The sequence below is a fragment of the Rickettsia koreansis genome (assembly GCF_046532895.1).
Lineage (GTDB): Bacteria > Pseudomonadota > Alphaproteobacteria > Rickettsiales > Rickettsiaceae > Rickettsia > Rickettsia rickettsii.
Genome location: NZ_WHLZ01000001.1, coordinates 865,073 through 921,137, shown reverse-complemented (window position 1 = coordinate 921,137; position 56,065 = coordinate 865,073). Strand labels below are relative to the sequence as shown.

Below are 56,065 nucleotides of genomic sequence, written 5' to 3'. Positions count from 1 at the left end.
CTGCGGATCAAGTTTACTACCGTGAGGTATAAATTGCTTACGTGAATAAGTCCAAAGATTTTTATTGAGCATTTCTTGTTGATCTGCATCTGCAGTTAATATCACACTTTTAAGATCAGAGCGATAGCATTTTTCTATCAGAAGCAATATCGATTTTAGAAGCAATTCATCGCTTGTTTGATAAATACTAAATTGCTGCATAAAAATTTTATGTTATTTTGCATGAGAAAATTTAAGTGGTACGGATGAAGGGACTTGAACCCCCACGCCTCACGGCACAAGAACCTAAATCTTGCATGTCTACCAGTTCCATCACATCCGCGTATGGTAATGCCATTCCTGTAAAAAGGTGGCCTTGTTGCATGGATTCTATGTCATTCCTGCCTCTGCGGGAATGACATCAAAGTATTTCCATCAAAAAGTTATAATACACATCATATAATTTTTGTAAATCGCTAATTTTTGTGTATTCGTTTATTTTATGTGCCGTTTCAGATAATAAACCAAACTCTACTAACGGACAATAATTTTTGACGAATCTTGCATCCGACGTACCGCCACTTGTAGAGAATTCAGGCTTTATTTTAAGCGTATGCTCTACTACTTTAGCAAATTCTTTTATTTTATCGCTAGGGTTCTGAATAAAACTTTCAGCAGAACTACTATATTCTAACTTATAATCTACTTTATATTCTTTACAATGCTGTTTAATAATTTCTTCTACCTGTTTTGCTAAAGTTTCTGCACTATGTAAATTATTAAAACGTATATTGAAAGATGCTTCCGTACTTGCCGGAATTACGTTTGAAGTATTATTACTGACCTCGATATTCGTTACTTCAAGATTTGAACGTTGAAAAAATTCAGTACCTTCATCAAGTTTTATATTTGTTAACTCATTCAATATTATTATTAAGCAAGGCAATGGGTTATTTGCTTTATGAGGATAAGCTACATGCCCGCTTAAGCCTTCTATATTTAATTTAAAGTTAACACTTCCTCTTCTGCCAATCTTAATTGCATCGCCTATTTCTTTTTCACAAGTAGGTTCACCGACAATAGCAAAATTTATCTTATATCCTTGATCATAAATATATTGCAGCATTTCTTTAGTACCATGCTTTGCTTTTCCCTCTTCATCACTAGTAAGTAAGAAACTAACGGAACCTTTAAAATCGGTATTATTTTTTATAAAATCTAAGCTGGCAGCTAGAAAGCACGCTATAGCCCCTTTCATATCCACCGCACCTCTGCCATATATCTTACCGTCTTGCTGGCTAGCTTTAAATGGCCTCGCATTATGCCAAAGCTCATGATTGCCTGCCAGCACTACATCTACATGACCAACAAAGCAAATATTAGGCTCATTGCTACCAAAAACAGCATAAAGATTAGTGACTTGCTCACTTTTAGAATCACCGAATATTTTTATTTCGGTCTTAAAGCCGTGCTGTTTAAGCAAATCATTAATATACTCAATAGCCCCATCGCTCTTAGGAGTTACAGACTTAAAACCAATCAAATCTTTTAAGTAGTTAATGTACATCAATTATTGCCAAAGAGAATTTAATGTGGTTTTTAGTTTGTTTTCAAATTGTTTTATATAGTTTTTAAGGTTGTCAATCTTACTTTGTCAAGCTCTGTTACCATTTTTTGCTGTTCTTCAAGAGGTGGGATAGGAATTTGTAAATCCTCTAAATCTTTCAAATAAACGTGAGGTTGACCTGATCCAGCTTGCTTTTGGTATATTATATTTTGCTGAGATTTTAAAATATAATATAGATATTTAGTTAACAATAGTTTTTCATTAATTGAATAGATTACGTTACAATCTGAAGCCACATTGGTGAATTATGATACCAAATATATCCAGCATATGCTCCCGATGAAGAAATAGTGATTATGTTACCGTTAAAATTATATTGATTATGTGAATAAGGACTAACCCGACTAGCTGCTATTACTGGAATATCCCCCTTAATTGCAGTATTAATGTTAATCATTTTACCTTTTTTACATACTATTAATGTTGTATACTCCTTATGCTCAAGAGATAAAATATTACTTTTTAATTTATTGATAACGATATCGCCAAATTTAACAATTTCCCATTGTTTATTTATTTCAAAATAAGGATGCCAATTATCTATTATCTGTTTTGCCCCCTCTATTATCTTTTGATAGCTATTCAATTCTTCAATAATTTTCTGTTGTTTTTCTAGAGACAGAAGAGAAATATAAATTGAGTTTATATGTTCTATATTTAAACCAGGCTGAGCACCTTTATTATAAGCTAAGTTCTTATATTAATTTGATTTTGAATTATATCGCTATTTAAACAATAAAATAAATAAGATTGATGTACAAATATTCGGTTTCCCTCTAAAAATATAAACATGTTCATTAACCATTACTTCTATTTGCGGTAAAATTTTATCATCTACAAAACATACTTTACCCGTTAATTCTCCATCTTTACACATTAAAATATCATTATTTTTCACCAATCCTTTTTTTAGCTATTTGATAAAAATCGAGATCTATAAAAGGAATTTTAGATAAATTTAATTTTCCATCCTCGCCTGTTTAAATCATTTATACCGACAATTTTTCTTTTTTTATTGTCTAGATGTAACGCCGATATTTTTAACCTCATAAAACCAATATTCTTTTTAATTATTCGGTTTATGTGCATCGATAAAATAAAGTATTGACGTTTTTACTCCTGTATAAGGTAAAAAAGTACCTTGCGGTAGAGATATAACGAGTTGCAGCTTTGCTTTTGATAGTAAAAATTGACGAACAGCAGCGGTGTCTTTTCTGAATAAGAACCCTTCAGGTACTACCAATGCCATTCTACCACCCTCTTTTAAATTTTGTAGGCAATGCAAAACACAAGCAGCATCACCGTTATTTTTTGCAATGCCGTTATAAAAAGAGAAGTTATATGATTTTCTGTTATAGTTTTGCCGTTTTTGCTAGTTTTTTTAGTGATAGTTTGAAAAAATGGCAATTAGCAACAATTACATCAAACTTTAACTGCTGATCAGTTAAGGGTTAACATCATTAGGGTTCTCAAGACTATTTATTTGCTGAATTCCGCTATGTCCATCACCATGCAAAATCATATTCATCTTAGCGATTCTAGCGGTTTTGGTTAACTCTCGCCCATATGATGTATTAAATCTTAATTTTTCTACATCGGTATTAATTATATTATTTTCTTTGATATAATTAAAAACTTCAGTTAAGAACCCACCTGTACCTAAAAAGGATCATAAATTGTTTCTTTAAATTTAGGATCAACCAAATTAATAATGGTTTTAACTATATTTCTCGGTGTAAAATATTCGCCTAAATCATTTTTCCGTTGATGTAATTTTTTCTAAGAAATACTCCATCGCCTTTTATATCTTCATATAAGATATAATCCGGTCTTTTTCCGTTTAATCTTGTCTGTTCTATTTTTGATTTTGGTTTTTGGAAATAAACATTCTTTTTAGTATCATTATCTATATGCCATCCCTTATTTACAAGGTTATTGCTGATAATACATTCAATCCATTCGGTTTGCTGTTCTGCTAACATAAGAATTGCTTAGATATTTTTTTTGTAATTAATAATTATATCTTCTTACACTTATTATACAAGCTTATAAAAGTACAAAAAACAACTTTTTATCTCACTAAAAAATAAATTATTGCTATGGATTTATATAGATTTTTGACTTTCTTAATGAATTTAAATAACTTATTATTATGAGCTTGTTATAACTTAATATTAAAATCATGAGTATAAATAACCAGTTAAGAGAATTAATTAAATCAGGTACTTTTGCCGGTATATTATTAATTATTGCTTTTACCTTAGCAATAATTGTCAGCAATAACATTTTCCTAACAAAATATTATTCTTCTTTTATTTACAGTAAATTTTCTTTAACAATAGGAAATGTAAGTTTACAAACAACTTTTATAGAGTTAGTTAATGACGGTCTCATGACTTTCTTCTTTTTATTAATAGGTTTAGAGATGACATTTCACCTAGTAGAAGGTGAACATAAAAATAAAAAAACTAATATTACCTGCAGCGGCAGCCCTTGGAGGTGTAGTAATTCCTGTCTTAATATACATGTTTTTTAATTACGATAAACCGGGATTAATAAAAGGACGGGCTATTCCTATCGCAACTGATACTGCTTTTGTCCTTGGTATTTTATCTTTTTTCAGCCGACATATATCTTTAGAATTACGAGCTTTTATTATAGGTTTCTCATTAATTGACGATGCTTTTACGTTAATTATACTAGCTTTGTTTTATACTAAAACAATCAATACTCCGGCATTATTAATTTCCTCTATAATTATATTCATCTTGTTTATATTGAATTATCGACAAGTTAAACAATTATTTTATTATATAATTGTAGGTTTATTATTATGGATTAGTATGGTGGAGTCAGGTATTCACGATACTTTATGCAGAGCCATTATAGCACTTTTTATACCTGTTAATATAAAAGGAGAATTTAATACTTCTTTTAAAAAACTTGAAAACTTAACTCGTCCTTTTGTAAATTACTTTATTTTACCGCTTTTTGTTATTATGCTATTTTCATATCCATTTGTAAAATTAAACTCTGTAATTTACCAAGTGATACTTCATGGTTAAAATTTTATTCTATAGCTATACTTGGAGGGATTGGATTTAAAGTTTATTTATAGGTAGTATTACGTTTGAGAGCAGCTGCCCTTCAAACTCTATAAGAGCTGCAGTAATAATAGGCTCTTTAATTTCTGCATTATTTGGCGTAGCCGTTCTAAAATATTGTACTGGAAAAGAGTAAAGAAGCAAATTAAATGAGTATACTCATTAAATAACGATGATAGGATTTTAATAACACATCATATTTTTGTTTGGAAAAAACAGGATATGGTACTATATAGATATTATTAGAAGAAGAAATCGCTTTTTCAAGCTTATTTAGCATAAAAGGCATATTATAATTATGCTCTACTAAAATTATTGAAGTAAGATTGTAAGTTACAATAAAATCAACCGCTTTCTTAATATTATCTTCTTCAGACATTATTTTATTCGGAGCAAATATTACCTGCTGTTCTATAACATTACGTTCCTTTAACAAATTTTTTAATTGCTCTGTAGATTCTATACCAGTAATAAATAATATAGGTGCATAGCCTGCCTTAAGCCAAGCAATACCGGTTTCAATTTTATGTCCTTCTCCTGCAAACACTATTATTGCATTAGTGGTATTACTATTAAGCTTATAAGAATTTATTAAATATAAATAATAACCAAAACCACCGACCCAAAGAGCAAAAATTGTGAGTAAAAATTTTCTGATCATTTAAATATTTTATTAAATTCAGTTTGAATAATTTTATCAAATTCAGACATTTCAACATGAATCCCTAACTGATTTAAAGATGTTACTAAAGAATTTTCAAGTCCACAAGGAATAATCCCACTAAACTTACTTAAATCTGTTGAAATATTTATAGCTACACCGTGATATGTAACCCATTTTCTTACTCTAACACCTATTGCAGCAATTTTAGCAAATTCATCTTTCCTTACTTTTACCCAAATTCCTACTTTATCTTTAATAATATATGCTTTAATTCCAAAATAATTTAAGCTATTTATAATCCATTCTTCAAGCATTTTTATATATAGCTTTAAATCTTTGTGTCGATTTGGTGAAGCTAAATTAAGAATTGGATAAATAACACGCTGACCCGGTCCATGAAAAGTAAATTTACCACCACGTCTTGTGTAAATTACCGGAATATCACCGTAATTTAATAATTCTTCTTGTTTATAATTAGTACCAGCTGTATATACTGCCGAATGTTCAACTAAATAAATAATTTCCGGCTCATGATCACTAATTACTTTGTTAACGTAATCTTCCATTAATTTCAAAGTAACTTGATAATCCGCAAAATCTGGTATAGTTATAAATCTTATCATATTAATTCAGATTTATATTTCAATATTAATGCATCTAAAATTGCTATGGTTTCAGCATCCAAATCGCCAGAAAAATTACTAGGACGAAAATGCATTTGAAACGAAATTATAATATCTTTCATTTTAGAGTCTAAAATTTCGGTAACTTCAAGTTTATAACCGTATGTAATAAATTTTTGCTGAATTGCTGCAATATCGGTTATGTCGACTTGCGGCAATAGATCATTAAACGCCTGTTCATCATACCAAGCTCCAATATCGTTATCATATAATAGTTTCCAAGGAAATAGCGGGCCAGGGTCCTGTTTTCTACCTGGAGCAATATCAGAATGCCCAACTACTCTAGTAGGTTTAATATCATATCTAGCAATAATCTGTTTACACAAACTTATAACACTATTAATTTGCCTTTCCGAATAGGGTAGCCAAACTATATCATTGTTTTTTGCATTTACTTCAAAAGCAGGATTTACGATTTCAATACCGATTGATGTATCATTAATACGCTCATGACCTTGCCAGTAACTTACTCCAGCATGCCATGCTCTATCACGCTCTTCTACTAATTGAAATATATGTTCAGGGTTTTCATTGTTTATTAAATAATGGCTACTTAACTTTTCACCAGTTAGAAAATCTAAAGACTGCTTAAAATCACACTGTGTATAATGTAGCACTAGGAATTTAATACGTTTATCAAATCCCACAGCTCTATAAGATGTTTTATCGATTACTATCATATATAAAAAATTTAAAGGATGTCACTATTGTATGTTTTTTTCTATATAATTCTTGTGAAAGCTTGCTTGCATAGATCGGTAAATCGTCATTGCGAGAAGAATTACACAATAATTCGACGAAGCAATCTTAGGAAGTTTGTTATTATTTCATAAGATTGCCACGCAGCCTACGGCTGCTCACAATGACGATTTGGTATCTATATAAAGATAGTCCCAGTATGACAAGAAAAATTTTGATGGTGCCGGATATCGGATTTGAACTGATGACCTACCGCTTACAAGGCGGTTGCTCTACCACTGAGCTAATCCGGCATATTAATATGATTATAGAGAAGAGATATGTGTCATACCCGTGTCTTGACCACAATATCTAGAAAAATAACTTGTAACAGTCAAATTTACTAAATCCTGCACTCAAATAGCGGAATGACAGGGGCTGAATTAATCCACACAGTCAATGCCTGCTCACAATGACGAAAATACACTATAAACTAAGCTTCTTTAGCTTCCTTTTTACTTAGTCTAGCTTTGCGGTTTTTTGCTTTCACTTCCATTTCCTTTTTAACTTTCTTAGGAAGAGTAACACCCGCTTGCTCAATAAATTTTGCGACTCGCTCAGTTGGTTTAGCACCGGTGCCAAGCCAATATTCTATACGATCTTTTTTTAAAACAACACGCTCACTATTATCTGAAGCAAGCATTGGATCATAAGTTCCGACTTTTTCTAAAAAGTCACCGTCACGAGGTGCTGTTGCGTTAGCTACCACTACACGGTAAAAAGGACGCTTTTTAGCACCGCCTCTAGCTAAACGAATTTTTACTGCCATATATTACTTACAATTATTTTATTTTTTCTTCTTTAAAAAGAACATGTTTTCTAACTACTTTATCATACTTACGAAAAGAAAGCTTCTCGGTTTGGGTCTTTGGATTACGTTTCTTTACCCAAAAAACACCTGTGCCGGCAGTACTTACTAGCCTTACCAAAACATTTTTATTTTTCTTTGCCATTAGCTGACACCTTAAATCAAGACATTATTTTATTATTCTAAGAAAAGCAGAATAAAACAAAATTGAAAAATAGTCAAGTAAAAACTAGGCATTGCAAAATAAAGAGAGATAAGTCATTGCGAACGACTAAAAGGAGTGTGGCAATCTCGGGAAATTAAAACGAGATTGCCACACTCCTTTTAGTCGTTCGCAATGACGCCAATTTTTCAAATCAAACGAGTTACCGTCCAAATAAGCGTTCGATATCCTTAAGCTTCAACTCAATATAAGTAGGTCTGCCGTGATTACATTGACCTGAAAGCGGCGTATTTTCCATTTGACGCAGTAAGGCATTCATTTCATCTGCCGATAATTTTCGTCCTGCTCTAATAGAGTAATGACAGGCATAAGTTTCCGTTACATGCTCGATTAACTCTGTCAAAGCTATATTCTTGCCAAAATCCGATAAATGATCGGCGAGATCCTGAATTAACTTTTGTACGTTTACATCTCCAAGGATATTTGGAATTTCAGTTACTATAATAGATTTTTCGCCGAATTTTTCTAGAGTTAAACCGAGTTTATATAGTTTTTCTCTATGGTCATATAAACAATCTGCTTTTTTTTCATTTGGCAGTTCTACTATCTCAGGGATAAGCAAACGCTGTTTGATTAACTCTTCCGTTTTAAGGTAATCTTTTATTTTTTCATACCCTAAACGTTCGTGTGCTGCATGCTGGTTGGTAATCACTATACTATCTTCGGTTTGTGAAATAATATAAGTCGTATGAAGTTGTGCTTTAGCTGCCCCAAGTTTATATTGTTTACGGGTTTGCTGTTCATGTTCTATACGGTTTTCTACTTCTTGTTCTATTTTAGCATGTGATAATGTATCGATTAATTTTTGACAAACATGATTTTGAGGAACTGTATTAAGTGTAGAATGAGTAGTAGGTCTATAATCTGCCGATTTACTATTAACATTTATAACTTTACTTACTGGCAATTGTTTGTTAACTAAAGGATTTTTAAATAACTCAAGAGCATCAGAGTCGATAGTAGTAGAAGTAACATGGCTTTTATTTGTTAAAGCATTTTTAATTGCTTCTATTAATAAGTTTCGCACATAATTCGGGTCATGAAACCTAACCTCTGCTTTTGCCGGATGTACGTTAACGTCAACAAGTTGCGGATCGATTTGTAAGAATATAGCACATAGCGGATAACGATCACGAGCTAAATAATCTTGATATGCTACCCTTAAAGCTACCTGTAATAATTTATCTTTTACTGGTCTATTATTAATAAATAAAAACTGATCTTCACTTGAAGCTCTATTATATGTCGGGCTACTAGTATAGCCGCAAATAGAGAAATCAGGTGTTTTAAAGTCTATATAAGCAGCGTTTTTTATAAAATCATCACCTATTACATCAATTATACGCTGTTTTAGGTTAGTTTCAGCATCTTTATTTTGTCCCTTTAGTTTTAATAAATTCTTGCCGTCATGTGTTAAACTAAAAGAAATTTCAGGATGTGCTAGAGCGATTTTCTTAACCACATCTACAGTTGCTGCAAGCTCTGTTTTATCGGCTCTAAGAAATTTTAAACGTGCAGGTGTTGCGAAAAATAAATCACGTATCTCTATTTTAGTACCTTCATTATGAACAGAAATAGTAACTTGTTTTTCATTGCCGCCGATTAACTTAATCTGAAATGCTTTGTCGGCATCTCGTTTTTTAGAAGTAATTAGCATTTTGCTAATAGCAGCAATAGACGGCAGTGCTTCACCCCTAAAACCGAAAGTATTAATATTTAGAAAATCGCTTTCATCAAGCTTAGAAGTTGTATGACGTTCAACAGCAATTTCTAATTCCTTATCAGTCATACCAATACCGTCATCGGAAATAATGATTAGATTTTTACCGGCACGTTCTAAAATAATATCTATTTTAGTACTACTTGCATCAACAGCATTTTCAACTAATTCCTTTACTACCGATGCGGGCCTTTCTATAACCTCACCGGCAGCAATTCGGTTGATAGTACTTTCTGACAAAAATTTTATAGTCATTTTGTTACTAGTTTAAATTTCTTACTACAATATGGGCAGATAACTTCCTTTTTTTCTTTATCTATCTCTAAATAAACTTTCGGATGGTCATATGGAGGTTCTTTGCCCTGGCAAGATACAGATGCATCAACACTATTAACAATTTCCATAGATTTATACATTATTTCTTCAAGTGTAATCTAATATAAGTCACTTTTAAATAAAAGACAAATATTACTTGATTAAATATGTCATCCCGTGACTTGATCAGCTTTGTTGCATGATTCTAATTTTCTTGTCATTGTGAGGAAATTACGTAAGTAATTGACTAAGCAATCTAGTGCCAAAGTTCTAAGATTGCCACGCAGCCTATGACTCTGCTCGCAATGACGATTTAGCTGGCTGGTACAAGCCACGGTATGACAGTGCATATTTTATAAGGAGATAAAAATGAAAGACAAAGTAGCAGTTATTATCGGTTCTACTAGCGGTATCGGGCTTGAGATAGCAAAACATTTTGCAAAAACGGTTTTGCAAAAGAAGATGAAGTAGCCACAATTTCAGCAGAATTGAAAGAACTTGGGGCAAGGGCTGTATTTTATCAAGGAATAAATTTGGAAAAACCTGATGAAATTCATTCTATGTTTAAGAGGATAATAAAAGAATTCGGTAAAATAGACATATTAGTAAATAATGCAGATATTCAGCATGTTGCTGCTATCGATGAATTTCCTGAAGATAAATGGGAGCAAATTTTGCGTATAGATTTAATAGCATCTTTCTATACTACAAAATACTCAATACAGATTATGAAAAAAAACGGCTTCGGGCGAATTGTTAATATCGCTTCCGCTTATGCATATGTCGCATCACCTTTCAAGTCGGCATATGTAGCAGTAAAAGTACGGTATCCTTGGGCTTACCAAAACCATTGCTTTAGAAGTGGCTGAGAATAATATTACAGTTAATGCTATCTGTCCCGATTACGTCAACACACCATTAGTAAGGAATCAAATAGCAGATACTGCTAAAGCTAGACATATCATTGAAGAATCAGCGTTAAGGGATGTAATCCTTAAATCTCAAGCTACGAAAAAATTTGTAGAAGCTGATGAAATAGCAAACTTAGTAATATTCTTATGTGACAAAAAAGCATCATCAATAACAGGTAGTGGACTCTTGATAGATGGCGGCTGGACGGCACAGTAGTTTTTAATTCTTAATATTTGTTAGTTATTGAGAAATAACTAACAATAAAAACTTCTTGCAAAAATTTAATTTACTCCTTTACACTTGAAATAAACCACAATTTATTCAAGGAGGAATTTATGCCAGAAAAAAAACATCTACATTTTCAAACTGAAGAAACTGAATTAAATAGAGTAAAAATGCCAAATTAATTCATTTTAAAGATGAACTGGGCAGCCCCATAGATGGGCAATTAGTTATAGGAGAAGTTGAAGAAGTAAAAAAAAGAATTTTCTAGACCCGTAGAAGTTGAGGTAAAGCGTAATTTGGGTAAGTTTAAAAAAGCTCTAGCCTATCTTGGAATTATTAAAAATACGAAAAAAGTAGTAAGCAAAGAAGAGAAAATTATAGGTACCTATGAATTAGGCAAATTTACTAATGATAAGAATTCTATAGAGAACTTTTTGAACAACCTAGATTTCCATGAAGAAAAACTTTACGCATATGATCTTAGTGGTACAAAAGTTAGAGAAGTAGGTGATTTTGGAAAAGTAGTATTAGATGAGAATATTAAGCTTGATGAAACTATTCTTCAAAAAAAAATGGTAAATTCTTAGATTTAGAAGGTAAAGCTTTACAAAATCAGTTTATACAAAAAGGTAGCGGAGTTTACCATTTAAGTATTGCTACAGACGTAAAATATTTTGATAAAGATTTGAAGTATTAAGACTTCAAAAGATGTTACGAATCTTAACACAAAGCCCGTAAAAAGTGCTCTTAAAGGTAGCAGAGAAGCTGCAAAAATAGGAATTCCGGTAGTTCCCACTAGAGGATAACTAGGTTATAAGTGCTTGACCATTATAACGTGTATATTATAATAGTTATGACCAAATTAATATGTACGTTATAATATTCATAATAAATTATGACTATTATTTAGCCTTTTGCATGTCTCTAATATAGCTTGTATTTGAGCTTGTGTCTCAAAAGTCATTTGGCTCTAATTCTAATGCTTTGTTGTATGATTCAAGAGATAAATCGTATTTGCCTAATTTTTCCAAAGTAAGACCTTTATTAAGATGTGCTTTATAATCATTGATATTTAATTTAAGTGCTGCATCAAAAGCTTTTAATGCTAAATTATATTTTTTAAGAATTCCTAAAACTATTCCTTTATTCACGTAAGTTCTAAAATCATCAGGATTAAGCTGTATTGTTTTATTATACATTTTAATAGCTAAATCATATTCTTCTATATTAAAATATATATTTCCTTTATTAAAGTATATTACAGGCTCATTCGGTTCTAGCTCTAATGCTGTATCATACGATCTAATAGCTTCTTCATATTCCTGTAACGCATCTAAAGCTAAACCCTTATAAAAATATGCTTTAGCGTCATTAGGATTAAACTCATTTCCTTTATTTTATGCTTCAAGTGCTAGTTCGTATTTTTCAAGCTTTCTTAATATTTCTGCTTTATTGTTATAAGCATAAGGATGACTTGGATCTATTTCGATTGCCTTATTATAAGCTTCTAAAGCTAAATCGTATTTTCCCAACTGAATTAATACCGCTCCTTTATTAAGATAAGCCTGAAAATGATTAGGGTTTAGTACAATTGCTTTGTTATAAGCTTCAAGGACCAACTCATATTTTTCAGGAAATCTAAGTCCCAGTATTCTTAGTCTAAATCCATATCCAATCACCACAAGAATTAAAATGCCGACAATTAAATATTTATACTACATATGTTAATTTATAATATTATAAATTACACTTTATAAATGATGTAACTTGTCTATAATAACTAATTAGTAATTAAGTTATTTAAAGCTCGATGAATAGGTCTAAGTTCATTTTTTTATCTGCTATTTCAGGTAATGTACTCGAATATTATGATTTTACGGTATATTCAGTTTTTTCGCTGATTATTGGACAAGTTTTTTTTCCAGGCGAATCAGAATTCATTAGAATTCTTCTAAGCCTTGGAGTATTTGCGGTTGGCTTTCTGACAAGACCGATAGGAGGCATATTATTCGGTTATATCGGTGATAGATACGGTAGACGTATCGCTTTAATAATCTCGATGCTAGGTATGACTATTCCGACCTTTATTATGGGTCTCATACCCTCATATGCAAGTATTGGGATTTATGCCCCTATAACTCTAGTTATAATGCGGCTTATTCAAGGTTTATGTATTAGCGGTGAAGGAACGGGAGCGGCTATTTTTATCCTTGAACATCGTCAAAATTTAAGACCGGGTTTTACGGCAGGTTTAGTACATGGTTCAAATATCGCCGGTACCTTAATTGCAACATTTATCGGTATTATAATAGAACGTTATTTCTCTCATATAGATTTTGCTTGGCGTTTTGCTTTTCTGCTTGGCGGATTTATGGGTCTTGCAGGATTTTACTTGCGATTGCGTGTATCGGAAACACCGATTTTTAAAATGCTTGAGAAAAAGAAACAAGTTCTTAAAGCACCTTTTTCCAATGTAATTAGAACTGCTTGGAGATCGATGTTTTTAACTATGTGTATAGGTGCTATCGCTAGCAGCGTTATGTATTTAGTAAAAACATATATAAATGTTTTCTATTATAATGTAATGCATCTTAGTAATACTATTGCTTTATCATATTTAGCGTATAGTTCGTTTATTGCGATGATAGCGATGCCGCTTGCCGGCGGTACTTCCGATATTATCGGAAAATTTAAAATGGCAATGCTTGTTGGTGTTGCTATCTTGATATTGATTTTACCGACCATGTTACTTATGTCGAAAGAAGAGATATGGCAACAAATTATAGCTCTTACAATACTTGGTATGCTCGCAGGAAGCATAGCAGGTACAGCTTATATACTCGTTATATCCTTGTTTACGGCAGAACAAAGATTTACCGGTGTTGCTTTCAGTTACAATTTTGCAATAGCGATATTCGGCGGAACTTCACCTATTATTTCTCGTTGGCTTGTAGAGCGCACAGGCTTATTTTATGCTCCGGCTTTTTATATTATGATCATTGCTGCCGTATTTTTAGTGATTATGTATATGATGAGGAAAGTAATTAAATCGTTGCTTAATAATTATGAACATAGAAAATAAAGAAATAACAAGTAGTTGGTTTACTAATTTACGTGATTTATTGTGCAAAGAATTTGAAAAAATCGAAGAAGAATATGCACAAACCAAAGGTTTAAAACCAGCTAAGTTTATACGCTCAAGCTGGCAACGTAACGGTGGCGGTGGCGGTATCATGTCTCTCATGAAAGGAGAAGTATTTGAAAAAGTCGGGGTTAATATATCTACCGTATTTGGTGAATTTTCTCCCGAATTCCGCAGCGAAATTCCAGGAGCAGAGCTAGACGGGAAATTCTTTGCAACAGGCATTTCATTAGTCGCACATCTTAAATCGCCGCTAATTCCCGCTATGCATTTTAATACTCGTTATATAGAAACTTCTAAAAGTTGGTTTGGCGGCGGTGGCGATTTAACACCTTTTTATCCGGAAAAAAACGAAACTGTAAAGTTTCATGCAGCTTTTAAAGAAGCGTGCGATAAGTATGATTCTAGCTATTATCCTAAATTCAAAAAGCAATGTGATGAATATTTTTATCTAAAGCATCGAAAAGAGCCGAGAGGAGTAGGCGGAATATTCTATGATTACTTAAATAACGGTAATTTTGAACAGGATTTTGCCTTTACACAGGACGTAGGTAAGGCTTTGTTGTCGGTATATCCTGAAATCGTTAGAAGTAAGTTATTTTTACCTTGGACAGCTGAGCAGAAAGAATACCAGCTTATAAGGCGAGGTAGATATGTAGAATTTAATTTGCTATATGACCGCGGTACTAAATTCGGCTTAATGACCGATGGAAATGTCGAGGCAATATTAATGTCATTGCCACCTGAAGTAAAGTTTAATTGACTTTTTTAAAATCATAACCGGAATGGCAAAATGCTATTTCGGTGTGTTGAAACTTCTGTAAAAAGTGAGAGTATTTTCCACAAAACCGATGCAATCCTTGGTTTATAGTGAAATACATTGAATTAGATGATATTTATAAGAAATATTTTATTTTTTTAAGGATATAGCGAATGCCAACCCATTTACGATATGAGATATATTATTTAAAAATTAAAAAATGTCACCTAATTCAATGCATTTCACTATAACAAAAATTTTTACTTTGTAAGTTTAGGCGGGAAATAATGTTCTGTTGAGATTACTTTTTTACCAGTTTTATTTTCCAAGGCCGTTTTAGCGTTTTTAGCTATACTTCCTCCTTTTTACCTGCAACCTTATTTTCTTCCATTCCTGTTGCATTATTAGTTTCTGTTACCTGACGAGTAGATAATTCAGCAAGAGAAGTAAAAATTAATTCTGCTTCATTCATGTGATCACGTAAATTTTGATTTGTTAAGCCCTTTATATTTTTGTGTTCTTTAGTTATACCAGCCCATTCTTGATGAATAATATTAGTTAATATAGCAAATTCATTCTCTTTTGTTACTTCATGGTTTTTCCAAGTAATCAGTTAATTTATTTCGTGTTTCCTGCCCCATCATACATTGTTAAATCCATTTCTCGCTACGACCGTGTCGTTTCCAATTATCCCTTGCTCTATCAATTGACTTTTCCGGATCAGAAATTTCTTGAATCCTCTCATAACCGACTTTAGCAAGCCATTGTTTAAACGGTTCTGCCTTTGGAGACGGAATAGATGTATAATACGAAGTAATGACTCTGTATTTGCACAGTCTGTTATATATTTTTTCCATCTGTGGCAGTTAATTTCAGTCCGTGACAATTTGTCACGACCTCACTTTTTCTTCGTTTAACCTTTGTTTTAGTTTTATCCAATAAGCTCCAGGGTCACTACTATCAGTCAATGCTCCTACTACGTCGACTACTGAAAACCACCATTTGTTATTATGCAAAATTCTTCTAATGGTTTTATCTTTAAAGATTACTAACTTATTAAGTTTATCGCTATTATTCATAATGTTCCATATTATTTTTTATGAATTATAGGTATTCTAAATAAATTTTACAACTTACATTAGAAATAAAAAATCCTTTAGATAAATAAACTATTAGTTAAGTTATAGATTGACTTTTAAAGGAAGTTAGGTATAAGCTTTAACTGAAATGTTAATCCTCGACCTTATGGTCGGAGGATATAGGCATGTCCAGAACTTAAAAGCAATGCTTTAAGCAAAACCTATTATAGCTGACTTTTGGCATTTTTGCTAACTCCCTGACCACCAAGGGTTTATTTCTCTTCGGTGGTTGAAACTTAAGCAATTTAAGTTTAATTAATCGGGAGTAACTACATATCCAACCAAACTAACAAGAGCCTACCTGAACTTGTAGCAGAGTTTACTTCAAAAGAAAATTTAGAAATCCTAAAAGTTGAGATAGCAGAGTTGCTAGAAAGACCTTTGAAAAAGAGAGATATCAACGCAATAGAGAAAACGCTTAGCAGAATTAGAAGCAACATTTGGTATTGCTAAAGTATAGATTAGCAGACATTGTTTTATTATGTCATTCCTACTTTCCTTTCACGGAAAAACATTGCCGGCATGGATCGGTTTTAACATCATTATGAGGAAATTACGTAAGTAATTGACGAAGCACAATTTCAAATAAAAAAAGTATACTAGTCAAATGGTTTCACTATAACCATAATTACTGCAACAATCATGCAAATAGCCGGAATCTCATTAACTATGCGATAAAATTTTTCTGAATGGACATTCTTACCATTTGCAAAATCTTTTCGCCATCTTGCAAGTAAACCGTGAAATATCACTAAAACTAATACTGCAAACATTTTAACGTGAAACCAAGTATCAAGAGCAACAAACCCGTAAATATGAGCATTTATTAAACCAAAAATAAATGTGCTAATCATTGCCGGATTCATAATGAATCTGAGTAATTTTAGCTCCATTACTTGTAAAGTACTATCTAGCTCACTACCTATTTTAGCTTTGATATGATAAACATAGATTCTAGGTAAATAAAGAAGTCCTGCCATCCAACATATAGCAGATATCAGATGGACTGACTTAAACCATAGATAGTAACTTGCCATTCTTTTCCTTATTAACTTGTTAATTTACACAAACATTTAGTAAATTCGTTTGGACATATTCTTGTACTAGAGCTACTCATAACTAAATTAGTATCAACCTTATTAATAAATCGTAGCAATATATTTGTCAAACTATTAATAAAAATTTTATTTGTTCCAAGTGTCGGAATTCGGGTATATTGAATTTCATATTTATCTGCGATTAATTTATATTCAATATCAAGCTCTACTAGTGTTTCAACATGCTCGGATACAAAGGATATAGGTACGATAATTATGTCTTTTTTTAACTTTCCTGCTAGCTCTATTTCGTCTTCCGTATTCGGTTTTAACCACTCTATAGGTCCTACTCTACTTTGATAAGTTATCTTATAATCTAGATCTTTTATATTTAATTCTTTAACTATTGCTTGTACTGTTTCTTTTATCTGAAAACTATAAGGATCGCCTGCTTTTATTATTTTTTCGGGTAATCCGTGAGCAGAAAATAATATACGAAAATTCTTATCGTATAGTTTTTCTTTAATTAATGAAACATGGGCTTTTATAAAATCTTTTTCTAGAGGATAACAGCAAATTGTTTTAATTGGAATATCAATATCAAGGTTTTGTAAAAAATTTTTAACCGATGATCCTGTCGTGGTACTTGAAAATTGAGAATATAGAGGCAATAATATTACTTCGCTTGGATTATATTTTTTTATTTGACCTATTACTTCTTTAGCAAATGGTGCTGAATATCTCATATTTATAAAAATAGCGAAATCTTCTTTTATAAGTTGCTTTAGCTTTTCGGTTAGTACTAATTTCTGCTCCTCTGTTTCCTGAAGTAAAGAAGATTTACCACCAATTAAAGAATAAATTTTTTGAGATTTTTTCTCTCTAGTAATAGAAATTATTTTAGCGATAATATAACGCAAAGGATTTGGTAGATTAATTATAGCTTTGTCATAGAATAGATTAAATAGAAAAGGCTTCACTGATTTAAGGTCTTTTGGACCGCCTAAATTAAAAAGTACTATTGCTATTCTTTTCTTCATATAACCTAACATATTTTGTCAAAAATTCTACATTTTCCGTAGGTGTTTCAGGCAAAATACCATGTCCTAAATTAAAGATAAAATTCTTTCCTTTCATTGCCTGAAGAATTTTACAAGTTTTTTCTTTAATAATTTCTTTATTAGTTAATAATACAACCGGATCTAAATTACCTTGTACTATTACTTTATCACTCCACTCTTTCATTTTTTCAAGAGGGACCATTTGATCTACGGCTAAAACATCTATCGGTACTTCTTTTATAAATTTTTCGTACAATAATCCTGCTCCTTTAGGAAAAGTAATTATAGGAGTTTTTGGAAAAACTTCTTTTACTTTTAGTACAATCTTTTTTGTCGGCTCTATTACAAATTCAGTAAATTCCTCTTCTGCAAGTACTCCTGACCATGAATCAAAAAGCTTTAAAACATCTGCTCCAGATTTTGCTTGATTTATAAGATGATCAGCTGTTTTTTCCGTAATAAAATTTAATAATTCTTCAGCAAGTATTTTATTTTCATATATGAATTTTTTGCTCGTTTTAAAATCCTGTTTTCCTTTTCCTTCTAGCATGTAACTCATCACTGTCCAAGGACTACCTGCAAATCCTATTAAAGAAATGGGGGATGGTAATTCTTTTTTTACTTTTTTTATTATTTCATAAACCTTTTCTAATTTATCATTCGGATTGATTTGCAGATATTTAAAATCTTCTTGTGATTTGAATTGCTTTAATATAGGCCCTATATTTTCTTTAAAATCCACTTCCCATCCAAGAGCATGAGGTAAAACTAATATATCGGAAAAAATAATAGCTGCATCAAATCCATAACGTTTTATCGGTTGTAATGTTACTTCCGTTGCTTTGCTAACATCATAACAAAAATCTAGAAAATTTTTTGTTGTTTCTCTTACTTTTTTATATTCCGGCAAATATCTACCTGCTTGACGCATAAACCAAATAGGTATTTTATTACTATTTCCTTTTAACGGATTTATAATTTGCTTCATACTATTACTAAAAATATTAAAATAATGAATATATTTATTATTTATTGTTTATGTAAATAGAATTATGTAGATTAAATGTTTTAAACAGAGTTATCAACAAAATTTTCATTAAAATTTTCTTAAAAATATAGGCATTTTAAATTATTATTCACATAAGTTTGTAATGAATTTATACAAGTGGATAATTAAGTGTAAAATTCATTTATAGCTTAGAAAAGACTATTTTTTCAAAGAAAAATGATATTTATTCACAATTTTATCCACAAACTATTTATTTAAAAGAAAATACACTAGATTTACTTGATTTAATAAGGATTTGAGGAATTTTTTAATAGGTTTTAATAGGAAAAATAATAAGTTATTAAAAAATTTATCCACAATTACATGTGTAAAGTATGACAAAGCTAATTATTCACTTAGTTTCAGACTCTTCCGTGCAAACTGCAAAATATGCAGCAAATTCTGCCCTTACACAATTTACTTCCTTAAAACCAAAATTATATCATTGGCCAATGATTAGAAATTTGGAATTGCTAAATGAAGTATTAAGTAAAATAGAATATAAACATGGGATAGTATTATACACTATTGCTGATCAAGAACTCCGAAAAGCTTTAACGAAATTTTGCTATGAATTAAAAATTCCATGTATTTCTGTAATAGGTAAAATTATTAAAGAAATGTCTGTTTTTTCAGGTATTGAAATAGAAAAAGAACAGAATTACAATTATAAATTTGATAAAACTTATTTTGATACACTTAATGCCATAGATTATGCTATAAGACATGATGACGGACAAATGCTTAATGAATTATCAGAGGCTGATATAATATTAATAGGTCCTTCTAGAACTTCTAAGACACCGACTTCCGTATTTCTAGCGTATAACGGTTTAAAAGCTGCCAATATTCCTTATGTTTATAATTGCCCCTTTCCTGATTTTATAGAAAAAGATATAGATCAATTGGTAGTAGGACTCGTTATTAATCCAAATAGGTTAATTGAGATAAGAGAAGCTAGATTAAATCTATTACAAATTAACGAAAATAAAAGCTATACGGATTTTAATATAGTACAAAAAGAGTGCTTAGAAGTCAGAAAAATTTGTGATCAAAGAAATTGGCCGGTAATTGATGTGTCGACTAGATCAATAGAGGAAACAGCAGCTTTAATAATGCGAATATATTATAATAGAAAAAATAAATATAATAAATAAAAAGATTTTCATTATTTACAAGTAGAAGTCTGTACTTTATAATTTTATTTATAAATATAGATGTTGTCCATATATGGCTTTTATGTCATTCCCGCTTTTAACAGCCTTATTGCATGACTCGTTTATGTCATGCAATAAGGCTGTTAAAAGCGGGAATGACATAAAAGCCATATGACAATGCTACAAAAACATAGAGGAATTTATGGCAAATAACGTAATGGATAGCTCTTTTAAAAAGGAAGTATTAGAATCGGATTTACCTGTACTGGTTGATTTTTGGGCAGAATGGTGCGGACCGTGTAAAATGTTAACACCGATAATAGATGAAATCAGTAAAGAATTACAAGGCAAAGTAAAAGTACTTAAAATGAATATTGATGAAAATCCTAACACTCCTTCAGAATACGGTATTCGTAGTATTCCAACGATAATGTTATTTAAAAATGGTGAACAAAAAGATACTAAAATAGGTTTGCAACAAAAAAAATCTCTTTTAGATTGGATTAATAAATCTATTTAATATTTATTTTATGTCACTTAGCCATCCAAAAGTATTTATAGAGATAACTAATGGTTATGTTGAAGGTATTGATACTCATAAAAGAGCTCAAGGTTTAAAGCATTTCTTCTTGAAAAAAGGAGTCTCTCTTTCTCCAAATATACCTATATTAAACAATATTAATTTTTCTTGTTATGAGGGAGAAAAAATAGCTTTTATAGGGAGTAACGGTTCGGGAAAAAGTTCGTTTCTAAAGCTAATCGCCGGAATATATCCGTTAAAATCCGGTGCAGTCAAAGTTCACGGAGATATTGCGGCAATTATAGATATGGGAGTTGGTTTTGAGTCTGAGCAAACTGGTCGTGAAAATATAAAAATGTTAATGCTATATAATAATATGCTGGATAAATATAGCAAAAAAATTGAAAAAGAAATTATAGATTTTTCAGAACTTGGTAGTAAAATTGATTTACCGATAAAAATTTATAGCTCCGGTATGTTATCACGTCTTGCTTTTTCTGTATCGATATTTCAAAATCCGCAGATTCTATTACTTGATGAAGTTTTTGCGGCAGGCGATAGCTATTTTATAGAAAAATCTCTTAGTTTAATGAAGAATAAATTTAAAAATACTCCTATTTCAATAATAGTAAGCCATCAAGAAGAAATTATAAAAGATAATTGCGATAGATGTATTTTATTAAAAGACGGCAATATTATAGGTGATGGTACACCATCGGAAATGTTTAAAATCTATAACCAACAACAAGGAAATTCATAAATGATAAAGTATTTTTTTTCTAAAAAATACTGGCGGGCAATAGCATTACTAGTTAAAGCTTCTATAATTAGGCAAAATAAAGATTCTTTTTTAGGTTCTTTATGGAGTTTAATTCAGCCTTTTATTCACATAATGGTAATTTCATATTTTTTTGGTTTTTTATTAAGACAGCCGAGAGAATTTATGGTAATGAATTTAGTCGGCGGTATTCCTTTGTGGAGTTTTATAGTAAGCAGCTTAACGATTTGTTCAAGTTCTTTAGTTACACGTGATCAAATAATAAAAAAAGTTAGAATTTCTAAGACTTTTTTTCCTGTTGCAGATAGTTTAGGGCAATTATATACTTTAATTTGCTCATTTTCGGCAATGTATTTTGCTTTTATTTTATTATTTCCAGAAAAATTTTCTTGGCAAATAATATTTATGCCGATATTAATTTTGCCCTTAATAATATGTGTGATTAGCGGTTCTATCGCAGTAGCATTTTTAACGCCGTATATTCGAGATATTCCGCAAATGTTGAGTGTTATTCTTGGAGTTATTTATTGGAGTATACCGATAGTTTATCCATATTCGCTAATTCCGGAGTCTAAAAAGATATATTTTGAATTTAATCCGTTCTTTTTAGTTATAAGACCCGTACAAGCGTTGGTGATTGACGGAACATTACCGGATATGATGCTGATAGTTAAGTCTATTATAGTTGCATTTATTACTGTTTGTATTAGTTATTTAATTTATAAACAATTTTCTAAAAGAGTTATTTATTATTTATGAAACTTGGTTTTAATCTAGATTTTAATGAATTAGATTTAACCGGACTTAAAAAATTAGATCAAATATTTTTAGATTATCTCTTTAAAGCCGATAGATCTTTGCATAAAGATTTAATGTTATTTAGATCGACTCCTCTCTCCATTATTCCAAAAGATTATTCCGAATTTTTGCTAAAAATTTCCCCTCATTTAGACGATTTTTTAGCAGAGTTATTTTGTATTTCAAAAGAAATAACGATATCAAGGTTAAAACATAAAGATTTTGATATTATTTATGAATGTAAAAGAAAATTTGTTCAACGTGTTGCCGTAAAAAAATATCCACCGGAAAAAATAAAAGATATTGATTTTGAAGATGTGTATTTAAAGCTAACTGATTTAATAGGTGCGAATTTTACTTCTAGAGAATTTGCCAAACAAATAGTTATATGGCAACAGGCAGAAGAAAGTTTTGCAGAAGAATTAGACATAGCAGCTAGGTATGCTGCGTATAGGGTTTATTTGTGTGAGGGTATCAAGCCACAGGATAACATCCTATTCAACCTCCCACAAAAACTAGATAAAGAAAATCTAATAGACGATAAAAAAATATTAAAATATCAAAAAAATGAGAGAGTAGATTTTGACTATACAGATTCTTTTTTAAATCTAGATGAAGCTTTAAACCATTCTCATTATTGTATTTATTGCCATAAGCAAGATAAGGATAGCTGTTCTAAGGGGTTACTGCAACCTCAGAATCGTCATTGCGAGGAGCGAAGCGACGTGGCAATCTCAGGAGATTTGACGAGATTGCCACGCTCCTTGCAGTCGCTCGCAATGACGGATTTAAAACAAGGCTGCCCGTTAAAACAAAAAATTTCTGAAATGAACTATGTTAAGGCACAAGGTTTTAACTTAGGTGCTCTTGCTATTATCGTTATTGATAATCCGATGGTTGCAGCAACAGGTCATAGGATTTGTAATGATTGCTCAAAAGCTTGTATTTACCAAAAGCAAGATCCGGTAAATATCCCATTAATAGAATCAAATATTTTAGAAGAAACGCTTAAATTACCTTACGGCTTAGAGATATATTTACTGCTTACTCGTTGGAATCCGCTTAATATTTATGCACCGCTTCCGAAAGAACCTACTAATTATAATATTTTAGTTACCGGTCTTGGTCCTGCAGGTTTTAGTCTTAGCTATTATTTATTACGGTCAGGTCATAATGTTGTGGCTATTGACGGTTTAAGAATTACTCTACTGCCTTTTGACGTTCATAAGCCTATAAAATTTTGGCATGAATATAAAAATTTGTTATCGGAAAGAATGCCAAGAGGATTTGGAGGGGTAGCGGAATATGGGATTACCGTTCGGTGGGATAAAAACAATCTCGATATATTGCGGCTAATATTAGAGAGAAATAATAATTTCAAATATTATGACGGAGTAGCTTTAGATTTTAATATAACGAAAGAACAAGCTTTCGATTTGGGTTTTGACTATATAGCTTTTTGCATTGGAGCAGGTCAGCCGAAAGTTTTGGATATAGAAAATTTTGAAGCTAAGGGCGTAAAAACGGCTTCTGATTTCTTAATGACTTTGCAAAACGGAGGGGCATTTTTGAAAAATTCTAGTACTAATATGGTAATTAGGATGCCGATTGCGGTAATAGGCGGCGGTCTTACTTCCTTAGACGCAGCAACGGAAAGTTTATATTACTATAAAAAACAAGTAGAGGAATTTGCCGAAGATTATATAGAAAAAGATTTAACGGAGGAAGATAAAGAAATAGCTGAAGAATTTATTGCTCATGCAAAATTGTTTAAAGAAGCTAAGAATAATGAAGAATTAAGAAAGGTTTTTAATAAGCTTGGGGGTGCTACTGTCTACTATCGTGGAAGATTGCAAGATTCGCCGGCATATAAATTAAATCACGAAGAGCTAATATATGCATTAGCACTCGGTGTTGATTTTAAGGAAAATATGCAACCTTTAAGGATTAATGTTGATAAATACGGTCATGTGGAATCTGTGGAGTTTGAGAATCGAAACCGTCATTGCGAACAGTCAAAGACTGCGTGGCAATCTCAGGAGTTTGGCTTAACAAGATTGCCGCGTCAATGCTACGCATTTCCTCGCAATGACATTAAAACCAAAACCGTGATTATGGCAATCGGTATAGAAAATAACACTCAATTCGATGAGGATAAATATAGTTATTTCGGTGATTGTAATCCTAAATATTCGAGTAGTGTAGTGAAGGCTCTTGCTAGTACCAAAGAAGGGTACGACGCTATTAACAAAAAACTTATAAATAATAATCCTAGCTTTAAAGGTAGTTATAAAGATTTTTGTACGCAGCTTGATTATTTGCTGACTTCTAGGGTTAATAAAATAAATATTTTAGATGATAAAACTTTCGAGTTGATAATTCATTCGCCGCTTGCTGCTAAAAATTTTAAGTTCGGACAGTTTTTTCGCTTACAAAATTATTCTGAAGATGCTGCTAAGTTAATAGAGCCTGTAGCCTTAAGTCCTATCGATATTGATGTAGAAAAAGGCTTAATTAGCTTTATAGTTTTTGAAGTCGGTAAATCTACTAGCTTATGTAAAACATTATCCGAAAATGAGAAAGTAGTTTTAATGGGACCGACAGGTTCGCCGCTAGAAATACCTCAAAATAAAAAAATAGTTATTGTTGATTTCGAAGCCGGTAATATAGGCTTATTAAAAGTTCTAAAAGAAAATAATAATGAAGTTATATTTGTTACCTATCCTGATATAAAAATCCGTAAATTAGTTTCAGTGGATATAGTAATAATTAATGCTTCTCCTGAAATAATAGAAGAATTGCAAAGTCTAAAAAATGAAATATTCAGTGAAAATACAAAAATAATAGTTAGCGTTAATTCATCGATGCAATGTATGATGAAAGGAATTTGCGGACAATGTATTCAAAAAGTTAAAGGAGAGCAGAAATATATTTTTGCATGTAGCCAGCAAAATCAAAATGCAGAAATAGTTGATTTTAAGAGCTTGAAAACTCGTTTACGCCAAAACTCTTTGCAAGAAAAAATGAGAAAATTAGTGGCTAATTCATCCATAATTTAATAGCTTCAATTAACTCTTCTAGTTGTTCAGGTGATAATTCACCAATTTTTTTTGAATTTTATCACTTCTTATAGCACTAATTTTATCAACCATAATATGAGATTCTAAATTAAGATCATTTAGCTCTGTAGGAGTCAATAACAGGCGAAAAGTTGGGGCATCTATTAAATCCGTTGTTAGAGGGCAAACTTGTTATACAGGGATGATTTTTATATAAATTAGATTAAACAACAAAAGCGGGGCGAGGTTTACCATAATCTCCAGATATTACACCAAGCAACAATATATCTTTTTTTAATTTCTATTATTTCCATTCATCTAACCAACTTTCTTCATTGTGTTTTAACCATAAGTCGGCATCAGGATTGTTTTCTTTACTAGCTAATAAGGATTGACGTTTAGCTTCTTTGACTAGGTCTAAATTTTCTAGTTGTTTAAGATATATACGTATTGCTTCACTAATTATCCAGCTTTTTTCACGGTGTAAATCATAAGTTGCTTTTTCAAGTTATTTATTTCTAAGCGTATACTAGTCGTAATACTTCATTTTTATCCTCCTTATAATATTTAATTGTAACACAAAGTGTTACATATCGCTAGTTAAATAAATTTACTTCTCAAAACGACAAAATGCTCTACTACTATCTTGATTAAGAAAATCGATAATTTGTATTACTATAGAATTATTGTTATATTTCTCAGCAATTTGTTTTATACGCTCAGCAAAATTACCTTCACCTGAGAAGATTTCTTCGATAGCTTTTAAAGCACTTAAAGACTTTACTTTATCAAACCCTTTTCTATTCATACCGATTAGATTTAAGCCCTCAAGCACCGCACGTTTGCTACTTACAAGCCCAAACGGTATTACATCTGCTCCAACCGGCGATAGCCCGCCGATCATCGAATATTCACCGATTCTAGCATATTGATGTACGGCAGACAGTCCGCCGATTATTGCATAATCACCTACCCCAATATGACCTGCTAGGCTTACATAATTAGCAAATACTACATTATTGCCGATTTTACAATCATGACCTATATGGACGCCGACCATAAATAAATTATTATTTCCTACTCTTGTCATCATTCCACCGTCTTGGCTTCCTGCTTGTACCGTAACATATTCTCTAATAGTATTATTATAGCCAATTATCGTGCTTGATCGCTCATTAGCATATTTTAAGATTTGTGGAGGTTGACCTATTGATGCAAAAGGATAGATTACTGTATTTTTGCCGATTTCGGTAATCCCTTCAATTACTACATGGGATTTTAGCTCGACATTGTCATGAAGCACAACTTCAGGACCTATAATACAATACGGTCCGATTTTTACGTTTTTACCAAGCTTTGCACCTTCTGCAATTACAGCTGTAGTATGGATATTAGAATTTGACACTATATGTCCCTATGCTTTATCTTTAATCATTGCGGTAAACTTACTTTCTGCAGCTATTTCACCTTCGACCGTAACCGTACTTGAAAATTTCCATACGTTAGCTCTTTGCTGATCAATAACAGCGTGGATATGCATAGTATCCCCCGGTTGAACAATTCTACGAAATTTTGCATTTTCGATAGCCATTAAAAACACTTCTTTATTCTTAGTAGAACCTAAAGATTTAGCAACTAATATAGCAGCTAATTGTGCCATAGCCTCAACCATTAGAACACCAGGCATAACAGGCCTTGCCGGAAAATGTCCTGTAAATTGCGGTTCGTTAACGGTAACGTTTTTAATACCTGTTATTGATTTGTTAGGATCAATTTTAAGTACTCTATCTACTAATAAAAATGGATAGCGATGAGGTATCCAATCCATGATTTCAGTAATATCTATGATCATTTATTTAGATCTCTTCTTTAATGTAAATTTTCCGTCATTGCGAGGAAATTGCATAGCAATTGACGAAGCAATCTAGTAAAAAGTACTAAAATCAGCACTTTTTGCTAATTTTTTTGGATTGCCACGTAGCCTAGCTCACAATGACGACTCAGGTATTCATGCAACAACAAAGCTCTTTTCAATAGCAAGTTACTTTTTTAATTTGCTATTAGAGGTCTTTAGTAATTGTTTCATAATAATAGATTGTCTATGCCAATCCATAATAGGAATTGCAGGGCTGCCGCCGACAATTTTACCTGCTTCTATATTTTGTGCTACACCGCCTTGTGCCACTACCTGTGCCCCGTCGCCTATATTTAGATGTCCGGCGATTCCTACTTGCCCTCCAAGAGCACAATATTTACCGATCGTGCTACTTCCTGCTATACCTGTCTGTGCTACGATAATAGAGCCTTTACCTATTTTGACGCCATGCCCTATTTGTACTAAATTATCTATGCGGCATAAATCTTTTATAATTGTATCTTGAAGTGATCCTCTATCAATAGTAGTGTTTGCACCAATTTCAACATTATTGCCGATTTTAACTATTCCTATATGAAATATTTTGTGATGTACGCCTTTTTCGGTAGAAAATCCAAACCCATCCTGTCCAATTTTTGCACCTGCAAGTATTACGACGTCGTCACCTATAATTGCATAATTTATTGAAACATGTTGTTCTATTCTAGCGTTTCTGCCGATATTTACGCCTCTACCTATAAAACTTCCAGCTTCTATAATACTATTATCACCTATAATAACATCGTCTTCAATAACTACATTGTGACCTATATAACAATTTTTTCCGATAGTCGCCGAATCTGCAACAATAGCGGATTTCATTATTTTAGCAGGGTATGATTTAATAGGAGCATAAAAAAAATCTATTAATTTGCCGTAAGCAAAATATGAGTTCTGGGCGTGTAATAAAACAGTATTTGGATTTGCTTCTCCCGTAAAATTTTTCGGCACTATACAAGCAGCAGCTTTGGTAGTTTTTAAAAATTCGGAGTATTTAGGATTGCTTAAAAAGCTAATATCATTTGGTGATGCTTCATGCAGAATTTTAATATCATGAATAGCTATATCTTCATGAATCTTAGGAGGTGCTATAATATCGTGTAAAAAATCTATAATTGCTGTTAGTTTTCGTGGCCCTAGATTTTTATAAAAATTACTACTTACCATATAACTTTAAGCAAATTAATCATTAGTGATAGTATATAAGTGATAGTTTTATTATGCAACAAAATTTACAGGTGGCATAAAAGGTATTGCTAAGTAAAGAATTATATCGTCATTGCGAGCAGCCGTAGGCTGCGTGGCAGTCTCATGAAATAATAACAAACTTCTGAGATTGCTTCGTCAATTGCTATGCAAATTCCTCGTAATGACGGAAAAACCGATCCACGCAACAACGTCTACTTGATTGTAAGATCTAGATAAAAAGTCACAAATATTAATTTACGTTTTATTAAGAAGAATTAAATTAATATATTGTAGCTATTTTTTGTTGCTGAATTATAAAGCTTTTTTGAAATAGAAGTAGCTATTTTAGTACAAATCTTATCAATTTTTACAAAAATATTAATAATCTAATTTCTTTTAATAAAGCCTAAATTATATTAACTAAATCAAGGTATTGAAAATGTTAGAAATAAACAACTTAGCCTTTGCAGGTGGTGAAGTAAAAGTCATCGTGTATGCAGGTGCTCTAAAGGCATTAAAAGACAAAGATTGTTTAAAAAATATCCAGAAAGTAGTTGGAGCTTCCGGTGGTGCAATAGCTGCTTTCTCCATAGCACTAGGATATCAACCGGAAGAAATTGAGGATATACTTAAGAAAATTGATTTTAATAAATTTTCAGATCATACTAGTAAATGAGACCAAGTGTATAATCTTGTATTCTACGGAGGGTTAAATTCTGAGAAATATCTAGAAGAATTTTTAGGCAATATTAAAAGACAAGGGATTTGACCCCGATATTACTTTTAAACAGCTACATGACAGTCAAAAAACAAATATAGATTTATACTTAGTGTGTACTAATCTCAGTACTCAATTTCCGGAAATTCTATCTTATGAAAATGCTCCTGATGAGAAAGTCATAAAATTCGTATACGCTTCAGGGGCTTTTCCTATATATTTTCAGTCCGTACAAAAAACTGTTCAAGGAGTAGTTTCAACATATGTGGATGGTGGAGTTACGAATAATTACCCGGTTGAGGTGTTTGATGATAAAGCTGCAGCACGAAGCCTCCCTCCCTCAAACATATAATAAAAATTATAAAACTCTTGGGTTTAAACCAATCAATAAAGAAATATTAGAAGCTTATCAGAATGGTACAGAATCTAAACCATTTGTGGATACTACTACTTTTGTGGATCAACTATATGCATTAGCTGAAGTTCTCACAAGCTTTGACTTGATAAGTTGTTTTCAGAATCATGATAGAACAGTTTTTATTGATGATCATAATATATCAGCTTTAAGTTTTGATATCACAGCTGAACAAAAAGAAACATTAATAAATTCAGGTTATTCTGCAACTTATGATTATGTGACGAGAATGGAGAATATAATGCTTGCAGGACTAGGAGTAAACGATTCTAATGATAGCCTTGTATTATAACAACGCGAGTGGATAACCCGCTATTCGCTTTAATCTTGTTTTACAGATAGCATACAAGGTATTGCAAAATAAAGATTGATATCGTCATTGCAAACGACTGTAAGCTTTGTTGCATGGTTCGAAAAACCCGCTCAATGTCATTTCCGCGAAAGCGGGAATTACATAAAACGAGTCATGTGAGCAATACCAATTTTTGAAATCAATAATCATATTGACTTGTTTAAAGTTTTGCTTAGAATCATCTTGGAACAGCTAAGGTTGTTCTGGAGTATAGAAACCTCCATCAACAGGCGGTAAAATCACCGTTAAATTGGTTTATTCCTCGATATTTTACGGTCGGGGAGGTAATAGTCATGTTCAGGGCTTAGAGTATTAACTTTAAGCCTAAAAACTACTCAGCTGTTCTTGTTGACGGTGTTTCTAACTCCCTGATCACCACCAATCGGGCTTTAACTTAGCTTCTTGGTGATCAAACTTGAATCATTTAAGTTTAACTAATGAGAACTAAGCTGTTATGAACACTAAAACAGTAGAAATAGCTATTATTGAGTCATATCTAGATTTTTTTATTAAAGACAAATTTTATCTATGATAAAAATGATTTTGTATTGAACATACGAGCTTTAAAAAGTAATGAAAATTATTTTTTGTTATATTAAAATTAATTACTTTAAAAAACTGATTAACTGGGAGTAATTGAATAAGCAGAATTTAAATGGTGGAGGCAAGCATACTCAAATGCTTTCAAGAATTGAATTTTATTTTGAGAGGTGAGGATGCGAATCCTTGATAAAATGAAAGAGCAATTTTTGAAAGCAGAAGAGTATAGATGATTTGCTCCACCAAGCGACAGTATATTAAGTAATACTTTTTTGTATAACAAAATTTATAAGCATCATAAAAATTAAAGATGAAGGCAAAATTGTCCCTTTTTATTAATTCTATGTAGCGCTACTTTTTCCAGACAACTCAACATCTATCCCCATTTTTCATTTTTGGGAGATAATACAACATATTGCTTCATTTGGTAAGCATGATAAATGTAAAAAAGGGTTTTAGAATCCGATTGAATTTCCAGTTGAATTTTTTATATACTCCTGCAATGGTAAATGGGAATAATTTCATAAAATTATTCATCGTTATTATAATAGATTCAGGATTATTATTTTGTTCTTGTAAATAAGATGCTAATAGTTCCTTATTTACTTTCACTTTTTTATAGAATTTTGTAGCATATGCAATTTTAAAAAAAATTATCTAAACCATTGTTATAAATTTGTTGTTTTTCTTGCAATAATTCCCTTACCTCGGCAAATGCTTTGTCCGTATCTGTGTAGCTTGCAGCCATATTCCTATTATTATCAGCACGAATAATCATCTCAGGTGGCAGCAGCTTAATAAACTCTAGAGAAACTGCTATCATGCCTTTTTTGGCTGCAAGCATTAACAATGTCCTTCCGAATTTATCAATAGCGTTAATATTTTCTCCAAACATTCTTGGAATAAGCTCTATACAAACATTATCTAAATCACGCCACATAGCCTTTGTTAATGCAGGCTGACCAAGTATATTCTCGATCGTATTAATAGCCCGTCAGACATCTTGGGAATAAGTTTTAACAAGCTTCTTCTAAACCTGTATCAGCAGCTAAAATTAAGGCTGTATTACCATCCTCATCGAATTGATTAAATAAATTAGTATTTTTTATTTTATCAATTAATTTTTCAACTTCTTTTTTATCTTCATCTTTTGTGTGTATTACACACGTTAATTTTTCTAGTAAAGATATTAGTTGATTATATAATATTTCATCTGATTCTTCAGGTGTTGATTCTTTATGTATTCCAAAAATTTTTTTATACGTATAAACATAATTTATCCTTATTAACCTAAAGTTAATTAAAATTACAAAAATAAGTTTACAGATGCAATAGAAATTTAATTGAAGATATAAAATAACGGGATTTAAAGTAAGGAATGGTGGTGGCCACGGTTGGAATTGAACCAACGACACAAGGATTTTCAGTCCTTTGCTCTACCGACTGAGCTACGTGGCCGTATATACTCGATGAACTTGAAAAATTGGCTTCGTCGTCTTTGTAAGTCCTCAGATACTCACGTATTAGTACGTTCCGCTCCTCGGCTTACAGACTCCTTGCTCTTTTCCAATTTGATCTTCGTCTATACTATTCTTTCATTTATTAGGGTGTAAGAACAAGAAATATAACTTAAGCTTATAATAGATTAATCGGCTTTTGTCTATTCTTAATTAGTAATAATTAGACAAAAATACTTAATTATGATATTATGAGTGTTTATTTTTATAATGGTTTTTATGATCAAAATCGGCAATATTGAGCTTTCTTCAAATATTATCCTAGCTCCAATGTCGGGTGTTACGGATTTGGAATTTAGAAGATTGGTGAAAAGATTTGGTGCAGGGCTTGTAGTTTCCGAAATGGTAGCAAGTAGAGCAATGATTGTGGAATCTAGACAGTCACTAAAAAGAAGTGCCATTATGCGTGATGATGAAACAAGTGCTTGCGTACAGCTAGCAGGCTGTGAGCCGAATGTGATAGCAGAAGCTGCTAAAATGAATGAGGGTATGGGGGCAAAAATTATCGATCTTAATTTTGGCTGTCCGGCGAAAAAAGTAGTAGGCGGTTATTCAGGCTCGGCTCTAATGAGGGATGAGCAGCTGGCAGCTAAAATTTTTGAAGCTACCGTTGAAGCGGTTAAGTTGCCGGTAACCGTTAAAATGCGTATAGGTTGGGATGATAATACGAAAAACGCTCCGACTTTAGCCAAAATTGCTGAAAGCTCAGGTGTTCAGATGATTACTGTTCACGGTAGAACTAGATGCCAGTTTTATTCCGGTAATGCCAATTGGGATTTTATACGATCAGTTAAAGAATCGGTAAAGATTCCGGTTATTGCTAACGGTGATATTACTAATTTTGCTAAGGCAAAAGAAGCCCTACAAAAATCCGGTGCAGACGGTATTATGGTCGGTAGAGGAGCATATGGCAAACCTTGGCTTATTTCACAAATTGATCATTATCTTAAAACAGGTGAAGAAAAATCTGCTCCCTCTATAGCAGAGCAGCTAGATATCGTAACCGAGCATTATGAGGCAATACTTGATTATTATGGTGAATCTGTGGGCGTACCTATTGCACGTAAGCATATTGGCTGGTATAGTAGCGGTTTACCGAATTCAGCAGAGTTTAGAGGTGCTGTTAATTTAATGAACGATCCTCTAGCTGTAAAAGAGAAAATTGCGGAATTTTATACGAGCGTTATGGAGACGAATAAATTAAAAGAATTTTAAGTTTTATTTTTGTAATATTGTTTTTTAGTTTAAGCTATGCAAGTGAAAAAGCAGTAATTATAACTGATTATAAACCGGTATTTTTTCCTGTAATTGCTGAAAATAAAAAAATAAGAATTGCTATTCGTTCTTATTTAAATAATGAAAAATCATATTTCGTTTTAGTAGATCCGAATTTTTTTAAAACTGAAATAGCCCTACAAGAGCTGGTAATTTTACCTACGAATAAAATAGAAAAAGAAAATCTTCTAAAAAAATTAAGTAAAACTCCGTATGTTAAAGTTTTAAATAAATATAGCTCTACACCTTATATACAACAAAATTACGGTGTTACGAGTAGCATGTATAAAGTAAAAGGACAGTTCTTGACAATTGACATGTGTCCTTCTTCCAAAAGCTTTGAAGAAGATTTTTTTAAAAAGCTCGTAGAATTATCGATCAAACTAAATAAACCTATTCCGATTGCTATATGTGTTTCAGGATTATGGATTAATAAGCATACAGAAAAATTCTTATGGTTATTAAAACAACAAGAAAACAGTTATTTACAAATAACATGGGTTAATCATTCATTTAGTCATCCTTATTTTAAAGATAAACCTCTTGAAGATAATTTCCTTCTTTCCAATAAAGATGATTTTGAAAATGAAGTATTAGAAGCAGGGAAAATATTAGTAAGTTATAATATTGCTCCGTCACCTTTCTTTCGTTTTCCTGGATTAGTTTCCGATCAAACATTAATAGAAAAACTAAAAGATTTGGGATTTATTCCGCTTGGGAGTAATGCATGCTTTGCTAAAGGCGAAAAAGTTCAAAATGGTTCTTTTATATTGGTACACGGTAATAGTAACGAAAAAGCCGGAATAGATTTAATTATGCCGATGTTACCGGAATTAAAATTACTTCCTATTGAAAAGGCGTTTTTATTACATGACAATTGATTAGTCAGATATTAATAATACGGTAAGCCCATAGTTGTTCTTATATCACATGAAGAATATGAGAAAATTAATCAGCTTGAAGATATGTATTGGGCAATGCAAGCAAAAAATGCGAGTAAAAGCGGTTTTTTATCAGAGGAAGAGAGTAAGGATTTTTTAAATATCTTTCTTATAGGAAAAAGAAATGATGGAGAAGTTTATAAATTATTTAAAAGAAAAATTAAATAGTTCATAATTATAACTTAACTTTTCTAGTAGGCCTTTTATCTCTTTGAATATCAAGTTTTGTATCGAATAGCGGAGAATCTTGTAAAAAATCAATAAGGGAAGATTATTGTGAATTTTCTTTATGATTTGTTATTATACTACATAAACGTTTATTATTATTTAATACTTCTAGATTTACTTCGATTAAAGGCGGAGTAAGTAAATGCTTAATAATTTCAGACCATTCTATTAAAATTAAATTGCCGTTTAATGCCTCTTCAAATCCAAGTTCATAAATTTCTTCAGGTGATTTAAGACGATACAGGTCATAGTGATATATAGTGAAGTTAGATGCTTTATACGTTTGCAGTAAGTTAAAAGTCGGGCTTATAATGCTTGTATTTTCACCGCAAAAATATTTAATAATTTCACGACAAAAAAATGTTTTACCTGTTCCAAGGTCACCGTTAAGTAAAACTATATCATTTGGTTTTAAGTTTTGTGCTAAAAGTTTTGCAAGCTTCTTTGTCTCTTCTTCGCTATTTAGTGTATGCATTTTTTAACTTGATAAATCATTTGTAAATATTGATTCTGAAAAGTGTTGGAACCTATATTCTGCACATTCCAGTTTTCGCTATTTAATATTATTATTTTAGCGTTTAATTTGTCATATAACCGTGAATTTTGTTCATTACTTAAAACAAGACATTTGTTATTAGACTCTTTAATTAAATCTTCTAGCTTGCTTATATATCGTAGGCTTTTTTGACTGTCGCTATATAATTTGGCAGTTTTAATATTAGTATTAAGAAAAAAATACTCGCTACTGTCACTTAATAAAATTACGTCTTTTATCGTTGCAAGCTCATTATTTTTAATCTCTTGTAGCTTATTTAATTCTTTAAGTGCTGTTGAAAGGTTATTATTAATATCTTCTTGTAGCTCAGGAAAATTTTCACTAAATATTCGTGCAAATTCCTGTAGTAAAATCACAGCATTATTAAGATCAAGCCAAATATGCCAATTATCTTTTATAGTGGTTAAAGATTTAATATCACTGATTTTTATAATGTTTTTGCTATGATTATCAATTAATTTCTCGGCAAAACCGTCAAATTGTTCATTAATATAAATTGCTATATCAGAATTTTTGACTTTTACTAAATCACTAGGTTTTAAATTATAATGATGTGGACAGTCACTACTAATAGCTAAGCTCTCGATATCCGCTTTATCCTTAACAAGCATTGAAACAATACTGCCGATTGGCATAATACTTACAACTATCTTAGGCTTAGCATAGCTAGTAAGGCTGAGGAATGTAAGGAATAGTAATGTTAGGTATGTCATCTCTGTGAAGGCTTGCTTGCATTGATACCAAATCGTCATTGCTAGCGACTGAAAGGAGCGTGGCAATCTCAGGATTTTGGCACGAGATTGCTTCGTCAAAATTTTCAATTTTTCCTCACAATGACGGTTTGACTTACTAGCTCTCATAATTTCGCCAACAATTCTAATTTACTAGGTTTAAAATCCTGCTCTATCCAAAAATTTTTTAGATATTCTAGTTTTTCTCCTATCTCTTTTTTTTCTATATTCATATTTAACAAATCATTACCGTTTACTTGGAATTTAGGACGTAATAACTCATCATATTTAAGAATAAATTCTTTTACTTGTGAATGATTTAATTTACCGATTATGCTAGCTGATAATAAATATTCCTTATAATTCTTTTTTTCAAACCAAATTTTTTTCATGTTAAATTTAGCGTCATTCAGAAAGTTCGTTATTGATAATATTTGTATTGCTTCATGTTTTGAGAATTTCCAATCTAGAAAGACCTTTAAATTTAAATCTTTTTGACAATATAATAAGAGTGCATATCGAGTAACTAATTCTAATTTAAAATCATTTGCCTGCTCAAAAAATTTTATTTCATAATTTTGGATAGAGAATATTAGTTCTAATATTCCTATTTCAAACATAGCTTTTAAAATTTGTGCTGCTCTTTTTGAAACAATAATTTTATCCATTTCGCTTTTAATTCGCTCTCGTGATAAAGTTTTTAAGCCGTCTTTTAAAGCTTTACATGCTTTAAAGCTGCCATCATCAAGCTGATTCGCATAATAGCTAGAAAACCGAAAAAAGCGTAGAATTCGCAAATAATCTTCTTTAATTCTATCTAGAGCTTCCCCTATAAATACAACCTTTTCCTGCTGCAAATCCTTAAACCCTTCAAAATAATCATATATCTCGTTCTTAAAGGGACAATAGCTTAAAGCATTAATAGTAAAATCTCGTCTTGCGGCATCTTCGGCAAAATCGTTGGTGAATATTATTTTGGCATGTCTGCCGTTACATTCAATATCTTTCCTAAGAGTCGTGATCTCAAATTTTTCATTATTTAAAGTAGCCGTAATCGTGCCGAATTTTAAACCGGTCGGAATAGTTTTTATTTTAGCTCCAGATAAAATATTTGTTACTTCACTAGGTGTCAAATTAGTAGCTATATCTATATCGTAGCTACCTTTCTCAAGTCGATCTCTTGGATAACTTGCTTCTAAAGGTAATTTGTACGTCGATCCGGCACTCGAATCCTCACGTACGTTTATGTACATTGCGATTCTGCGTTCCGTGTCTCCTTCAAATTCCTCTTTATTAGTTTTGTTATGCAAGAGATCTAGTAACGCATCACGTACGCAGCCGCCTATAAGTCTTGCTTGTCCTTTTTCATTTAAGAGACTCAAGATTTTTCTATATCCTTTTGAGGGGATTTTTAGTATTTTGTGTGTAACTTGCATTATTTGATTTTACCTAAAGTATCGGATATTTTAAAAAGACTTTGATGTCATCCTAGCTAAAAACTGGACCTTGTTATATGGTTCGTTTATGTCATTCCCGCTTGGCATTACTGAGTAGTCATTGCAAGCGACTGTAAGGAGCGTGGCAATCCAGAAAAATAATAAAAAAATGTTAAAAACTAGCATTTTTTACTGGATTGCTTAGTCAAAACTTACAGTTTTTCTTTGCAATGACGGATAAACCTATTCACGCAACAATGCCGAGCGGGAATGACATAGAACAAAAACAGTCCGGTACTAAGATTTTACTGTACATTCCTTTTTATTGCAAAAGATAAGTGTAACAGGGCTTTTTTTAAAAAAATCTTTATTAATCGTTATTAAGCTCCCGCGGCATTTAGATTTATAATTGAGATTAATATGAATTTCGGCTTTCTCACAATGATTATCTTTATTAATGACAATTTTTTGTCCGTAGTTTATGATTTGCATCAAATATTAATTCCGGCTTTGGGGAGTAGAACATAAATATAAAAGATATTGCCATGATTGCAAGACCAAGCAAACGCCAAGCAGTTTTCCATATACAAATCCAAAAAAGCCGAATAAAAAGAGTAATATGCTGAAATTGGTAATATAACCGAAATACCATACAGCAGCTGGTAAACTATTAAAATAGGCGGTTGATTTTATTATTATATCAATAAAGAATCCCATAAGCTTTAGGATATAGTTATCAAACCCGATCATGGTAAAAGGCAGAGATAACAAAGCAAGCGGCATAAGAAAAAATGACGTTATCGGAACGACAATGAGGTTAGCTGGTACTGAGTAAGTAGCAAATATAAAGAATTGATTAATTACTACAGGTGCCGTTATGATGCTTGCTAAGAAGCTTGAATAAATATTTGAGGCTGTATAAAATTTTACTGCTCCAAAAATGCCTTTCTTTTCTCCAAGTAACCATGAATTCTTTAAGTAAAATTCATATAACCGGCAATAACCGGCAACAAGCGATAATACGGCGATAAAAGATAATTGGAAACTTGGATGAATATTAAACAAACACAAAAAATGAAAAATCTGTTATATTTTCAATGATTAGAACCAAGTTTTCTTGTAGTTATAAGTTAAGATAAATTAACTTATATATTGCTTTTTATTAATTTATTTATTATAATGCCCAACGTTATGTATATAAAATTTTAATTTAAATTGAGATATTTGTAATGAATAAGTTAACAGAACAACATTTACTAAAAAAATCAAGATTTTTAAAATATTCTCTGTTTGCCTCTATTTCAGTAGGAGCAATAATTACAATACCTTTTGAGGGTATGGCGATGAGTAGAGAAGCATTTCGTATCGACCTCAGTAATAAATTGTTGAATCACGTGTCACAATTAAACGAACACAAAGATACGACAAATACCCCGCAGCAGATAGGAACAGTAATTGTACCGGAACCAGAAATAAACACATATACTCCATCTGAAATAAGAGAAATGAAAATATCTAACAAACCTAAGGCATCTAATCCATTAAAAGATGTTCCTATAGAGGATCATTATAAAGTGGTAGCACGTAGTAAGTCTGATGTCGGGAAAGCAAGAAAAGTACGACCAATTACTAGACGCAAAACATTTGCAGGCACTGAAAAAACAGCACAAAGTCAAAGTACTTATACTCCTGAATCGACAGAACAAATGTCTCAAAAATCAGAGATTATAATAACAGAGTCTTCGCCTACTTTTAGCCCAGATTCAAATAGTTTTGTCACTGCACCTAATACACCAAATACTACCCTGACATCACCTGAACATTATACTACGGCACCTGGTACTCCATCATCAACACCGGCGACTCCGTATCAGCCTACTTCAGATTCTAAACCAAATGATAGTTTAGGAGCTAATACACCACCAAACATAAACACAAACTCAAAGGCAGCACGAAGATTATCGTTTAGCAGTAGCGACCCGCAACAACAGACAGTGCAATCTAGCTCACAGGTTAAACCAGAAGTTCCTCTGAAGCCGACATTTGTACCGTTGCCTACAAAAAAAAGCAGTACTAAAATTGCAGCAGAAATGGTAAGTAATATATCACGAGTTAATGAGATGATAGGAATCAAGTTAGCTGAAGTAACACAGGCTATTAAAGATACCACAGGTAAAAAAAATAAAAAACCATTGCAGAAGTTTTATAAGCAGCTAACTTCAGCACAAAAAACAACAGAAGAACTCAAGTCAAGAGCTGAAGAGATAGAAACAAAAATCAAAATAGGTGAAAATAAAGATAAAATAAAGAAACTTGAAAAAGAGTTAACAAGTAAAAACAATAAAGCAGATAGATTATTTCAGAAAATAGAAAAAATAGATATTCCAGCAAATAAAGTTTCGATAAAATCGCAGGAAACAGTTCCGGTTACAACGGCGTCAACCAAAGTTAGTGCGTTTCAAGCGCAGCAAGCAAGAATTAATGAGGCTCGGCAAGGTGTATTTAATAAAAATAAATCAAGCGGAGATAATGCAAGAAAAAGTAGTGCTAGAACAGAAATAGAAAAGAAAAAACAAGAAGCACAAAAGCAGTTACCAGAAATAAAGAAACAAGAAAAAGCTATAAAAACGGCATCAGATAAAGCTAAAGAAGTAGCTGCTAGTGCGAAAAAAGAAACAAGTAGAACGGCATTACGAGCCATGCAAGATAAAATGAATGGTGATTCTGACGGTCCTACTTATAAGCAGCCGCCAAAAGCAAAGCCAACCATACCATTAAGTCATGGGGTTCAGAGAATTTTATGTGAACAACCAGAGGATGAAGGTGGGTACTTAATACCAAGAAAAGTTCAGCAGCAACCTTATACAGTAATGTTGCCGAATCAAGAAATAGAGGACCCTATTCCAAGTCATTCAAAAGATATTTACGAGTCTAAGGTTTCACAATACATTAATTATTTGAATAGCATACAGCCAAATCAGTCAAATCAAGCTCAAATAGATAGTGTAATAGATAGTTTAGCAACAGAAATGAGAAAGTTTAGTGCGGATCAATTTAGTCAAAAATTAGGTGAGATTGCACATCTTGCCAGTATAAAGGCATATGAAGGTTTGTTCGAGAAATTATATGAAATTCAGCAAGCTAGAATTTCAGAAACTCAAAAAGTATATGAGCAAGCGGAAATATTTCAGTCTTATGCAGAGTATGAAGAGAATTTAAGAAAAAGCAGTATTCCAGTATTATCACGCTCGTCTTCAGCTAAAAGTGTAATATCATCAAATTTTGAAGAAAAATCAGCATTGTTACAAACCACAAATACAGATGAAAGCTTGAGATCTGACAACAATTGGAAAAATCCTGCACCATATTCTTCAAGTCCAAAGCTTGACAAAAGAGGATTAGAATATTTAGATTTAGCTGGCGACGCGTTCGTTCAGAATCTAAAACAACCTGATACGTTAACTATAGAAGCTCTTAGTTTAATAACGCCAACACAAAATACAACGGTTGCTAAAAGTGACTCATCGAGGAAAAATAATGTAAGTGGAAGTATTCCGGAGATGCAACAACTGCAATCAGAAAAAATGCGTACAGAAACTTTAGGTGTGCAGGATGATCTAGAGCTATATTTACATTATACACCTCAAGAAACTTTAACTGAAGAAAGTACCTATTTAGTTTCTAGTAAGAACAAACAAGGTAATATAATAAAGAGAGCTGTATCAAAAGTAGGGTCAATTTATGCAGAGAACAGAAAAAGGAAAAGAGATGGAGAAACCTCAAAGCAAAGAACAGTAGATCAAGAGGGAGAATTTGGCCACGCTTGGGGAAATGAGAATCATAAGGAGTCTAGTTTAAGTGTAGTTAGTGGATTCACAAAAAAGGCAACTCAGCTTATAAGCCTTTTAGATGCAAAGAGAACCGCAATACTGCAAACAACCAGTCCTTCACAAAGAAAATCACTTAGTTTAGTTTTACAGGAAATAGAAAATGATTACCGAGAAGCAATTAAAATCTCTCAAGAATTACAGAAGGTATTAATACGCAAACCGGAAGATATAAAAGCTTATAATGCAAAAGCAGAAAAAAAAAATGGATGCTATTAAAAGTAGAGCAGATAAATACTTTAATGATATAGAAACAGAAACAGATGCAGATGTTGGATTTAATCCAAATGGGGGAAATAGTCATTCTATGCCGATTGCTAATATGGATAGCTTACCAAAAAATTTAGCTGTAACCCCACCTATAAATGTAGGGTCACTATATAACTCTCCGCAAGCTCAACAATTTCGAGAAGATCATGAAAATATTATAATAAATGATAGATCACAAGGTAGACTAAATTTGGTTGATAGTACTATAGAACCTACAGATGTAGATGCTTCAATATATAATACTGCTTCCCCTGAGGTAGTAAAAGAAGTTGAAGCTTTACTTGATAGATCACAAGGTAGACTAAATTTGGTTGATAGTACTATTAAAAAAGGTACACAGCCATTATCTAATTTATCTACTATATATGAGTCGGTTAGTTATGAGAATTTAGCATCAGAAACAATATATAAGACAGAGCAACCTAAGCCATCTATAAGTTACACGAATACTAGTAAACAAAAATTACCTATACCATTATTCAGAAGTGCCAAGCTTGACAAGAAATTAGAGTATTTGGATTTAGAAGATAAATTATTAGAAGTAGAGGAAGCTAGAATAGTTAAGGAAAAGCAAGCTATTGCCACATTGGATCAATATCAAGATCCAGAAAACCCAGAATTTAAGCGGTTAGCTATGGAAGCACTAGACTTATCTTCAAAAGAATCACAATTAAAAGCAAAAAGGGAAACCATAGCAACAGAATTTTCTTTAAATAAAAAGTCTTCAAGCACAGATGTATCAATATTACGTTCCTATTCAATTGATGACATAAGCAGTGTACTTAGTGATGCAGAATCAAATCTATCCCGTTCACCTTCGGTTAGTGGTTTAGAGGATTTAAATAATTCTAATGTTATGAAATTAGGGGAATTAAAATCTGAACATAAAAAAATAGCCAATGATTATAAAGCTAAGGAATTGGAGTTAGATACTTTAAATCATGATGATCCAGAAAAGATTTGGTTAGAAGGGGAGATAAAGCATCTAGATACTGAGTCTAAACCTAAGGTAACTGAGAGTAAGCCGGTATTTTCATGTTCATCTTTAGTTGGTAGCATAAACAGCTTCTCTAATGGTGATGATTTGAGTAGTCGTGATGTTGTAACTTCGGTAGATACTCTAACTAGAGAAATTGATAAAGATTATGTAGATACCTATATAAGAGTATTAAGCAATAAAATACAAAAAATAGAAGAATTGCCTGGCTCAAGTTCTAGAAGTGAGGAACTTAATCATATTAAAGAAGCAATGGCTTATATAAGTAATCGTATACAGGATGTAGAGGAGTTAGATGAAAAAATGCTTTTAGCAATAAATGCACGATTACAAGAACATGATGAAAAAATTTCTTCGTTACTTCTAGAGAAGTATACAGGCGAAGAAGCTGCAGATATTCTTGCTCAGTCATTGTTACAAGAAATGTTAGTGTCGGATGGTAAATCAGAATCTATCTTACCTGCAGGAGATGAAGAACAAGAAGACACAGAAGTAAGTAGACAATTATCTTCATTACCTGCACTTGCATCAAGTAATGAGTGTGCATTAGCATTAAGTGACGATAGAGAAAAGGAATGTTTAGCATTAGGTGATGGTAGCGAAGATGAAGAAAGTAGTAATGAGTGTGCATTAGCATTAAGTGACGATAGAGAAAAGGAATGTTTAGCATTAGGCGATGGTAGCGAAGATGAAGAAAGTTATGATTCAGGGTTTGAAGAGGAAGAAAAAACAATAGGGCAATTATCCGATTCCGATGGGGGTAATCTTAAAATAACGGAAGTTGATACTGCTATTCCTCTTGAACAGGAAGCAAAAAAAGAAATGCAAACGCAAATTTCAGAAAACGCTCCTACTTTAAATCAAGCGAAAGTTGTTAATACTATTGTAAATAATATGATTCGTAACAGATTAGATGCATCTATGAATATGTCTAATAATATGGTAGCAGTGGGAGCCGGTGATGAAGAAGAGTCTCATATAAAAAGAGGTTTGTGGATGCGTGGTATGTACGGCACTAATAATCATGGACGCGTTGAGAATATGACCGGTTATAGAGGTACTAACAAAGGTGCTACTATCGGGTTTGATGCTGAAATCGGCAATAATATCGTAGGTATAGCTTATAGTAATGTTCATTCAGTATTTAAATTTAAAAATAGTAAAAATAATGATAAAGAACTTATTAATAGTCATGTGGTTTCTATTTACGGACAAAAAGAATTACCGAAGAATTTTGCACTACAAGCTTTAGTATCTGCTTCTAAAAACTTTATTAAAGATAAAACAACTTATTCATATGGTGATACTAAAATTAGAAGTAATGTAAAACATCGTAATCATAGTTATAATGCGGAAGCATTACTGCATTATAATTATCTTTTGCAGAGCAAGTTCGTTATTACCCCGAATATCGGCTTAAGATACGGGAAGTCACGAGACGGGGTATATAATGAAATCGGTGTTAACGTACAAGAAATAGCTCTTACAATGAAAGAGAATAATATATTGTCCGGAATTGTCGGTACTAAAGTCACAGTACCTTTAAAAGATGCTCTAAAATTTAATAATTTAAGTCTAACATTCCAAGGAGCGGTAGAACATAATTTTAAAGAGAAAACCCAAAGAATAAATAGAGTTGTTAAAATATTTGATAATACATTCAAACATAATTATCTAATACCGAAGCAACCGAAAACATCCTATAATTTAGGAACGGGTATTATAGGCAATATCAAAAATACTACTATTTCGTTGGATTATAATTATTATCTAAATAAACATTATAGAAGTCATCAAGGTAGTGTTAAGCTTAAGGTAAACCTATAATTTTTATACTTGCAATATTTGCAAAGGTGTTATATAAAACTTCTAACTTAATGTCATGCCGTGGTCATAGCCACGGTATGACTAATATATCTATATTGCTTACTTTTAAATTAAGGCCCCTTCGTCTAGCGGTTAGGACACCACCCTTTCACGGTGGGAACACGGGTTCGAGTCCCGTAGGGGTCACCATTCTATATTTTCCTATAATATAAGATCTTAAATAATCTAATTTTAAATTCAGAATAAAAATAATAGTTGAAAATAATAACTTTTAATTTGTGATGCTTCAAAAAAATCGGCTGAAAACACAAAGTTCAGTTCAATTAGTATTATACAATATTCTCAAACTATAAGTGACTATAAAACAATTATAGTGTGTCTAGAAAAGCATGCCCCTTCATTTGTTCATTTAGATTTTAGCAATCTACATTTAACGCTTCCACAGCTAGAGGAAATAGCTGCTAAAATCCAAAATAATAATTTTATCGGTAATGTAAGCTGGGGCAAGGTGCCTAATGCTTCTAGTGAGCTTGTACAAACGCTTGAAAGTAAAATTATCTTAAATAATCAAAACTATAAAGCACCACCCTACCGACTTTGTCCATGGTTTATTTAGTTTACATGCTTATATGGATTCTACGGAAAATGATATTGTAGAGTTTGCTGTAGAAAAAGAAAATAATGAAAAGGTCAAAACCCGAAATGAACAATTAAAAGACAGGAAAGTATTTAAAATATTTAACAAGCCTGAAATAGGTAGATATTACGCAGTAAGCATATGTAAATGAAAAAGTAAAACAACTGGTACGTACTACATTTGAAAAATTAGATTTGCTCAAAACTAATTCACCGTTTAAAGCTCATTTTAAAAGTATTTTAGGTGGACAGATAGTGGCACAGCAAGCGGTCGCATATGAAGCTACAAAGGAGATTACCAAATATGCTGAAGAGAATAATTATAATTTATCTTTCACAGGTCATTCTTTAGGTGTATGGTTCGCAAAGCTTAGTTTATATTTTGCTCATAGAGATTTTCATTATCCAAAAGCAAAGGCAATCACATTCGATAGCCCGGGTTAGCTACAGAAAATCTTTAGCCGCAGATGTATAGCCATGAAACTACCTTTGACGTAAAATTTTTAAATATAACAACTTATTTATCAGCTCCAAATTTTGTAAATGTCTGTAATCCGTATATTAATAAAGCACTTGATATTTTATTACCTTTAGCAAGCAATCTAATATATAAAAATGCTACTGCAACGACATTTGGAAGCTTCTTAGAGGTAATCGATCAGCTTATATAAGCGGTAATATTGCAACCGGACAATTTTTAGGGTTTTATAAGCGTTTAGAAAATAATGCCGCACAAGGTTGCCCATCAAAAGAGATCATAACTCCTGAGGGAAAATTTGAACTTTTTTACAAAGGTCATTATCGTATAAAAGAAGTAAATTTGTCTGTAGATATAGCAAATACAAATAATAAGGACAGTAGCGATTGGTATCTAGCACAGTTGAGCAAATTGAGTATAGATAAAAAAGAAATACCAAATTTAATAAAACAACAGTTAAAAGTAATAAAAGAACTATATGAAATAAAATCTCAATATGGCAAATATTATATCTTTACAAACTTACCTAAAGTTAAAGTAGATGACTTAAGAGAGCAAATTTTAAGGTTAATTGAAGTAAGTAGGGAAGCAAAGGAATATTAGAAGACTGCAATGCTTATACTCCTAATGAATCAATTAAAGTTACAGAAAATATAATTAGCAATTTACCCACCTTTATCAACTTATAATCTGATTGTCCATAATGAAATATTACAACAAATATAAGAAACTTTAAACGAAAAACGATTTGTAACAGTTAGTGTTTTCGCTGGAGCCGGTAAAACCACTCTAGCTATAAAATATGGAGATAGACAAACACAAGCGAAAAAGAAAATAGTACGTTTTATTAACACAGATTCTGCGGACAAAGTCCTTGAAGCATATAGACAACTTGCTAAAGAATTTACTATTTACGTAATAGATGAAAAGGAAGAAAACATAATAAGATTAGTCCATGAGAGGATTGCTAATTTAAATTTAGCTATATTATTTATTTTTGATAATGTTGAAGATCATAAATATATAGAGCCTTATCTTAACAGTATAATTAATATACTTAATGATAAGGTACAAGTGATAATTACTACTAAAAATAATAATTTAAGTAATGATATAGAAAATATTATATTAGAGTCTTTTAGTAAAAAAGAAGCAATATTATATTTAAAGAAATCTCTAAAAAATAGATTAACAAGAAAGATATTGATAAATTAATAGAAGACTTTGGTAGTAACAATGCTGCATCACCTTATAGGTTATCTAAAGCAGTAGCATATTTAAAAGCAAATAAATTACTTAAAGTAAATGATTACATTAATTACTTTAAAAATAGCAAAGATGATCATATAGAAACCGTTTTATTACTACAATTATTAGAAAAATCACCATTTTATCAGTATAGAGATTTTCAAAGAATTATTTTTAATAGATGAAGAAAAGCTACAAGAACCTATAAAAAGGTTAAAAGCATTATCGATAATGAATCTAACATACCAAAATAGACAAGCCGGCTTACAATTACATAGATTAATGCAATTTATAACAAAGCAATATATAAATAAATATAAAGAACATGCGATAGATGAAAAAGAGATTTATACAAGACTAGCAGAAATCTTAGATGATTTATTTCCAATATTAACAGATGTTCCAAGTGAAGACTGGGAAAATTCTAAAATATTTTATCCCCATGTAGTAAAAATATTAAATGATGATATTGAAATGGATAAATGTAGAAAGGCAAATTTATATCAAAAAATGGGTTATTATATTTATAAAAAATAATGAAACTAGGGAGTTTATATTACAAAGAGGCGATTTTGAGGAAGTTACATTAGAAATTAAACAAAAAATACAAAAGAATGTTTTAAATAAAATATATATTAATGCTGATAAAGATAAGTGGAATAGTAAGTTCTCAATCTTAGGAAATTGGGGGCGAAAGGCTATTTAGGCGATAGATATTTATCGCAAAACAACTAGGCGTTTTATCTGACCTTAAAAATATAGAAATAGCTAAAATGTTATGTTTTGAAGCGATTTGCTTAGGAGCGATTAACAGCTCTAGTAAAAACTTCACTTGTGTAAAAGAATTTGTTAGAGCCTATCTTGAATTAACAAATAAGTAACGAACGAACATCCTGAATATTTTATTGATGGCTCAATATTACGGGTATGTGTTAATGATAAAGCAATTTTAAATAAATTGCTAGCTAGTGATTAGTGTGGCTATGTAGCTTTACCCTCATCCTGAGGAAAATCAGATTTATCCATTAAATTTTTAGCAATGTTGCTTTCTGAAAGCTTAACTGATTGAAAATATTCGGATACAAGTTTTATCACTTCATCACAAAATTCATCTTGTAGCTCTTTACTTGCGGTTGATTTTTGGTTTTGCATTAGCTGTATAGCATCAGATTTTTTATGCTCTAAAAATTCTTCAATTTCTTTAGTTTTTTCTTGAATGATTTTCTTGGTAACCTCATTACTTTCTTCTATCATTTGAGAGCGTAAAGTTTCTAATTTCTTTATTTGTGCGTTGGTGTGTTTAAAGAGCAAAGCAGCATCTTCTTTTAACTTTTCAGCTTTTAGAACTTTTTCTTGGACTTCTAAAATCTTAGCATCTAAAGAATTTAAAATGGCTTTTTTTGCCGGTCTATAAACTAAATATACAAAAATTACAAAACTAACGGCAAGCCAGAAGCTCTCATCTAGGAAATTCATTATTTTACTTTTATATTTTGTAGTAAATTCATATCTGCTTTAGTGCCAGCTATTTTTTCAATAATATTAACGGCAAGCTTTATGATTGCTGTGCTTTTATTAGTTCTAAATTGCTTAGCAGCTAAATTTATATCTTCAATGTTTTGATTTATAGCGTTTTTTAAATCTTGCTCTAGATTCTTTTTTTTAATTAAAAATTCTGATTCTAAAGAGTCTATTTTTTCTTTTTTTAGCCTATCTATTTCAGTATTTGTTTTGTCTATTTCCTCGTTATAATATTTATTTAGCTTTTCTACTTCTATGGTCAATGTATCGGCTTGCGTAATATTATCTTGAATATTTGTCTTTCTATTATTAAAAATTTCTTCAGCTTTTGGAGTTATAAATTTATAAACAAAGATATACAATAAGCCGAAAGTAACGATAAGCCAAAAAATTTGTGAATAATAGGTAGCAATATCAAATTGAGGCATCTTATTTAAAAATGAATTTTAAGAAAAAATAAGTAACATAGCAATTACAAAGGAAAAAAGTCCCATTGCTTCAGCAAGACCTGCGCCGATCAGAGCCATTCTTTGTAAGTTTTCTGTAGCCGAAGGGTTTCGTGCTATTGAACTAAGTAGAGAACTAAATATATTACTAACGCCTAAAGCTGCACCGTACATGCCGATAGCCATAAGTCCTATACCAATAAATTTTAAAGAAACCATGTCCATAAAAAACCTCACTTTTAATTAATCAAAAAATTTTATCTAATTATCTGTATAATAGGCTTTTTGTACAACGAAGCTAATAAAGAGGAATTTGCAGGAAACACAAAGCACAGAACCGTAGCGTACAAAAAAGTACTTGAGGATTCGAGCATCGGATTGACGTACAAATTACCTTTAGAAGCAAGTTGTGCAAAAAGCCTAGTGTAAATTAATAGCATCATTAAGATACATACAAGATAAAATAGTAAAAATATAAGCTTGAAGTATTGCAACAAAAATTTCAAATCCAATTAGTATTACCATAAGAGGGATTGGCAGAAATTTCAAGTAAATCATTAATGAAACGGTAAAACCGGATATTACTTTTAATAAAACATGTCCCGCCATCATATTAGCAGCAAGTCGCAATGATAAACTAACCGGTCTTGCTAAATATGTAAATAGTTCAATTACTATCATCAACGGTGCTAACCATAAAGGAGTACCGTGCGGTAAAAAAAGGGTTAAAAAACGTAAGCCGTGTTTTACAAAACCGACTATAGTTACCATTAAAAATACTAGAATTGCCAAGGTAAAAGTAACGATAATATGACTAGTAGCAGTAAAGCTATAAGGTGTCATACCAAGTAAATTACAGAATAAAATGAAAATAAATAAACTAAAAACTAACGGAATAAATTTACGTCCTTTTACTCCTATATTCTGATTTAACATATCAGCTACAAGATTATAAACTATTTCAGCACTCACTTGTAATCTAGAAGGTACTAATTTCCGGTTATAAAAAGCTAAGTAAAAATAAGTTAGAGCTAAGATGCTAGCAAGTAACATATAGATACTCGAATTAGTAAAGCTGACGTCAAAACCGAACATTTTGATGTCTATTAATTTTTTGATATCAAATTGTGCTAAAGGGCTATGAGTCATTTCCTTACTTTTTATTATTTACTTTTTGCCTTATAATGTTAAAGCCAGCAATCATTCCTATTATTGTAAATATAATAAGAAATAAAGGTTTAGAATTAAAAAATTTATCCGTAAATACTCCAATTACGACACCTACCATTGTACCTGAAACTAAATCTACAGCGATAGTGAACGGGCTAATTTCTTGCCGAATTTTAGGATTAGAGAACCTAGGAGTTTTTAAGTCTTTAATTCTTGCTTTGATATCTTTTAGTTTTTCCGTATTCATTAGTTTATCTCCGTCTTGCGAGAAGACGCCATAGGCGTCGACGAAGCAATCTCAGGATATTTAACGAGATTGCCGTACAGTTTACGACTGCTCGCAATGACGATCTAAATTACAAGCTTATTTCATTTTTTGCTTTTTCTTTCTGCTCCTCTAAAGCTTTATCAACTGCTGTGGAAATAGTATCTATGCTATAACTTCCTGTTTGTACTCCGTTAACGAAGAAAGAAGGAGTACCTATAAATTGGGGTGCTTTTGCTACAAAATTGGTATTAGCAATTAGTATTGCAGTAATTTTATCATTATTTAAACATTGTTTATATTCTTCCGGAGAAATACCGCCAAGTTGTCCTATATCAGTTAATAATTCTCTGTATTTATTGCTATATGCCCACTTATCTTGTTGTATTAATATGATATTATGAAGTTGTGTAAAACTATTTGTATCCCCCTTGCAGCGGGCTAAAATTGCAGCATCTAAATCTTGTTTAGTAGCAATAAATTCACGAACCACATATGCAATTTTGTTAGTATCAATATATTTTTTCTTAAGTTCCGGAAAAATTGTTTGATGATAATAAGCACAATGCGGACAGGTAGGAGAAAAATACTCGACTACTATAACATTTGATTTTTTGTTACCGAGAACCATATCATTATCATCAACTTTAAAAGTGACTTTAACAGGTTTTATTGCAGGATTTTTTTGTTCTTGTGAAGCCGGCGTTGATACTTCATCAGTCTGATTATTATCATTAGCAGGAACTATTGATTCAGCCGTATTTTCAGAATTTACGGCTTTCTGATTCGTTTCTTTAGAAGTTGCGTTATTTTGTAGAGTTTCGTGCTCTATTATTTGTTTTTCCTCATGGTTCTTATCTTGTGCTTTTTCTTCTGAACAGCTACTCAAAAATAATAAAAATATTAGTACAATAAAAATACTTCGCATATTTATTCCTTTAACTTATTAATATTATCTACAATAAGATCGTATCAATTTTATTTCAATAAAAATCTCTACTTTATAATAAAAGCAAAATATGCTATGCTATAGAAAATAATAGTCTAACATTAAGTTCTTAGGCATTAAAACCACTACGGAGGAATTAATAATGGCAAATACAACACAATCCGAACAAAAATCCGAGTTTAAAATAGGGCAGAGAATTGTCTATCCTGCACATGGAGTTGGTGAGATAACAAATATAGAATATCATACTATTGCAGGTACTGAAATTAAAGTATATGTAATTTCCTTTTCGCAGGATAAAATGACATTAAAAGTGCCTGTTAGTAGAGCTGCGGTTGTTGGTCTTAGAGCGGTTGCAAGCAGAAAAGATTTAGATGTCATATATTCAACTCTTCAAGGAAAACCAAAACAAGGAAATAGAATGTGGAGTAGAAGAGCCCAAGAATATGAAGGTAAAATTAACTCAGGTAATATTGTAGCCATAGCCGAAGTATTACGGGACTTACATAAAAATGTTGATAATGATCGTTCTTACAGTGAAAGAACACTCTACGAATCAGCTTTAAATAGACTTGCAGGCGAGCTTGCTATCCTTGAAAATATCCACCCAACCGAAGCAATTAATAAGTTAGTTGAAGTATTGCGTGAAAAATTAGTAGCATAGTTATACTCGTTCAACTTGAAAAATTGGCTGTGTCGTCTTTGTAAGTCCTCGGATGCTCACGTATTAAGTATACGCTCTGCTCCTCGGCTTATAGGCTCCTTGCTCTTTTCCAAGTTGAGCTTCGTATAGCTACTCTTCATTGATTCGGATTATATTTTTATGGATTGGCTGTAGTCTACAACTATTCGCAATAATGAAAAAGCTGATCCATGCAACAAAGCAGACTTGACCACGAACATTTTAATTACTCTACTAACAGATAATTCATCCGGAATTTCTCAAGGGATGTATTAACTACATAGTCAACAAATTCTTTTAATAATTTTGGATCTGTTACTTCCTGTCCTTTATCGTCACGAGCAGTTAAAAGTTTTGAATTAATTTTGTCAAGAACGCCTTTCTTAATATCATCAATATTATGTGTACCGTCTAACATTTCTAAAATATATTTTTCATGTATCGGTATACCTACCATATCGTTAAGTCTATTAGTGACGCTAAACACGCTAGTTACATTATTAAAATATGCTTGTTTTGCTTGATATCTTGCAAATTCGCTAGTTTTAGGTTTTTCGGTGATAGTTGCTATAGCATGAGGTTTGGTCTCAAATATTTTGAGATAACCTTGAAAAATGAATATGATAAAATGCTGTTCTAATGCTGCTAAGAAATCTTGTAATTGATATTTACCAAGCTTTTTAAAAGCTTCTTTTGCTACTTGTTCTAAGCTTATCGGATTGCTAATATTTTCGGCATATACATATAAAATAGCTTTCATGATCGGCGAAGTGGTTGAAATAAAAGGCTCAGGTAAATTTTCGTAATAGAAGCTAACATTTTCCTGTTCGTTAGTTAAATCAACAGCTTTTTCTAGAATTACCGGTCTAATATTAAGGCTAGTAAAAAACTCTTTTAAATTATTAAATTCAATTTTTCTGTTTATAGGTATGTTTTGATGACATAATAATGTCGAGCGGAACTTTCTATTAGTGATAAAATCCATATATTGCTCAGTACGAACAATATCATTAACGGCTTGTAGCTTTTCTGCTGCCTGAGTAGGTAAATTACCGATAAACATTGCAGTAAGCGACGTATCACCTAAGTAATTTAGATGATTTTTTTGAGCTTTTTCTATGAATTGGTGAAAATATGTACCTGTATTAATTTCGCCTAAATATTCATGTAATACATATGAGTCCGTATATGCAGATAATAATTTTGTTTCATCTCGTAAGAAATTAGAATAAGGTGTTGTGGAGCTTTCTAATGAGTCATTGATGAACTTTAAAAGTAATTTAGCTTGTTGTAATTTATCATGGCTAGTATTAAATAGCTCTGAATGGAACATAATCATTTCACGTATTGTTCTTTGCATATTCCAGCCCGGGAGCGTATTATAGCTTACAAAAGCTATGCCGTTCGGATTTAGCAGTTTATTACAGACTTCGAGTATTTTATCTTGTACCTCTTCAGGTACCCATGAATATACGCCGTGACAAACTATGTAATCAAACTTACCGTATGACTCATCAATGTCCAATATAGATAATGCCTTTAGTTCGGCATTTTTTATTTTCAAATCACTGATAATTTTTTTACCTAATTCTATTTGTGTTTTGGATAAGTCAACACCTAGAGATTGTGATTTAGGATATGTTTCAGCAAAGTTAAGCAGATTAACACCTATTCCACAACCGAGTTCAAGTATTTTAGCAGTTTCAAGAGGTGGAGGGTTTAGCCCGAATAGCTTGCCGATAGTTCTTAAATAAGGTGGGGAGGTATAACTGAAAGTAAATGGAGAATAAGGTACTTCATCATAGGATATTTTATTAGCTTGTTTTGTCATAGTATTTACATAAATTAAAAATTAATTTTAAGCAGTTTCAAAAGATTAAGCAATATATTTATATACAAAAAACTTTAAATTTAACTAATGCTCATATAATATGTAAGTGAAGAGTAATTTTATTTTATGAAAAATAATAATAGTTATTTTGGTTTTTTAAGAGGTGCGATAAAAATCAAGAAGGATGTTGTAAATTTTTCTTGTGAATCTGATTGGGATAGTGCTTTATTGTATGGATCAGAAAATACTCTTGATGTCATTCCCGCTTTTAGTGGGCGTTGTTACATGGTGCGAGAAAAGTGTTCAATGTCATTCCTGCGAAAGCAGGAATCCAGCAAAAAAGTATTAAATACAGCAAATTTTTGAAATTAAAAGCTCGATTTATCTCGCTTTATGCGGGATTCCTGCTTTCGCAGGAATGACATAAGAGCCATGAAACAACACCGCTTTTAGCTAGGAATGACATTATTAAACAAACTATAACTTAATCAATTGTGCTTTAGTTGCAAAATTTTCTATTCCCTCTAGATTGGTAGTGGTAACCCATAGTTGCATGTTTAAGCCGGTAAAAAATTCGATTAAATATTGACGTCTTTTGTCGTCTAAATGCACAAAGACCTCATCTAAAAGTAAAATCGGTGCTATTTTAGTTAGCTTTATAGCATAATTCATTTCAGCAAGGATTATTGCAATTAATATAGCTTTTTGTTCACCGGTAGAACAGAATTTGGCTAAGATATTTTTCTTTTGATGCTTTACTAAAAAGTCACTTTTATGAACTCCAAAACTAGTGCGACCAAGTAGTTTATCTTTGCTTCTTGTTTGATAAAGTTCTGCAGTAATAAAACTAACAATATTTTCTTTACCGTTTAATATTTTTTGTTCAACAATGCCGTCAATCGATAAATCGGCTTTTGGAAATTCATTTTCAAGGTCATCTATTGCTTGCTGCATAAATTCTAAGGTTTTTAAGCGATTATTAGCAATATGGTTAGAAATATCAGCCATCTTTTCTTCAATAATTTTAAGCCAATTATCATCTCTTATATCTTCTACTAGAATTTTATTTCTCTCATGCATGTAATATTCGTATTTACTAACTAGCTCTGCATGCTTTGGATCAAAATTATAAACTATTCTATCAAGAAATTTTCTTCTATCACTGCTACCGCTTGTAAAGATTCCTTCCATGTGCGGAGTCAGCCATACCATGCTAGTGAATTTACTTAACTCATTATTGGCTATTTTACTTTCGTTATACTCAGTTATCCTTCTATTAGAACTACGTTTAAATTGGGTGGTAAATTCTGCAAGTCCTAGCTTACTTTGCAATAGAGCTTTAACTAGAAAATGATCTTCTGAAGTTTTGAATACATCGGCAAGTTTTGCTGATCTCAGTCCTCTTCCTGGATAAAATAGCGATATAGCTTCTAAAATATTAGTTTTACCGCTACCGTTTTCACCTATTAAAATTATTGGTGTATTATCTGTTTTTAGTTCAAGATTTTTAAAATTACGATAATTCTCAAGACTTAAGGAATGTAGGAAGATATTTTTCATTTTATGAAAGAATAATAGTTAAATTATTGATACGTTGCATTTATACCGTCTAGAAATTGCCATAGTAGTTTTGCTCCTTGATATGCTAATTTTTGTTCTTTTGAGCTTAAATTATTAATCAAATTTGCACATTCTTGTGTATGCCATTGATCAACTTTACTATGAACAATGAAAAATTGTAAAGTTCTGTAATCTGAATTTCCATAAAATTTTTGTAATCCTTGAATTTTAGAGTCAGATACTTTAGGAGTCTGACGCTCATAAGCATAAAGTACTCCAAGACCTATAGAAAAAGATTTCTCTGTTAATTTAATAACCTTGAACAAGTTTTTGAGTTGAGTCTAATTTAGGTTCTGAAGTGCGTTGGTTTCTTAAACAAAGTCCTTCAGCAAAACGTTTCCATAGTTCTGGGTGATTTTCTTCACCTTGTTCTTCTTCTATAAGATTACCAAGTAATATTTGCCTAGCTTGTATATCACTACATTTGGAATGTAACGTGGGAAAGCTGTAACGTGATGATAATATTCTTTTGTGTAAATTTGTAAAGTAGAATGAGTAAGTTTTCCCATATGCCATAATTGATAAAATGGATGATTTAAGAGGTTATATTGCTCAAGATTTTTTATATTAAGCTGTTCTAAAAATTTCATCTTACCTCCTCTTAGTAAATTTATAAATCTGGTAATTGTTTGTCTTATCTATTATTACACAATGCCATTCTGCTAAAAGATTAAGAGGCAAAAAAGTATCTCCATCATAATTTTTATTTATTTTTGTAAGTAAAAATTCATAAATAAGATTTTGCTCTAGGAAAAGAGTTGCTATGTCTGCCCCTCCAACCATAAAAATTTTCTTATCAGTAAAAGGTTTTATTACCTGCCAAAAATCATCTAAGGATTTAATAAAAAATATATTATTATAAGATTGTAATGGTGTATTTCTTGAAAAAACAATACAAATACAATTTTTTAAAATCTTTGTAGGTATAG

At 31.6% G+C, this 56,065-nt stretch carries 65 protein-coding genes, 4 tRNA genes and 10 pseudogenes (2 of these 79 cut by a window edge); 29 read left to right on the top strand and 50 right to left on the bottom strand.

The window, feature by feature from the left end:
• The 9 genes and pseudogenes from GCO76_RS05195 to GCO76_RS05155 all read right to left on the bottom strand — a co-directional run.
• Window positions 1-201, bottom strand: the 5' end (the start) of a protein-coding gene (locus tag GCO76_RS05195) for a DNA polymerase III subunit chi (RefSeq protein ID WP_410956387.1). It extends 264 nt beyond the left edge of the window; 201 of the gene's 465 nt are visible here — the first part of the coding sequence; the start codon lies at window positions 199-201; the stop codon falls past the left edge of the window.
• A gap of 36 nt (window positions 202-237) precedes the next feature.
• Window positions 238-322 (bottom strand) — tRNA-Leu (locus GCO76_RS05190).
• 78 nt (window positions 323-400) lie between these two features.
• Window positions 401-1,546: a succinyl-diaminopimelate desuccinylase gene (gene dapE, locus GCO76_RS05185; RefSeq protein WP_410956386.1), complete on the bottom strand. Its 1,146-nt coding sequence runs from the start codon at window positions 1,544-1,546 to the stop codon at window positions 401-403.
• A gap of 53 nt (window positions 1,547-1,599) precedes the next feature.
• The gene (locus GCO76_RS05180; protein ID WP_410956385.1) at window positions 1,600-1,797 is read right to left on the bottom strand and encodes a restriction endonuclease subunit S; all 198 of its coding nucleotides are present in this window, start codon (window positions 1,795-1,797) and stop codon (window positions 1,600-1,602) included.
• A gap of 23 nt (window positions 1,798-1,820) precedes the next feature.
• Entirely contained in the window at window positions 1,821-2,192 is a 372-nt protein-coding gene (locus tag GCO76_RS05175; RefSeq protein ID WP_410956384.1) for a restriction endonuclease subunit S domain-containing protein, read from the bottom strand.
• Between the two features lie 101 nt (window positions 2,193-2,293).
• A pseudogene (locus tag GCO76_RS05170) lies at window positions 2,294-2,504 on the bottom strand (restriction endonuclease subunit S domain-containing protein).
• A 168-nt stretch (window positions 2,505-2,672) separates the two neighbouring features.
• Window positions 2,673-3,212, bottom strand: a pseudogene (locus GCO76_RS05165) (HsdM family class I SAM-dependent methyltransferase).
• A 53-nt stretch (window positions 3,213-3,265) separates the two neighbouring features.
• Window positions 3,266-3,331 (bottom strand): hypothetical protein, encoded by a 66-nt coding sequence (locus tag GCO76_RS05160; protein ID WP_280641706.1) that lies wholly within the window; start codon window positions 3,329-3,331, stop codon window positions 3,266-3,268.
• A gap of 23 nt (window positions 3,332-3,354) precedes the next feature.
• Entirely contained in the window at window positions 3,355-3,588 is a 234-nt protein-coding gene (locus GCO76_RS05155) for a hypothetical protein (RefSeq protein ID WP_209445212.1), read from the bottom strand.
• 200 nt (window positions 3,589-3,788) lie between these two features.
• Between GCO76_RS05155 and GCO76_RS05150 the strand changes: the two are divergent.
• Window positions 3,789-4,671: pseudogene (locus tag GCO76_RS05150) on the top strand (Na+/H+ antiporter NhaA).
• A gap of 36 nt (window positions 4,672-4,707) precedes the next feature.
• Here GCO76_RS05150 and GCO76_RS05145 read toward each other — a convergent pair.
• The 9 genes from GCO76_RS05145 to GCO76_RS05105 form a co-directional block, all read right to left on the bottom strand.
• Window positions 4,708-4,854 carry a hypothetical protein gene (locus GCO76_RS05145; protein WP_198913042.1) on the bottom strand — a complete coding sequence of 49 codons (147 nt, stop codon included), beginning with the start codon at window positions 4,852-4,854 and terminating at the stop codon, window positions 4,708-4,710.
• Window position 4,855: 1 nt separating this feature from the next.
• Window positions 4,856-5,371, bottom strand: coding sequence for a YdcF family protein (locus GCO76_RS05140; protein ID WP_410956383.1), 516 nt, complete (start codon window positions 5,369-5,371; stop codon window positions 4,856-4,858).
• Complete coding sequence (gene lipB / locus GCO76_RS05135) at window positions 5,368-5,997, bottom strand: lipoyl(octanoyl) transferase LipB (protein WP_410956382.1); 630 nt, start codon at window positions 5,995-5,997, stop codon at window positions 5,368-5,370. Before lipB ends, GCO76_RS05140 begins: the two co-directional genes overlap by 4 nt.
• On the bottom strand, window positions 5,994-6,737 hold the full coding sequence (locus GCO76_RS05130) for an N-acetylmuramoyl-L-alanine amidase (protein ID WP_014014932.1): 744 nt from the start codon (window positions 6,735-6,737) through the stop codon (window positions 5,994-5,996). The genes lipB and GCO76_RS05130 overlap by 4 nt, the downstream gene beginning before the upstream one ends.
• Window positions 6,738-6,974: 237 nt before the next feature.
• Window positions 6,975-7,049, bottom strand: a tRNA-Thr gene (locus GCO76_RS05125).
• Between the two features lie 179 nt (window positions 7,050-7,228).
• On the bottom strand, window positions 7,229-7,564 hold the full coding sequence (gene rpsP / locus GCO76_RS05120; RefSeq protein ID WP_014121177.1) for a 30S ribosomal protein S16: 336 nt from the start codon (window positions 7,562-7,564) through the stop codon (window positions 7,229-7,231).
• A 13-nt stretch (window positions 7,565-7,577) separates the two neighbouring features.
• Entirely contained in the window at window positions 7,578-7,748 is a 171-nt protein-coding gene (gene rpmG / locus GCO76_RS05115) for a 50S ribosomal protein L33 (protein WP_004997072.1), read from the bottom strand.
• Between the two features lie 220 nt (window positions 7,749-7,968).
• Window positions 7,969-9,801, bottom strand: a complete 1,833-nt coding sequence (gene mutL, locus GCO76_RS05110) for a DNA mismatch repair endonuclease MutL (RefSeq protein WP_410956381.1) — start codon at window positions 9,799-9,801, stop codon at window positions 7,969-7,971.
• Entirely contained in the window at window positions 9,798-9,962 is a 165-nt protein-coding gene (locus GCO76_RS05105) for a zinc-finger domain-containing protein (protein WP_008579257.1), read from the bottom strand. The genes mutL and GCO76_RS05105 overlap by 4 nt, the downstream gene beginning before the upstream one ends.
• A 387-nt stretch (window positions 9,963-10,349) precedes the next feature.
• Between GCO76_RS05105 and GCO76_RS05100 the strand changes: the two genes are divergently transcribed.
• From GCO76_RS05100 to GCO76_RS05090, 3 genes are all read left to right on the top strand, one after another.
• A complete protein-coding gene (locus tag GCO76_RS05100; protein WP_410956380.1) occupies window positions 10,350-10,730 on the top strand; it encodes an SDR family NAD(P)-dependent oxidoreductase in 381 nt (126 codons plus the stop codon).
• Window positions 10,723-10,989 (top strand): SDR family oxidoreductase, encoded by a 267-nt coding sequence (locus GCO76_RS05095; protein WP_410956379.1) that lies wholly within the window; start codon window positions 10,723-10,725, stop codon window positions 10,987-10,989. Before GCO76_RS05100 ends, GCO76_RS05095 begins: the two co-directional genes overlap by 8 nt.
• A 305-nt stretch (window positions 10,990-11,294) precedes the next feature.
• A complete protein-coding gene (locus GCO76_RS05090) occupies window positions 11,295-11,585 on the top strand; it encodes a hypothetical protein (RefSeq protein ID WP_410956378.1) in 291 nt (96 codons plus the stop codon).
• A gap of 366 nt (window positions 11,586-11,951) precedes the next feature.
• On the opposite strand, the pseudogene GCO76_RS05085 reads toward GCO76_RS05090, so the two are convergent.
• Window positions 11,952-12,380 (bottom strand): annotated as a pseudogene (locus tag GCO76_RS05085) (tetratricopeptide repeat protein); the annotation flags it as partial.
• A 15-nt stretch (window positions 12,381-12,395) separates the two neighbouring features.
• Entirely contained in the window at window positions 12,396-12,680 is a 285-nt protein-coding gene (locus GCO76_RS05080; RefSeq protein ID WP_410956377.1) for a tetratricopeptide repeat protein, read from the bottom strand.
• Between the two features lie 128 nt (window positions 12,681-12,808).
• Here GCO76_RS05080 and GCO76_RS05075 point away from each other — a divergent pair, with 128 nt between their 5' ends.
• The gene (locus tag GCO76_RS05075; RefSeq protein WP_410956376.1) at window positions 12,809-14,080 is read left to right on the top strand and encodes an MFS transporter; all 1,272 of its coding nucleotides are present in this window, start codon (window positions 12,809-12,811) and stop codon (window positions 14,078-14,080) included.
• Complete coding sequence (gene hemF, locus GCO76_RS05070; protein WP_410956375.1) at window positions 14,064-14,903, top strand: oxygen-dependent coproporphyrinogen oxidase; 840 nt, start codon at window positions 14,064-14,066, stop codon at window positions 14,901-14,903. The genes GCO76_RS05075 and hemF overlap by 17 nt, the downstream gene beginning before the upstream one ends.
• A gap of 346 nt (window positions 14,904-15,249) precedes the next feature.
• Here the strand turns inward: hemF and GCO76_RS05065 are convergent, their stop codons facing one another.
• From GCO76_RS05065 to hemE, 6 genes are all read right to left on the bottom strand, one after another.
• Window positions 15,250-15,372 carry a hypothetical protein gene (locus GCO76_RS05065; RefSeq protein WP_410956374.1) on the bottom strand — a complete coding sequence of 41 codons (123 nt, stop codon included), beginning with the start codon at window positions 15,370-15,372 and terminating at the stop codon, window positions 15,250-15,252.
• 178 nt (window positions 15,373-15,550) lie between these two features.
• A complete protein-coding gene (locus GCO76_RS05060) occupies window positions 15,551-15,757 on the bottom strand; it encodes an NYN domain-containing protein (protein WP_410956373.1) in 207 nt (68 codons plus the stop codon).
• A gap of 33 nt (window positions 15,758-15,790) precedes the next feature.
• A complete protein-coding gene (locus GCO76_RS05055) occupies window positions 15,791-15,979 on the bottom strand; it encodes a BRO-N domain-containing protein (RefSeq protein WP_410956372.1) in 189 nt (62 codons plus the stop codon).
• A gap of 659 nt (window positions 15,980-16,638) precedes the next feature.
• Window positions 16,639-17,076: a protoporphyrinogen oxidase HemJ gene (gene hemJ, locus GCO76_RS05050; RefSeq protein ID WP_103897412.1), complete on the bottom strand. Its 438-nt coding sequence runs from the start codon at window positions 17,074-17,076 to the stop codon at window positions 16,639-16,641.
• An 11-nt stretch (window positions 17,077-17,087) separates the two neighbouring features.
• Window positions 17,088-18,128, bottom strand: coding sequence for a ferrochelatase (gene hemH, locus GCO76_RS05045; RefSeq protein ID WP_410956371.1), 1,041 nt, complete (start codon window positions 18,126-18,128; stop codon window positions 17,088-17,090).
• Window positions 18,085-19,125: a uroporphyrinogen decarboxylase gene (hemE, locus tag GCO76_RS05040; RefSeq protein WP_410956370.1), complete on the bottom strand. Its 1,041-nt coding sequence runs from the start codon at window positions 19,123-19,125 to the stop codon at window positions 18,085-18,087. The genes hemH and hemE overlap by 44 nt, the downstream gene beginning before the upstream one ends.
• Window positions 19,126-19,520: 395 nt before the next feature.
• Here hemE and GCO76_RS05035 point away from each other — a divergent pair, with 395 nt between their 5' ends.
• From GCO76_RS05035 to GCO76_RS05015, 5 genes are all read left to right on the top strand, one after another.
• The gene (locus tag GCO76_RS05035) at window positions 19,521-20,342 is read left to right on the top strand and encodes a pyruvate, water dikinase regulatory protein (RefSeq protein WP_410956369.1); all 822 of its coding nucleotides are present in this window, start codon (window positions 19,521-19,523) and stop codon (window positions 20,340-20,342) included.
• 202 nt (window positions 20,343-20,544) lie between these two features.
• Entirely contained in the window at window positions 20,545-20,862 is a 318-nt protein-coding gene (trxA, locus tag GCO76_RS05030) for a thioredoxin (protein WP_014408103.1), read from the top strand.
• A gap of 10 nt (window positions 20,863-20,872) precedes the next feature.
• Window positions 20,873-21,622, top strand: a complete 750-nt coding sequence (locus GCO76_RS05025) for an ABC transporter ATP-binding protein (protein ID WP_410956368.1) — start codon at window positions 20,873-20,875, stop codon at window positions 21,620-21,622.
• Complete coding sequence (locus GCO76_RS05020) at window positions 21,623-22,399, top strand: ABC transporter permease (RefSeq protein WP_410956367.1); 777 nt, start codon at window positions 21,623-21,625, stop codon at window positions 22,397-22,399.
• Entirely contained in the window at window positions 22,396-25,497 is a 3,102-nt protein-coding gene (locus GCO76_RS05015) for an FAD-dependent oxidoreductase (protein ID WP_103897408.1), read from the top strand. Before GCO76_RS05020 ends, GCO76_RS05015 begins: the two co-directional genes overlap by 4 nt.
• Window positions 25,498-25,515: 18 nt before the next feature.
• Here GCO76_RS05015 and GCO76_RS05010 read toward each other — a convergent pair.
• The 5 genes and pseudogenes from GCO76_RS05010 to lpxD all read right to left on the bottom strand — a co-directional run bounded on the left by GCO76_RS05010 (window position 25,516) and on the right by lpxD (window position 28,579).
• Window positions 25,516-25,777 (bottom strand): annotated as a pseudogene (locus GCO76_RS05010) (type II toxin-antitoxin system PemK/MazF family toxin).
• 24 nt (window positions 25,778-25,801) lie between these two features.
• Window positions 25,802-26,044: pseudogene (locus GCO76_RS05005) on the bottom strand (hypothetical protein).
• Window positions 26,045-26,107: 63 nt separating this feature from the next.
• The gene (lpxA, locus tag GCO76_RS05000; protein ID WP_410956366.1) at window positions 26,108-26,902 is read right to left on the bottom strand and encodes an acyl-ACP--UDP-N-acetylglucosamine O-acyltransferase; all 795 of its coding nucleotides are present in this window, start codon (window positions 26,900-26,902) and stop codon (window positions 26,108-26,110) included.
• 9 nt (window positions 26,903-26,911) lie between these two features.
• Window positions 26,912-27,349 carry a 3-hydroxyacyl-ACP dehydratase FabZ gene (fabZ, locus tag GCO76_RS04995; RefSeq protein ID WP_017443477.1) on the bottom strand — a complete coding sequence of 146 codons (438 nt, stop codon included), beginning with the start codon at window positions 27,347-27,349 and terminating at the stop codon, window positions 26,912-26,914.
• A 189-nt stretch (window positions 27,350-27,538) separates the two neighbouring features.
• A complete protein-coding gene (gene lpxD, locus GCO76_RS04990) occupies window positions 27,539-28,579 on the bottom strand; it encodes a UDP-3-O-(3-hydroxymyristoyl)glucosamine N-acyltransferase (RefSeq protein ID WP_103897407.1) in 1,041 nt (346 codons plus the stop codon).
• Window positions 28,580-29,039: 460 nt separating this feature from the next.
• On the opposite strand from lpxD, the gene GCO76_RS04985 reads away from it, so the two are divergent.
• The 3 genes from GCO76_RS04985 (at window position 29,040) to GCO76_RS04975 (ending at window position 30,025) form a co-directional block, all read left to right on the top strand.
• Entirely contained in the window at window positions 29,040-29,276 is a 237-nt protein-coding gene (locus tag GCO76_RS04985) for a patatin-like phospholipase family protein (protein ID WP_410956365.1), read from the top strand.
• A gap of 70 nt (window positions 29,277-29,346) precedes the next feature.
• The gene (locus GCO76_RS04980) at window positions 29,347-29,670 is read left to right on the top strand and encodes a patatin-like phospholipase family protein (RefSeq protein ID WP_410956479.1); all 324 of its coding nucleotides are present in this window, start codon (window positions 29,347-29,349) and stop codon (window positions 29,668-29,670) included.
• Window positions 29,627-30,025 (top strand): alpha/beta hydrolase, encoded by a 399-nt coding sequence (locus GCO76_RS04975; protein WP_410956364.1) that lies wholly within the window; start codon window positions 29,627-29,629, stop codon window positions 30,023-30,025. The genes GCO76_RS04980 and GCO76_RS04975 overlap by 44 nt, the downstream gene beginning before the upstream one ends.
• Before the next feature lie 1,243 nt (window positions 30,026-31,268).
• Here the strand turns inward: GCO76_RS04975 and GCO76_RS04970 are convergent.
• The 3 genes from GCO76_RS04970 to GCO76_RS04960 all read right to left on the bottom strand — a co-directional run bounded on the left by GCO76_RS04970 (window position 31,269) and on the right by GCO76_RS04960 (window position 32,083).
• Window positions 31,269-31,565 (bottom strand): hypothetical protein, encoded by a 297-nt coding sequence (locus tag GCO76_RS04970; protein WP_410956363.1) that lies wholly within the window; start codon window positions 31,563-31,565, stop codon window positions 31,269-31,271.
• A 76-nt stretch (window positions 31,566-31,641) separates the two neighbouring features.
• Window positions 31,642-32,040 (bottom strand): ankyrin, encoded by a 399-nt coding sequence (locus GCO76_RS04965; protein WP_410956362.1) that lies wholly within the window; start codon window positions 32,038-32,040, stop codon window positions 31,642-31,644.
• A tRNA-Phe gene (locus tag GCO76_RS04960) sits at window positions 32,008-32,083 on the bottom strand. Before GCO76_RS04960 ends, GCO76_RS04965 begins: the two co-directional genes overlap by 33 nt.
• A gap of 278 nt (window positions 32,084-32,361) precedes the next feature.
• Here GCO76_RS04960 and dusB point away from each other — a divergent pair.
• The 3 genes from dusB (at window position 32,362) to GCO76_RS04945 (ending at window position 34,526) form a co-directional block, all read left to right on the top strand.
• Window positions 32,362-33,357 (top strand): tRNA dihydrouridine synthase DusB, encoded by a 996-nt coding sequence (dusB, locus tag GCO76_RS04955; protein ID WP_410956361.1) that lies wholly within the window; start codon window positions 32,362-32,364, stop codon window positions 33,355-33,357.
• Window positions 33,342-34,298: a polysaccharide deacetylase family protein gene (locus tag GCO76_RS04950; protein WP_410956478.1), complete on the top strand. Its 957-nt coding sequence runs from the start codon at window positions 33,342-33,344 to the stop codon at window positions 34,296-34,298. Before dusB ends, GCO76_RS04950 begins: the two co-directional genes overlap by 16 nt.
• A 96-nt stretch (window positions 34,299-34,394) precedes the next feature.
• Window positions 34,395-34,526, top strand: a complete 132-nt coding sequence (locus GCO76_RS04945) for a hypothetical protein (RefSeq protein ID WP_410956486.1) — start codon at window positions 34,395-34,397, stop codon at window positions 34,524-34,526.
• A 7-nt stretch (window positions 34,527-34,533) separates the two neighbouring features.
• Here GCO76_RS04945 and tsaE read toward each other — a convergent pair.
• The 4 genes and pseudogenes from tsaE to GCO76_RS04925 all read right to left on the bottom strand — a co-directional run.
• Window positions 34,534-35,061 (bottom strand): annotated as a pseudogene (tsaE, locus tag GCO76_RS04940) (tRNA (adenosine(37)-N6)-threonylcarbamoyltransferase complex ATPase subunit type 1 TsaE).
• Entirely contained in the window at window positions 35,049-36,002 is a 954-nt protein-coding gene (locus GCO76_RS04935; protein ID WP_410956360.1) for a metal ABC transporter solute-binding protein, Zn/Mn family, read from the bottom strand. Before GCO76_RS04935 ends, tsaE begins: the two are co-directional and overlap by 13 nt.
• A complete protein-coding gene (locus tag GCO76_RS04930; protein ID WP_410956359.1) occupies window positions 35,999-37,309 on the bottom strand; it encodes a palindromic element RPE1 domain-containing protein in 1,311 nt (436 codons plus the stop codon). Before GCO76_RS04930 ends, GCO76_RS04935 begins: the two co-directional genes overlap by 4 nt.
• A gap of 645 nt (window positions 37,310-37,954) precedes the next feature.
• Window positions 37,955-38,362: pseudogene (locus tag GCO76_RS04925) on the bottom strand (ComEC/Rec2 family competence protein); the annotation flags it as partial.
• Between the two features lie 176 nt (window positions 38,363-38,538).
• On the opposite strand from GCO76_RS04925, the pseudogene GCO76_RS04920 reads away from it, so the two are divergent.
• The 9 genes and pseudogenes from GCO76_RS04920 (at window position 38,539) to GCO76_RS04875 (ending at window position 47,189) form a co-directional block, all read left to right on the top strand.
• Window positions 38,539-44,290, top strand: a pseudogene (locus GCO76_RS04920) (autotransporter outer membrane beta-barrel domain-containing protein).
• A 114-nt stretch (window positions 44,291-44,404) separates the two neighbouring features.
• Window positions 44,405-44,479: transfer RNA gene (locus GCO76_RS04915), tRNA-Glu, on the top strand.
• A 184-nt stretch (window positions 44,480-44,663) separates the two neighbouring features.
• The gene (locus GCO76_RS04910; RefSeq protein ID WP_410956358.1) at window positions 44,664-44,906 is read left to right on the top strand and encodes a hypothetical protein; all 243 of its coding nucleotides are present in this window, start codon (window positions 44,664-44,666) and stop codon (window positions 44,904-44,906) included.
• Between the two features lie 13 nt (window positions 44,907-44,919).
• Entirely contained in the window at window positions 44,920-45,078 is a 159-nt protein-coding gene (locus GCO76_RS04905; protein ID WP_245207504.1) for a hypothetical protein, read from the top strand.
• 43 nt (window positions 45,079-45,121) lie between these two features.
• On the top strand, window positions 45,122-45,370 hold the full coding sequence (locus GCO76_RS04900) for a lipase family protein (protein WP_410956357.1): 249 nt from the start codon (window positions 45,122-45,124) through the stop codon (window positions 45,368-45,370).
• 23 nt (window positions 45,371-45,393) lie between these two features.
• Entirely contained in the window at window positions 45,394-45,597 is a 204-nt protein-coding gene (locus GCO76_RS04895) for a hypothetical protein (protein ID WP_410956356.1), read from the top strand.
• A 149-nt stretch (window positions 45,598-45,746) separates the two neighbouring features.
• Window positions 45,747-46,007, top strand: coding sequence for a hypothetical protein (locus GCO76_RS04890; protein ID WP_410956355.1), 261 nt, complete (start codon window positions 45,747-45,749; stop codon window positions 46,005-46,007).
• Between the two features lie 192 nt (window positions 46,008-46,199).
• The gene (locus GCO76_RS07930) at window positions 46,200-46,619 is read left to right on the top strand and encodes an AAA family ATPase (RefSeq protein WP_479725312.1); all 420 of its coding nucleotides are present in this window, start codon (window positions 46,200-46,202) and stop codon (window positions 46,617-46,619) included.
• Window positions 46,620-46,883: 264 nt separating this feature from the next.
• On the top strand, window positions 46,884-47,189 hold the full coding sequence (locus GCO76_RS04875) for a hypothetical protein (RefSeq protein WP_410956353.1): 306 nt from the start codon (window positions 46,884-46,886) through the stop codon (window positions 47,187-47,189).
• A gap of 444 nt (window positions 47,190-47,633) precedes the next feature.
• Here the strand turns inward: GCO76_RS04875 and GCO76_RS04870 are convergent, their stop codons facing one another.
• The 3 genes from GCO76_RS04870 to GCO76_RS04860 are packed head-to-tail and all read right to left on the bottom strand — an operon-like array spanning window position 47,634 to window position 48,844.
• Complete coding sequence (locus tag GCO76_RS04870; protein WP_014013746.1) at window positions 47,634-48,128, bottom strand: F0F1 ATP synthase subunit B; 495 nt, start codon at window positions 48,126-48,128, stop codon at window positions 47,634-47,636.
• The gene (locus GCO76_RS04865; RefSeq protein ID WP_410956352.1) at window positions 48,128-48,601 is read right to left on the bottom strand and encodes a F0F1 ATP synthase subunit B family protein; all 474 of its coding nucleotides are present in this window, start codon (window positions 48,599-48,601) and stop codon (window positions 48,128-48,130) included. The genes GCO76_RS04870 and GCO76_RS04865 overlap by 1 nt, the downstream gene beginning before the upstream one ends.
• A gap of 18 nt (window positions 48,602-48,619) precedes the next feature.
• A complete protein-coding gene (locus GCO76_RS04860; RefSeq protein ID WP_410956351.1) occupies window positions 48,620-48,844 on the bottom strand; it encodes a F0F1 ATP synthase subunit C in 225 nt (74 codons plus the stop codon).
• 60 nt (window positions 48,845-48,904) lie between these two features.
• Here GCO76_RS04860 and GCO76_RS04855 point away from each other — a divergent pair, with 60 nt between their 5' ends.
• A complete protein-coding gene (locus tag GCO76_RS04855) occupies window positions 48,905-49,048 on the top strand; it encodes a palindromic element RPE1 domain-containing protein (RefSeq protein ID WP_410956350.1) in 144 nt (47 codons plus the stop codon).
• Here the strand turns inward: GCO76_RS04855 and GCO76_RS04850 are convergent.
• The 3 genes from GCO76_RS04850 to GCO76_RS04840 form a co-directional block, all read right to left on the bottom strand.
• On the bottom strand, window positions 49,040-49,768 hold the full coding sequence (locus GCO76_RS04850; RefSeq protein ID WP_103897433.1) for a F0F1 ATP synthase subunit A: 729 nt from the start codon (window positions 49,766-49,768) through the stop codon (window positions 49,040-49,042). The two genes, GCO76_RS04855 and GCO76_RS04850, sit on opposite strands and share 9 nt — an antisense overlap.
• A gap of 4 nt (window positions 49,769-49,772) precedes the next feature.
• A complete protein-coding gene (locus GCO76_RS04845; protein ID WP_410956349.1) occupies window positions 49,773-50,036 on the bottom strand; it encodes an AtpZ/AtpI family protein in 264 nt (87 codons plus the stop codon).
• A gap of 109 nt (window positions 50,037-50,145) precedes the next feature.
• Window positions 50,146-50,982, bottom strand: a complete 837-nt coding sequence (locus tag GCO76_RS04840) for a DsbA family protein (RefSeq protein WP_103897432.1) — start codon at window positions 50,980-50,982, stop codon at window positions 50,146-50,148.
• A 163-nt stretch (window positions 50,983-51,145) separates the two neighbouring features.
• Between GCO76_RS04840 and GCO76_RS04835 the strand changes: the two genes are divergently transcribed.
• On the top strand, window positions 51,146-51,667 hold the full coding sequence (locus GCO76_RS04835) for a CarD family transcriptional regulator (protein ID WP_010976718.1): 522 nt from the start codon (window positions 51,146-51,148) through the stop codon (window positions 51,665-51,667).
• A 10-nt stretch (window positions 51,668-51,677) separates the two neighbouring features.
• Here the strand turns inward: GCO76_RS04835 and GCO76_RS04830 are convergent.
• Together GCO76_RS04830 and GCO76_RS04825 are read right to left on the bottom strand one after the other, a co-directional pair.
• Window positions 51,678-51,780: pseudogene (locus GCO76_RS04830) on the bottom strand (palindromic element RPE5 domain-containing protein).
• Between the two features lie 131 nt (window positions 51,781-51,911).
• On the bottom strand, window positions 51,912-53,516 hold the full coding sequence (locus GCO76_RS04825) for a methyltransferase regulatory domain-containing protein (protein ID WP_410956348.1): 1,605 nt from the start codon (window positions 53,514-53,516) through the stop codon (window positions 51,912-51,914).
• Window positions 53,517-53,642: 126 nt separating this feature from the next.
• On the opposite strand from GCO76_RS04825, the gene GCO76_RS04820 reads away from it, so the two are divergent.
• The gene (locus GCO76_RS04820) at window positions 53,643-53,882 is read left to right on the top strand and encodes a hypothetical protein (protein ID WP_209445210.1); all 240 of its coding nucleotides are present in this window, start codon (window positions 53,643-53,645) and stop codon (window positions 53,880-53,882) included.
• 111 nt (window positions 53,883-53,993) lie between these two features.
• Here GCO76_RS04820 and recF read toward each other — a convergent pair whose 3' ends face one another.
• The 4 genes from recF to GCO76_RS04800 form a co-directional block, all read right to left on the bottom strand.
• Window positions 53,994-55,076 (bottom strand): DNA replication/repair protein RecF, encoded by a 1,083-nt coding sequence (gene recF / locus GCO76_RS04815; protein WP_103897428.1) that lies wholly within the window; start codon window positions 55,074-55,076, stop codon window positions 53,994-53,996.
• 23 nt (window positions 55,077-55,099) lie between these two features.
• Entirely contained in the window at window positions 55,100-55,402 is a 303-nt protein-coding gene (locus GCO76_RS04810) for an iron-containing redox enzyme family protein (RefSeq protein ID WP_024704420.1), read from the bottom strand.
• A 111-nt stretch (window positions 55,403-55,513) separates the two neighbouring features.
• The gene (locus GCO76_RS04805) at window positions 55,514-55,645 is read right to left on the bottom strand and encodes a hypothetical protein (protein WP_103897426.1); all 132 of its coding nucleotides are present in this window, start codon (window positions 55,643-55,645) and stop codon (window positions 55,514-55,516) included.
• A gap of 82 nt (window positions 55,646-55,727) precedes the next feature.
• Window positions 55,728-56,065 carry the 3' portion of a dihydrofolate reductase gene (locus tag GCO76_RS04800; RefSeq protein ID WP_410956347.1) on the bottom strand. Its footprint extends 157 nt past the window's final position, so 338 of the gene's 495 nt are visible here — the last part of the coding sequence; its start codon lies beyond the right edge, outside the window; its stop codon occupies window positions 55,728-55,730.

Bases quoted from the DNA above. Each gene is read 5' to 3' on its own strand.
- dapE (WP_410956386.1), bottom strand. From the start codon at position 1,546: ATGTACATTAACTACTTAAAAGATTTGATTGGTTTTAAGTCTGTAACT.
- GCO76_RS05155 (WP_209445212.1), bottom strand. From the start codon at position 3,588: ATGTTAGCAGAACAGCAAACCGAATGGATTGAATGTATTATCAGCAAT.
- GCO76_RS05140 (WP_410956383.1), bottom strand. From the start codon at position 5,371: ATGATCAGAAAATTTTTACTCACAATTTTTGCTCTTTGGGTCGGTGGT.
- lipB (WP_410956382.1), bottom strand. From the start codon at position 5,997: ATGATAAGATTTATAACTATACCAGATTTTGCGGATTATCAAGTTACT.
- GCO76_RS05130 (WP_014014932.1), bottom strand. From the start codon at position 6,737: ATGATAGTAATCGATAAAACATCTTATAGAGCTGTGGGATTTGATAAA.
- rpsP (WP_014121177.1), bottom strand. From the start codon at position 7,564: ATGGCAGTAAAAATTCGTTTAGCTAGAGGCGGTGCTAAAAAGCGTCCT.
- rpmG (WP_004997072.1), bottom strand. From the start codon at position 7,748: ATGGCAAAGAAAAATAAAAATGTTTTGGTAAGGCTAGTAAGTACTGCC.
- mutL (WP_410956381.1), bottom strand. From the start codon at position 9,801: ATGACTATAAAATTTTTGTCAGAAAGTACTATCAACCGAATTGCTGCC.
- GCO76_RS05105 (WP_008579257.1), bottom strand. From the start codon at position 9,962: ATGTATAAATCTATGGAAATTGTTAATAGTGTTGATGCATCTGTATCT.
- GCO76_RS05075 (WP_410956376.1), top strand. From the start codon at position 12,809: ATGAATAGGTCTAAGTTCATTTTTTTATCTGCTATTTCAGGTAATGTA.
- hemF (WP_410956375.1), top strand. From the start codon at position 14,064: ATGAACATAGAAAATAAAGAAATAACAAGTAGTTGGTTTACTAATTTA.
- GCO76_RS05065 (WP_410956374.1), bottom strand. From the start codon at position 15,372: ATGAATGAAGCAGAATTAATTTTTACTTCTCTTGCTGAATTATCTACT.
- GCO76_RS05060 (WP_410956373.1), bottom strand. From the start codon at position 15,757: ATGGAAAAAATATATAACAGACTGTGCAAATACAGAGTCATTACTTCG.
- GCO76_RS05055 (WP_410956372.1), bottom strand. From the start codon at position 15,979: ATGAATAATAGCGATAAACTTAATAAGTTAGTAATCTTTAAAGATAAA.
- hemJ (WP_103897412.1), bottom strand. From the start codon at position 17,076: ATGGCAAGTTACTATCTATGGTTTAAGTCAGTCCATCTGATATCTGCT.
- hemH (WP_410956371.1), bottom strand. From the start codon at position 18,128: ATGTTAGGTTATATGAAGAAAAGAATAGCAATAGTACTTTTTAATTTA.
- hemE (WP_410956370.1), bottom strand. From the start codon at position 19,125: ATGAAGCAAATTATAAATCCGTTAAAAGGAAATAGTAATAAAATACCT.
- GCO76_RS05035 (WP_410956369.1), top strand. From the start codon at position 19,521: ATGACAAAGCTAATTATTCACTTAGTTTCAGACTCTTCCGTGCAAACT.
- trxA (WP_014408103.1), top strand. From the start codon at position 20,545: ATGGCAAATAACGTAATGGATAGCTCTTTTAAAAAGGAAGTATTAGAA.
- GCO76_RS05025 (WP_410956368.1), top strand. From the start codon at position 20,873: ATGTCACTTAGCCATCCAAAAGTATTTATAGAGATAACTAATGGTTAT.
- GCO76_RS05020 (WP_410956367.1), top strand. From the start codon at position 21,623: ATGATAAAGTATTTTTTTTCTAAAAAATACTGGCGGGCAATAGCATTA.
- GCO76_RS05015 (WP_103897408.1), top strand. From the start codon at position 22,396: ATGAAACTTGGTTTTAATCTAGATTTTAATGAATTAGATTTAACCGGA.
- fabZ (WP_017443477.1), bottom strand. From the start codon at position 27,349: ATGATCATAGATATTACTGAAATCATGGATTGGATACCTCATCGCTAT.
- lpxD (WP_103897407.1), bottom strand. From the start codon at position 28,579: ATGGTAAGTAGTAATTTTTATAAAAATCTAGGGCCACGAAAACTAACA.
- GCO76_RS04985 (WP_410956365.1), top strand. From the start codon at position 29,040: ATGTTAGAAATAAACAACTTAGCCTTTGCAGGTGGTGAAGTAAAAGTC.
- GCO76_RS04975 (WP_410956364.1), top strand. From the start codon at position 29,627: ATGATAAAGCTGCAGCACGAAGCCTCCCTCCCTCAAACATATAATAAA.
- GCO76_RS04970 (WP_410956363.1), bottom strand. From the start codon at position 31,565: ATGTGGCGTGATTTAGATAATGTTTGTATAGAGCTTATTCCAAGAATG.
- dusB (WP_410956361.1), top strand. From the start codon at position 32,362: ATGATCAAAATCGGCAATATTGAGCTTTCTTCAAATATTATCCTAGCT.
- GCO76_RS04945 (WP_410956486.1), top strand. From the start codon at position 34,395: ATGCAAGCAAAAAATGCGAGTAAAAGCGGTTTTTTATCAGAGGAAGAG.
- GCO76_RS04935 (WP_410956360.1), bottom strand. From the start codon at position 36,002: ATGAGAGCTAGTAAGTCAAACCGTCATTGTGAGGAAAAATTGAAAATT.
- GCO76_RS04930 (WP_410956359.1), bottom strand. From the start codon at position 37,309: ATGCAAGTTACACACAAAATACTAAAAATCCCCTCAAAAGGATATAGA.
- GCO76_RS04905 (WP_245207504.1), top strand. From the start codon at position 44,920: ATGGATTCTACGGAAAATGATATTGTAGAGTTTGCTGTAGAAAAAGAA.
- GCO76_RS04895 (WP_410956356.1), top strand. From the start codon at position 45,394: ATGTATAGCCATGAAACTACCTTTGACGTAAAATTTTTAAATATAACA.
- GCO76_RS04875 (WP_410956353.1), top strand. From the start codon at position 46,884: ATGAATCTAACATACCAAAATAGACAAGCCGGCTTACAATTACATAGA.
- GCO76_RS04870 (WP_014013746.1), bottom strand. From the start codon at position 48,128: ATGAATTTCCTAGATGAGAGCTTCTGGCTTGCCGTTAGTTTTGTAATT.
- GCO76_RS04865 (WP_410956352.1), bottom strand. From the start codon at position 48,601: ATGCCTCAATTTGATATTGCTACCTATTATTCACAAATTTTTTGGCTT.
- GCO76_RS04860 (WP_410956351.1), bottom strand. From the start codon at position 48,844: ATGGACATGGTTTCTTTAAAATTTATTGGTATAGGACTTATGGCTATC.
- GCO76_RS04850 (WP_103897433.1), bottom strand. From the start codon at position 49,768: ATGACTCATAGCCCTTTAGCACAATTTGATATCAAAAAATTAATAGAC.
- GCO76_RS04845 (WP_410956349.1), bottom strand. From the start codon at position 50,036: ATGAATACGGAAAAACTAAAAGATATCAAAGCAAGAATTAAAGACTTA.
- GCO76_RS04840 (WP_103897432.1), bottom strand. From the start codon at position 50,982: ATGCGAAGTATTTTTATTGTACTAATATTTTTATTATTTTTGAGTAGC.
- GCO76_RS04835 (WP_010976718.1), top strand. From the start codon at position 51,146: ATGGCAAATACAACACAATCCGAACAAAAATCCGAGTTTAAAATAGGG.
- GCO76_RS04825 (WP_410956348.1), bottom strand. From the start codon at position 53,516: ATGACAAAACAAGCTAATAAAATATCCTATGATGAAGTACCTTATTCT.
- GCO76_RS04820 (WP_209445210.1), top strand. From the start codon at position 53,643: ATGAAAAATAATAATAGTTATTTTGGTTTTTTAAGAGGTGCGATAAAA.
- recF (WP_103897428.1), bottom strand. From the start codon at position 55,076: ATGAAAAATATCTTCCTACATTCCTTAAGTCTTGAGAATTATCGTAAT.
- GCO76_RS04805 (WP_103897426.1), bottom strand. From the start codon at position 55,645: ATGGGAAAACTTACTCATTCTACTTTACAAATTTACACAAAAGAATAT.